Origin of the sequence: Burkholderia sp. Ac-20344, from assembly GCF_017104975.1 — a bacterium.
Classification (GTDB): domain Bacteria; phylum Pseudomonadota; class Gammaproteobacteria; order Burkholderiales; family Burkholderiaceae; genus Burkholderia.
Genome location: NZ_JAAGPP010000004.1, coordinates 57,672 through 115,342 on the forward strand (window position 1 = coordinate 57,672; position 57,671 = coordinate 115,342).

Annotated in this window: 49 protein-coding genes and 1 pseudogene (2 of these 50 cut by a window edge); 16 read left to right on the forward strand and 34 right to left on the reverse strand. The window is 64.8% G+C overall.

Annotated elements, in window-relative coordinates:
- From tssJ to vgrG, 10 genes are all read right to left on the reverse strand, one after another.
- Positions 1 to 259 carry the beginning of a type VI secretion system lipoprotein TssJ gene (gene tssJ, locus G3N64_RS02495; RefSeq protein ID WP_241020734.1) on the reverse strand. It extends 320 nt beyond the left edge of the window, so only the first 259 of its 579 coding nucleotides appear in the window; it begins with the start codon at positions 257 to 259; its stop codon lies beyond the left edge, outside the window.
- Between the two features lie 101 nt (positions 260 to 360).
- Positions 361 to 1,335, reverse strand: coding sequence for a type VI secretion system baseplate subunit TssG (tssG, locus tag G3N64_RS02500; RefSeq protein WP_241020735.1), 975 nt, complete (start codon positions 1,333 to 1,335; stop codon positions 361 to 363).
- Positions 1,336 to 1,433: 98 nt separating this feature from the next.
- Positions 1,434 to 3,248, reverse strand: coding sequence for a type VI secretion system baseplate subunit TssF (gene tssF / locus G3N64_RS02505; protein WP_205782245.1), 1,815 nt, complete (start codon positions 3,246 to 3,248; stop codon positions 1,434 to 1,436).
- Positions 3,249 to 3,264: 16 nt separating this feature from the next.
- On the reverse strand, positions 3,265 to 6,810 hold the full coding sequence (locus tag G3N64_RS02510; RefSeq protein ID WP_205782187.1) for an ImcF-related family protein: 3,546 nt from the start codon (positions 6,808 to 6,810) through the stop codon (positions 3,265 to 3,267).
- Positions 6,810 to 8,096 (reverse strand): hypothetical protein, encoded by a 1,287-nt coding sequence (locus G3N64_RS02515; RefSeq protein ID WP_205782188.1) that lies wholly within the window; start codon positions 8,094 to 8,096, stop codon positions 6,810 to 6,812. The genes G3N64_RS02510 and G3N64_RS02515 overlap by 1 nt, the downstream gene beginning before the upstream one ends.
- 20 nt (positions 8,097 to 8,116) lie before the next feature.
- Positions 8,117 to 8,809, reverse strand: coding sequence for a DUF3274 domain-containing protein (locus tag G3N64_RS39550; protein WP_241020730.1), 693 nt, complete (start codon positions 8,807 to 8,809; stop codon positions 8,117 to 8,119).
- Between the two features lie 6 nt (positions 8,810 to 8,815).
- Positions 8,816 to 9,490 (reverse strand): hypothetical protein, encoded by a 675-nt coding sequence (locus G3N64_RS02525; RefSeq protein ID WP_205782189.1) that lies wholly within the window; start codon positions 9,488 to 9,490, stop codon positions 8,816 to 8,818.
- 222 nt (positions 9,491 to 9,712) lie between these two features.
- Positions 9,713 to 11,530: a DUF3274 domain-containing protein gene (locus G3N64_RS02530; RefSeq protein ID WP_241020731.1), complete on the reverse strand. Its 1,818-nt coding sequence runs from the start codon at positions 11,528 to 11,530 to the stop codon at positions 9,713 to 9,715.
- A gap of 185 nt (positions 11,531 to 11,715) precedes the next feature.
- Positions 11,716 to 12,396: a hypothetical protein gene (locus G3N64_RS02535; protein ID WP_205782191.1), complete on the reverse strand. Its 681-nt coding sequence runs from the start codon at positions 12,394 to 12,396 to the stop codon at positions 11,716 to 11,718.
- A gap of 40 nt (positions 12,397 to 12,436) precedes the next feature.
- The gene (gene vgrG, locus G3N64_RS02540; RefSeq protein WP_205782192.1) at positions 12,437 to 14,920 is read right to left on the reverse strand and encodes a type VI secretion system Vgr family protein; all 2,484 of its coding nucleotides are present in this window, start codon (positions 14,918 to 14,920) and stop codon (positions 12,437 to 12,439) included.
- Between the two features lie 297 nt (positions 14,921 to 15,217).
- Here vgrG and tssC point away from each other — a divergent pair, with 297 nt between their 5' ends.
- Genes tssC through G3N64_RS02565 form a run of 5 tightly spaced genes read left to right on the forward strand, consistent with a single transcriptional unit; the run spans position 15,218 to position 19,387 of the window.
- Entirely contained in the window at positions 15,218 to 16,570 is a 1,353-nt protein-coding gene (gene tssC / locus G3N64_RS02545) for a type VI secretion system contractile sheath large subunit (RefSeq protein WP_205782246.1), read from the forward strand.
- Between the two features lie 57 nt (positions 16,571 to 16,627).
- Positions 16,628 to 17,974 carry a type VI secretion system baseplate subunit TssK gene (gene tssK, locus G3N64_RS02550; RefSeq protein WP_205782193.1) on the forward strand — a complete coding sequence of 449 codons (1,347 nt, stop codon included), beginning with the start codon at positions 16,628 to 16,630 and terminating at the stop codon, positions 17,972 to 17,974.
- Positions 17,971 to 18,633, forward strand: coding sequence for a DotU family type IV/VI secretion system protein (locus G3N64_RS02555; RefSeq protein ID WP_205782194.1), 663 nt, complete (start codon positions 17,971 to 17,973; stop codon positions 18,631 to 18,633). The genes tssK and G3N64_RS02555 overlap by 4 nt, the downstream gene beginning before the upstream one ends.
- 12 nt (positions 18,634 to 18,645) lie before the next feature.
- Positions 18,646 to 19,077, forward strand: a complete 432-nt coding sequence (tssE, locus tag G3N64_RS02560; RefSeq protein WP_205782195.1) for a type VI secretion system baseplate subunit TssE — start codon at positions 18,646 to 18,648, stop codon at positions 19,075 to 19,077.
- 28 nt (positions 19,078 to 19,105) lie between these two features.
- The gene (locus tag G3N64_RS02565; RefSeq protein ID WP_205782196.1) at positions 19,106 to 19,387 is read left to right on the forward strand and encodes a PAAR domain-containing protein; all 282 of its coding nucleotides are present in this window, start codon (positions 19,106 to 19,108) and stop codon (positions 19,385 to 19,387) included.
- A gap of 51 nt (positions 19,388 to 19,438) precedes the next feature.
- Here the strand turns inward: G3N64_RS02565 and G3N64_RS02570 are convergent, their stop codons facing one another.
- Genes G3N64_RS02570 through G3N64_RS02595 form a run of 6 tightly spaced genes read right to left on the reverse strand, consistent with a single transcriptional unit; the run spans position 19,439 to position 28,219 of the window.
- A complete protein-coding gene (locus G3N64_RS02570; protein WP_205782197.1) occupies positions 19,439 to 20,710 on the reverse strand; it encodes a nitrate/nitrite transporter in 1,272 nt (423 codons plus the stop codon).
- A 15-nt stretch (positions 20,711 to 20,725) separates the two neighbouring features.
- Positions 20,726 to 21,514, reverse strand: coding sequence for a peptidylprolyl isomerase (locus tag G3N64_RS02575; RefSeq protein ID WP_205782198.1), 789 nt, complete (start codon positions 21,512 to 21,514; stop codon positions 20,726 to 20,728).
- 9 nt (positions 21,515 to 21,523) lie between these two features.
- Positions 21,524 to 22,207, reverse strand: a complete 684-nt coding sequence (gene narI / locus G3N64_RS02580; protein ID WP_205782199.1) for a respiratory nitrate reductase subunit gamma — start codon at positions 22,205 to 22,207, stop codon at positions 21,524 to 21,526.
- 26 nt (positions 22,208 to 22,233) lie between these two features.
- On the reverse strand, positions 22,234 to 22,929 hold the full coding sequence (narJ, locus tag G3N64_RS02585; protein WP_205782247.1) for a nitrate reductase molybdenum cofactor assembly chaperone: 696 nt from the start codon (positions 22,927 to 22,929) through the stop codon (positions 22,234 to 22,236).
- Complete coding sequence (gene narH / locus G3N64_RS02590) at positions 22,929 to 24,458, reverse strand: nitrate reductase subunit beta (RefSeq protein ID WP_205782200.1); 1,530 nt, start codon at positions 24,456 to 24,458, stop codon at positions 22,929 to 22,931. The genes narJ and narH overlap by 1 nt, the downstream gene beginning before the upstream one ends.
- On the reverse strand, positions 24,455 to 28,219 hold the full coding sequence (locus G3N64_RS02595) for a nitrate reductase subunit alpha (RefSeq protein ID WP_205782201.1): 3,765 nt from the start codon (positions 28,217 to 28,219) through the stop codon (positions 24,455 to 24,457). Before G3N64_RS02595 ends, narH begins: the two co-directional genes overlap by 4 nt.
- A gap of 424 nt (positions 28,220 to 28,643) precedes the next feature.
- Here G3N64_RS02595 and G3N64_RS02600 point away from each other — a divergent pair, with 424 nt between their 5' ends.
- Positions 28,644 to 29,828, forward strand: coding sequence for a tetratricopeptide repeat protein (locus tag G3N64_RS02600; RefSeq protein WP_205782202.1), 1,185 nt, complete (start codon positions 28,644 to 28,646; stop codon positions 29,826 to 29,828).
- 109 nt (positions 29,829 to 29,937) lie between these two features.
- On the opposite strand, the gene G3N64_RS02605 is transcribed toward G3N64_RS02600, so the two are convergent.
- A complete protein-coding gene (locus tag G3N64_RS02605) occupies positions 29,938 to 30,129 on the reverse strand; it encodes a DUF2964 family protein (protein ID WP_205782203.1) in 192 nt (63 codons plus the stop codon).
- A 15-nt stretch (positions 30,130 to 30,144) separates the two neighbouring features.
- Entirely contained in the window at positions 30,145 to 30,624 is a 480-nt protein-coding gene (locus G3N64_RS02610; RefSeq protein WP_205782204.1) for a universal stress protein, read from the reverse strand.
- Between the two features lie 295 nt (positions 30,625 to 30,919).
- Here G3N64_RS02610 and G3N64_RS02615 point away from each other — a divergent pair, with 295 nt between their 5' ends.
- Together G3N64_RS02615 and G3N64_RS02620 are read left to right on the forward strand one after the other, a co-directional pair.
- Positions 30,920 to 31,681 (forward strand): fumarylacetoacetate hydrolase family protein, encoded by a 762-nt coding sequence (locus tag G3N64_RS02615; RefSeq protein WP_205782205.1) that lies wholly within the window; start codon positions 30,920 to 30,922, stop codon positions 31,679 to 31,681.
- 532 nt (positions 31,682 to 32,213) lie between these two features.
- Positions 32,214 to 33,626 (forward strand): 3-deoxy-D-arabino-heptulosonate 7-phosphate synthase, encoded by a 1,413-nt coding sequence (locus G3N64_RS02620; RefSeq protein ID WP_205782206.1) that lies wholly within the window; start codon positions 32,214 to 32,216, stop codon positions 33,624 to 33,626.
- Positions 33,627 to 33,671: 45 nt separating this feature from the next.
- Here G3N64_RS02620 and G3N64_RS02625 read toward each other — a convergent pair whose 3' ends face one another.
- The 3 genes from G3N64_RS02625 to G3N64_RS02635 form a co-directional block, all read right to left on the reverse strand.
- The gene (locus tag G3N64_RS02625; RefSeq protein ID WP_205782207.1) at positions 33,672 to 34,724 is read right to left on the reverse strand and encodes an AraC family transcriptional regulator; all 1,053 of its coding nucleotides are present in this window, start codon (positions 34,722 to 34,724) and stop codon (positions 33,672 to 33,674) included.
- 148 nt (positions 34,725 to 34,872) lie between these two features.
- Complete coding sequence (locus G3N64_RS02630; protein ID WP_205782208.1) at positions 34,873 to 35,205, reverse strand: hypothetical protein; 333 nt, start codon at positions 35,203 to 35,205, stop codon at positions 34,873 to 34,875.
- A gap of 32 nt (positions 35,206 to 35,237) precedes the next feature.
- Positions 35,238 to 36,746, reverse strand: a complete 1,509-nt coding sequence (locus G3N64_RS02635; RefSeq protein WP_205782209.1) for a hypothetical protein — start codon at positions 36,744 to 36,746, stop codon at positions 35,238 to 35,240.
- A 457-nt stretch (positions 36,747 to 37,203) separates the two neighbouring features.
- Here G3N64_RS02635 and G3N64_RS02640 point away from each other — a divergent pair, with 457 nt between their 5' ends.
- Positions 37,204 to 39,375: a hypothetical protein gene (locus tag G3N64_RS02640; protein WP_205782210.1), complete on the forward strand. Its 2,172-nt coding sequence runs from the start codon at positions 37,204 to 37,206 to the stop codon at positions 39,373 to 39,375.
- A 7-nt stretch (positions 39,376 to 39,382) separates the two neighbouring features.
- Entirely contained in the window at positions 39,383 to 40,099 is a 717-nt protein-coding gene (locus G3N64_RS02645; RefSeq protein ID WP_205782211.1) for a DUF3142 domain-containing protein, read from the forward strand.
- A gap of 43 nt (positions 40,100 to 40,142) precedes the next feature.
- Here the strand turns inward: G3N64_RS02645 and G3N64_RS02650 are convergent, their stop codons facing one another.
- The gene (locus G3N64_RS02650; protein ID WP_205782212.1) at positions 40,143 to 40,517 is read right to left on the reverse strand and encodes a gamma-glutamylcyclotransferase family protein; all 375 of its coding nucleotides are present in this window, start codon (positions 40,515 to 40,517) and stop codon (positions 40,143 to 40,145) included.
- Between the two features lie 58 nt (positions 40,518 to 40,575).
- Positions 40,576 to 41,226, reverse strand: a complete 651-nt coding sequence (locus tag G3N64_RS02655; protein ID WP_205782213.1) for a LysE family translocator — start codon at positions 41,224 to 41,226, stop codon at positions 40,576 to 40,578.
- Positions 41,227 to 41,391: 165 nt separating this feature from the next.
- Between G3N64_RS02655 and G3N64_RS02660 the strand changes: the two genes are divergently transcribed.
- Positions 41,392 to 42,312, forward strand: coding sequence for a LysR substrate-binding domain-containing protein (locus tag G3N64_RS02660; RefSeq protein WP_205782214.1), 921 nt, complete (start codon positions 41,392 to 41,394; stop codon positions 42,310 to 42,312).
- A 141-nt stretch (positions 42,313 to 42,453) separates the two neighbouring features.
- Here G3N64_RS02660 and G3N64_RS02665 read toward each other — a convergent pair whose 3' ends face one another.
- A complete protein-coding gene (locus tag G3N64_RS02665) occupies positions 42,454 to 43,290 on the reverse strand; it encodes an alpha/beta hydrolase (RefSeq protein ID WP_205782215.1) in 837 nt (278 codons plus the stop codon).
- A 159-nt stretch (positions 43,291 to 43,449) separates the two neighbouring features.
- Positions 43,450 to 44,280, reverse strand: coding sequence for an oxidoreductase (locus G3N64_RS02670; RefSeq protein WP_205782216.1), 831 nt, complete (start codon positions 44,278 to 44,280; stop codon positions 43,450 to 43,452).
- A 94-nt stretch (positions 44,281 to 44,374) separates the two neighbouring features.
- On the opposite strand from G3N64_RS02670, the gene G3N64_RS02675 reads away from it, so the two are divergent.
- Entirely contained in the window at positions 44,375 to 45,346 is a 972-nt protein-coding gene (locus G3N64_RS02675) for an AraC family transcriptional regulator (RefSeq protein ID WP_205782217.1), read from the forward strand.
- 34 nt (positions 45,347 to 45,380) lie between these two features.
- Here G3N64_RS02675 and G3N64_RS02680 read toward each other — a convergent pair whose 3' ends face one another.
- The 4 genes from G3N64_RS02680 to G3N64_RS02695 all read right to left on the reverse strand — a co-directional run bounded on the left by G3N64_RS02680 (position 45,381) and on the right by G3N64_RS02695 (position 48,119).
- A complete protein-coding gene (locus G3N64_RS02680) occupies positions 45,381 to 46,049 on the reverse strand; it encodes a CoA pyrophosphatase (RefSeq protein ID WP_205782218.1) in 669 nt (222 codons plus the stop codon).
- Positions 46,050 to 46,392: 343 nt separating this feature from the next.
- Complete coding sequence (locus tag G3N64_RS02685; protein ID WP_205782219.1) at positions 46,393 to 46,794, reverse strand: hypothetical protein; 402 nt, start codon at positions 46,792 to 46,794, stop codon at positions 46,393 to 46,395.
- 426 nt (positions 46,795 to 47,220) lie between these two features.
- Positions 47,221 to 47,694, reverse strand: a complete 474-nt coding sequence (locus tag G3N64_RS02690) for an RES domain-containing protein (RefSeq protein ID WP_205782220.1) — start codon at positions 47,692 to 47,694, stop codon at positions 47,221 to 47,223.
- Positions 47,691 to 48,119: an antitoxin Xre/MbcA/ParS toxin-binding domain-containing protein gene (locus G3N64_RS02695; RefSeq protein ID WP_205782221.1), complete on the reverse strand. Its 429-nt coding sequence runs from the start codon at positions 48,117 to 48,119 to the stop codon at positions 47,691 to 47,693. The genes G3N64_RS02690 and G3N64_RS02695 overlap by 4 nt, the downstream gene beginning before the upstream one ends.
- 879 nt (positions 48,120 to 48,998) lie before the next feature.
- Between G3N64_RS02695 and rbsK the strand changes: the two genes are divergently transcribed.
- From rbsK to G3N64_RS02710, 3 genes are read left to right on the forward strand one after another with little or no spacing between them, the layout of a single operon-like run.
- Positions 48,999 to 49,925, forward strand: coding sequence for a ribokinase (gene rbsK, locus G3N64_RS02700; protein ID WP_205782222.1), 927 nt, complete (start codon positions 48,999 to 49,001; stop codon positions 49,923 to 49,925).
- 41 nt (positions 49,926 to 49,966) lie between these two features.
- Positions 49,967 to 51,340, forward strand: coding sequence for an L-fucose:H+ symporter permease (gene fucP, locus G3N64_RS02705; protein WP_205782223.1), 1,374 nt, complete (start codon positions 49,967 to 49,969; stop codon positions 51,338 to 51,340).
- Between the two features lie 2 nt (positions 51,341 to 51,342).
- Entirely contained in the window at positions 51,343 to 52,395 is a 1,053-nt protein-coding gene (locus G3N64_RS02710) for an aldose 1-epimerase family protein (RefSeq protein ID WP_205782224.1), read from the forward strand.
- Positions 52,396 to 52,417: 22 nt separating this feature from the next.
- On the opposite strand, the gene deoR is transcribed toward G3N64_RS02710, so the two are convergent.
- A complete protein-coding gene (gene deoR, locus G3N64_RS02715) occupies positions 52,418 to 53,188 on the reverse strand; it encodes a DNA-binding transcriptional repressor DeoR (RefSeq protein WP_205782225.1) in 771 nt (256 codons plus the stop codon).
- A gap of 146 nt (positions 53,189 to 53,334) precedes the next feature.
- Between deoR and deoC the strand changes: the two genes are divergently transcribed.
- Positions 53,335 to 54,015 (forward strand): deoxyribose-phosphate aldolase, encoded by a 681-nt coding sequence (gene deoC / locus G3N64_RS02720; protein WP_205782226.1) that lies wholly within the window; start codon positions 53,335 to 53,337, stop codon positions 54,013 to 54,015.
- 185 nt (positions 54,016 to 54,200) lie between these two features.
- On the opposite strand, the pseudogene G3N64_RS02725 reads toward deoC, so the two are convergent.
- The 4 genes and pseudogenes from G3N64_RS02725 to G3N64_RS02740 form a co-directional block, all read right to left on the reverse strand.
- Positions 54,201 to 54,368 (reverse strand): annotated as a pseudogene (locus G3N64_RS02725) (LysR substrate-binding domain-containing protein); the annotation flags it as partial.
- 31 nt (positions 54,369 to 54,399) lie between these two features.
- Positions 54,400 to 56,076, reverse strand: a complete 1,677-nt coding sequence (locus tag G3N64_RS02730; RefSeq protein ID WP_241020732.1) for a dipeptide ABC transporter ATP-binding protein — start codon at positions 56,074 to 56,076, stop codon at positions 54,400 to 54,402.
- A complete protein-coding gene (locus G3N64_RS02735; RefSeq protein WP_205782227.1) occupies positions 56,076 to 57,182 on the reverse strand; it encodes an ABC transporter permease in 1,107 nt (368 codons plus the stop codon). Before G3N64_RS02735 ends, G3N64_RS02730 begins: the two co-directional genes overlap by 1 nt.
- Positions 57,136 to 57,671, reverse strand: partial view of an ABC transporter permease subunit gene (locus G3N64_RS02740; protein ID WP_205782228.1) — the 3' portion only. 514 nt of this gene lie beyond the right edge of the window; the window shows 536 of its 1,050 coding nt (coding positions 515-1,050); its start codon lies off the right edge, out of view — the gene reads right to left on this strand; the stop codon is at positions 57,136 to 57,138. Before G3N64_RS02740 ends, G3N64_RS02735 begins: the two co-directional genes overlap by 47 nt.

Here is a 57,671-nt window from a genome sequence, read left to right on the forward strand (position 1 = left end):
GATCCGCGTTCAATGCGTCGAGATCATTCGTCTGCAACCGGGCGTAATCGAGCTGGCCGAAGGTGGTCGCATCTTTCAACTGATAGAGCCTCACGACCGTGGAAAGCGGTTGCCCGATCGCACTTGCGTTCAATGACGAGCGGGCCACGAGATCCACGCTCATCGTCTTCACCCGAGTCGTAAACACCCATTTCGCCGCATCCACCGCCCCGTCCGTCACCGCCTGGCCCACGCCGCAGCCCGTGAGCGCGAGGAGCATGATGACGGATGACGTTGCCCTTGCAAACCCGCTGTCGCGGTTCGGACGAGGTTCCAGCCGTGTTTTCATTGTCGCTTCCTGCCATGTGCCGATTGTCGAATTCATACGCCATCCGCCGTGCCATTCCAACGGCCGAGTTGCACGCGCGTCGTGCCCGCCGGCACCGGGTCACGCGTCGCGGACAACTGGCTGGTCAGCCCCAGCGCCCCGTGCCCGGACGCCAATATCGGCGCGGGCATCAGTTCCGGATGAACCTGCATCTCCAGTAGCACCTCACTTTCGTAGCCGAGATAAAAACGCAGCAACGCCATGATCCGGCGGTATGCCGCCTGTCCGGGCACGAGCGCGGCCACCATCTCGCGCGCGTGCGGCGTGATCACGATGCGTACCGTGTTCGCCCGGTCGTAAAATCCGCGCCCGAGCAAACACTGCTCGCCCAGCGCTGCCGGCTCAAAGTCGTCGACGGTGCGCCAAACCGGGTGGAATTCCTCGATCGCGATGGCGGCATCCGGCACTGCGTGCCGCAGCACGCCCGCGAGCCCTTCCGCGGTACGCGTCTTCTGGCCGGCCAGCCCGAGCATCGACAACAGCGTGCGCGTATCGATACCGGGAGGCAGGCCCCGGTCCGGTGCTCGCGTGACGGACGAACGAAACCCCAGGCCCACGAAGCTGAGCAGGCCGCGCGACACGATATCGAATCCGTCGGGCCTGAAGCCGGCCGGATACCGATACTTGCGCCAGATGCGGTAGAACTGCATCGCAATTCGATGATGGAACAAGTCCAGGAACGCCGACAACGGTTCGGCGCCGTCGCGGTTTTGTGCGATTTCGTCGATAAAGTAGGCCGGCATGCGCGCGTCGACACCGTACAGGCCGAGAAAAGTCGTGCGCAGGACAGGCCGCGCGGCGGGATCGTCTGCATCGTATTCGACCGCGTCGACCTCGCGCGCCGGAAAGCCCAGTTCGGCGCGCGATCGGATGCGCACCGGGTCCGTCGCTGGCGAATCCGTCGCGCCCAGCGAAGCGGCGTCCGGTGCGGCCAGTTCGACCAGCATGCAGAAGCGGTAGAAATTCATCCTCGGTGCGTGGTCCAGCAGCACCGGCAAAAGCGGCCGGTCCGCCCGGGTTGGCGGCAGTGCCGTCAGGCTGCGTTCGGGTGCGTTTGCCGGCGTGGTCAAAACGGCGCTCCGTCGCCTTTGGTGTCCGCCCATTCGACGCGCTGGCCGGTCGGCTGCGACACGATCACGAGCTTCGTGTAGAGATTGACCGTCGCGTAGAGACCCAGAAACCGGTTGAGCATCGTGCCGAAAAGCGCGAGATCGCCGTCGCCGGCAAACCGTGTGCTGTCCATCGCCACGACGATTTCGACACCGCGCATGAGCCCACCCTTCACGAGCTTCTGCAACGGGCGGTGCCGTACGTCGGTAATCGCGTCGATGCGCCGTCGGTTCAGCTCGCCATCGGTCCAGTCGTACAGGGCGAGCGAACCGCGCAGGATTTCCGCGTCGAGCAACGACAGGTAGTTGGGCGCCAGATGCGACAGCACGCGCCACTGGAAGCGATCGCCGGTCGGCGGGTACACCGCGGAAGTGGGCGCGGTCAAATTTCGCGCCGCCGCGATATTGGTGAACCCCGCGCGCATGCGCGTCACGCTCGCATCGCGCAGCGCCTTACGCGGCAGCATGCCGTTCGTGCCCGTCACCGACAACGACAGCGTCTCCCGCGGCAACGCGGCTTCGTTTTCCCACGCATGGCCGCCGAGCACCACCCAGGTATCGAAACGCCCGGACGGCGAACGCCGTACCTGCGCATGGAAATACCGTTCGGGCATTTCATGGCGAAGCATGCCGCCGCGGTGGCGAAACGCGGCGAACGGCACATATTCGAAGCGACGTCCACGCTCGACGCCATGCACGGCATCGACCGAATGGATGTCGACCAGCGGGCCATGCTGTTCGCGAGCGTGCACCCGGTATTCGGTTTCGAATTGCGTGACCTTGACGGGATCGGCTTCGACCGGAAACAGGTTGACGATCGGCGTGCAATAAAGCCGTACGTTGTTCGCGTCGAAACGCATGTCGTCCCTCCAGGACTTCGCCAGGACGATCTCGACATCGACGCAGGCGGCCGATGCAGGAATCGCCTGCATGTCGAGCCCGAGCAGATCGACGAACATGAATTTCTCGGGGAACGTGAAATATTCCAGCAACAACTGATACCCGCCGAAGGCGTTGTCTGCCTTGGGCCATAAACGCTCATTGTCGGCAAACCCTGCCGCTTGCAGTCGCAAGCCAGGCAATACCTGGGGGGTGCCCGGCCGCTCTGCCGGGAAGCCCGGTATGCGCACGTGAATCGCGAGCGGTTTCGCGGTGAGTGCCGCGTACAGCGCGAGCGCAACCGGGCGATCTGCGTCGAGGTACAGGCGCAGGCGCGGCACCTGCAATTGTTCGCGCTGCGCCTGAGGCTGGATGGCGAGCCGGAACCGGATGACCGAACGGCCGTCCTCGCGCGCCCAGGCGCCCGCTTCGGTGAGCGACAGCGGGTACAGGTCGACGGGTTGCGTGGTCCGGTACACGCACTCGACGTGCGCGTCCGCCGCGTCGCCGGTGCCCGTGGCGATCGGCCCGGACGAGACCTCGAGGCCGGCGTCGAGCACTTCGTGCTTTTGCAGCGCCCCCAAGTCGGGCGTCAGTTCGAGGATCGATAGCGACGGAATCATGCGCAAATAGTGCGGCCAGAGCATGCTGACGAGCCCCTCGGTCAGCTCCGGCAATTCGTCATCGAGCTTGTGGCGCAGCCGCCCCATCAGGAACGCGAAGCCCTCGAGCAAGCGCTCGACATGCGGATCGCGTTCGCCGCCACGATCCAGACCCAGTTCACGCGCCCGGTCGGGGAAGGCGCGGGCGAATTCCCGGCCGGCCTCACGCAGGTAGCGCATCTCCGCTTCGTAGTAGCGCAGGACTTCGTTGTCCTTGATGGTATTCGTCATTCCGTCTCCTGAAGTTTCATTGCGGCAAGGGTCCACCCGGCATGGACGCGACGGCGTGGCGTGCGGCGGCGCGCGCGCCGGGCGGCAGCGGCGGAGGCACGGCAACGGCGCGCCCGCCCGCGCGAGGCGCGCCGGCATGAGGCATGAAGATGCGTGACGGCAGCACGAAACCGCGCAGCGCCAGCAAGTCGAGCGGCCCCTTGCCGACCTCGGTGCGCATCAGGTAGGCGAGCGGATAGGTCAGCGACGACGGCGCAGGCGTCAACGGCCCTTGCGGATTCAGCGCATCGTGATCGTCCGCAATGGCTGCATTGGCCGCGCGTTGCTTCGCATCCGCGGCCGGCGGCGCCTGCCAGGTGAGCTGGAACGTGGCGCCGTCGACCGGCGTCACGCGCGCGCGCTCCAGCATCCGGACCAGCGCCCAGCGCCCGCCGAACTCGAGATTCAGATTCGTGCCGGCCCGCTCGGTTTGCCATTCGAGCCGGGTACCGGCCTGCTGCGGCTCGCTCGACGGCCAGGTCAGCGTTTGCCACACTTCCTGCTGGTTGTAGTAATGCAGCGTCTGCCCGTCGATGTTCAGGCGCGTATCGGTGATGCCCGAAACAGGCACCGGCTTGAGTTCGAACGCGTAGCGCGGCTCGCCCTGTGCGAACAGGTGGCCGGCCATCCGTTGCAGCAGATTGATGGCGTCGAGAAACGCCGGATCGATCGTTCCTGCCGACCTGCCTGCGCCGGACCCGCTCGACGCGGGCACCCACTGATCGCCTTGCAGCGTCAGCACGCCTGCCAATTGCGTGGACAGAAACGTGCCGACCAGCCCGCCCTGCGGGCGCAGGAAGCGCGCCAGCTCCGGCAGCGACGCGTCGTTGGCGGTATTCGCAAACGGATAGCGTCCGGCGAACGAACGGTTCCAGGTTGCGACGACGGTTCGCCGCCACGCATCGTTCAGGCTGGCTTGAGCGGGTTCGAGCACGGCCTGGGTCGCCTGCGCGACGGGCTGCACGAACAGCGCCTGCCCCATGCCGGCCCATTGCTCGCCGAGACTCGCCGCAACAAGCCGGGCATAGGCGAGCGTGTCGGCAAGCTCTGAACTCCTGCCCTGGAACAGCGACTGGGCGACCTGCCGTGCGTCGCTGTCGGCATCCGGGCTGTCCGCGATCTGCTGCAGTTTCAGACGCAGCATGCTGATGCGCTCGGTGTAGCGCTGCAGGCTCAGATCGCTCGCGGCGCCGGATGCGGCGGCGTTGGCCGGCGCGACCAAGCGCAGCAGCGGTCCGAACGATGCGCCCAGCGGGCCGGCCGGATCCGCGCTCGGCGCTTGCGGCACGCCGTTCTTGTCGGCAAACAGGTTCTGCGCCTTGCTGACCAGCGTATCGGAGAGCGAAGCCCGCTCCGCGCCGGCGGCGCCCTGATAGTCGAGCGACTTCATCAGCGCGATCACCGGCGACTGGCGGGCATCGGCGATCAGCTTCAATTGCGCGACGGCCGCGGGCAGTGTCCGTGCCGGGTCGCACGCGATGCCGTTCATGAAGGTTTGCCAATGCTCCGCATAGTCGGCGAAGTAGCGCGCACGCAGCGCCGCGCGCAACGCGTCGGGCGTCGTGCTCGACGGACCTGCGCCGGCGGCTGCCATCCCGAGCACCCAGTCGGCGCTCACACCATTGCGCTTGGCCGCGTGATCGATCGCGGATTCGATGGTGCCCTCCCACGCCTGGCGCGTAAATGCGCCCGGCACGCTCGCCGCGCTTCGCAGCAGCCCGCGGGTATCGGTGCCGGCCGTCAACGAAGCGAGCGTCTGGTTGGGATATTTATGTCCGACGGAATCCACGAGCGCCTGGTAAATCGTGTCTTCCGAGTGCTTCACGCCGATCGCGGCAAGCAGCGTCTGGCGTGCACCGCCGACCAGTTCGTCACGCGGCGCGATGCGCCAGTCGGGGTGGGCGTCCAGATGCCGTGCGTAAAAAGTCAGCAACCGTTGGGACAGGTCGCGTTTTTCGCCGGGTGACAGCCCTGCTCCACCGTGCCAGTGACGAACCAGTTGCGGCGTCATGAACGCCGGATCGGCGCGCGTCGGTTCGGCCATCATGAGGTACGTCTTGAGCGCAGCATGACCGTCGCGCGCGAGGCGGCTGGCCGGGTCATCGAGCTGGGCGGCGGGTATCTGGACGAGGTCGACCAGTTGCGCTTCGATGTCCTGCTGCACGGGCACGACCAACTGCGAACGGGCTTCGCGCGCGTACGGTTTCCACAATGCGGCAAGCACGTCACGGTCATGGTTCAGGCCGAAACGTGACAAAAGCGCAGGGCGCTGCACGCGCGCTTCGTAGAATTCGATGCGCTGCTGGAGCGCGAGCAGCGCCCGCAGGCGAGTCGACGCGTCGCCGGGGTGACTCGACGCGCGAATAGCGTCATTGGCGAGCGCAAGCTCGCGTGCATTCGTCAGGCCCGAAATCAGGATGCCGACGCCCCACATGCTCACGGCCGCCAGCAGAACCGCCGACAGCACCGTGACCGGATGCGTCGCCTTGCGCCGCCCCGGCGTGCGCTGCACGGCATCGGCCAGATAGCGCCACAGCGGCGACGGCTGAGCGCCATTCGTGCCCGATGCGGACGTGCCGGCCGCAAGCCGCGGTGCAAAAAACACGCCGGCAACCGGCAACGGACGACGACGCCAGTCGGACAGGCCCGCCATCCAGCGCGCCAGCGGCGCGCTTCGCGTGTCGAGTCGCGCCGATAGATCCGCCGCGTAGCCGTCGTCGCGATTGCGCGCGAGTTGTTCGACGCCGACATTCGCCAGACGATCGCGCAGGTCGAGCAGCACGGCTTCGATGGCCGGCGCATCGGTCGGCGCGGAGAATTCGCAACCGATCACAACGGTGTCGGCCCGCTGAACCGGATCCGTGCCGGCGAGATCGAGGACGTAGATCGGTGCGGACCAGCGCAGGGTATTCTTGATCGACGCGAGATGAACACCCGAGGGGTGCCTACCACGCACCGAGTCGGCCGGCAAATTGGCGTCATCGAGCGCGAGCACGATCGCATCGAGCGGCCGGGCGCGGCGCAACCGTCGGATTTGATACAGCCAGGTTTTATCGGGAACGCCGTCTGGGTCGGTCTTGCCCCACAGCAACAGGGCATCGTCCGTCAGTAGCCAGCCTCGCTCGGCGAGTTCGGGCGAGAGACCGCTAATCGTGGCGGCGTCGCCGGTCAGCAGCAGCCAGGGCAGGCGATAGCGCCAACGCCAGCCGTAGCGCGAGCGCAGCGCTTCGGATAGTGCATTCGACAGGCCGGCATGCGGCTTCCCGCATTTGCCGGCCGCTCCACCTTGCGTGGTTGCCGCCCATGCAGCGAGGCGACGGTCCATCGCGCGATGGCGCGTACGCCACGTCGCGAACGCGACAAGCAACGCGAGCAGCCCGCAAACCAGCAGCGCCGGAGACGCGATCTGTTTGACGTCGGCGGCCCGGCTCATTCCCAACTCGCCGAATACCCACAGCAGCAAGGCCGCTAGCACGGCCAGCAGCGTCGCGAACAGAAGATCAAGCCAGAATTTTCGGTCCATTAGAGGCGGCCCTGAGCAGGTGAGCGCAAGACCGGCCGAACGACCGTCAGCATGCTGTGAATTCCGTCATGTCGGGCCACGAGTTGCGGGCCGCCATACGATTGCGCAAATTCGCTCGCGCAGGCGAGCACAAACCAGTCGGCAGCGATGCCGGCGTCGCCGACAAGACGATCGATATCGTGCTCGCCGGACACCGGCCGCCCATCGGACAACGGGATATTTTCCATACGGACTGCAGACAACAGCGCCTGTTGCCCGATCTTGTCGAAACCTGCATGCCAGAGATGATGAATGTCCGCGGGTTGTGCCCCGCCCCACTTCAATGCCAGCGAGAGCGCCTGCTGAAGCGATGCGATGGCGCCCTGCCGCGGTCGATGGATGTGCGCGAGTTCATTGAGCCGGTGACGCTGCGCGACCTCTTGCGGGGTCATCAACAACGCGATCGCAACCTCGGTACTGCCGGCGGGCGGCGGCTTGCTCACAAGCGCGTGCAACTGGACGATTAACAGTAACGTGGCATGCTCGCCGCTACGGTCGTCCTGACTATCCAGCCACGCGTCGAGCGCCATCGAGTTCGGGACGGTCGGCTCGGTGCCGAAGGAGTACGCCCGTAATTTGAGGCCGTCCCAGATCGATTGCATTCGAGGTCGGACCTCTTCCTCGAACGACGGCGCATCGACGAAAAGCGCAATGTTCAACGGCAGATCCGGCGGCAATGCATTGATCCGGTGCTTGAGCGCATCGAGCATGCTTCTCAGCAGACTGGGAAGCAGCGAACGTTGCCGTTCCGCATCATATTCGCGGGGATCCGTTCCGACGGAAAACGCTGGCGCGGTAAACCATCGAGCAGCGACGGCAGTCCGCTTGTCGGGCGTTTGCTGCGGCGCAAGCGGATGTTCTCCCTCGGCCAGCTTTGCAAGCGCGTTGTCGTCGTCCAAAGGCATGCGACAGACGCAGCCGAGCAGCGCAATCGGTCGACTTTCCCGCTCGAACACGCCCGAGACAAATTGATCGCGCCGGTCGTTCCACGCCTGGATAGATCGCTTTGTTCCAGCGTAAAAGAGCCAAGGAACCAAGGCGGACAACGCGGACAACAGTAGAGGAACGATCGCCACGGCAACCCAGAAGACAGGCGTTGCCGTAGGGTATCGCTTCGGCCACAACAGGAGCGCGGTGGTACTGCCCACAACGAAGCAGATCATGAACACCGCGGCCCCGATCAGCGGGGACGGGCTTCGCGGCGCATCGTCAAGACGCGGCGGGAGGGAATCGACGTCAATAGCCATACATGTACGGTTAAGTCGGCTCAGGAGCCTTGGTAGATCGAACGTTCGTTGGCCATCCCGTTGGTCTCGCAGTCGACTCCCGGTGGCGGCTCTCCGGCAAATTGATAATCGCCGCCCTGTTCGTATTCGGGATCTTCCTCGAGCCAGTCGGCCATCTTCAGCAGCTTTTTCCAGAACGGGCGATCGGAAAAACTGTCGGCTCGGCCAATGGGGAGGTCGTAGGCGAGAACGCGTTCGACCAGCATGCCGTCGCCATACCTCAAGATCGTGCTGTGATTGGTCGGCGTGGCGATTGTCGATTTGAATTCTTCGGTAATCTCTTCCGGTATCTGGCGGCGATAGCGCACCTGATTCGAGCCGTCGTAGAGTTGGGCGTCTTCCCGCACCCACTTCGGCTTGTCCTGATGCAGTTCCTCGTAGATTGGGCTATTTTTCAGATCCAAACTCTTGAATGGCCGCCTATCCACACGAACATCGTCGCCATATTTACAAGCATTCGATACAAGATCCGCTCTCCCAAGACGCTCATTTAGCCCCTTTATGAGGGCGCTTTCTGCGCTGCCATACCACTCCCCCTCCGAATTAACTCCATGTACGAAGACGACGATACATGGCATTGGCCGAGGAACCGACACGAGTGTCACGTTTGCATCACCGGGAACGCAGAGTGACTCAGCGATAAATATAGGGCTTGAATTATCGAATTTCTTCATTAGATTTTATTTATCCGCCGACATTGAAGGGCAGCGCCAATGAGTCTGGCCCGACGGAGACCTTATATTTCGGGGAATTCCATAAACAGTTTTCGCGTACGCATCAAAAGCCGAACTTTCGGCTCTGTAATGAGCGATTCGCCAGTTCATATCCCTTGAAATATCAAAGGCGACACCGGACTTACCAGAGTAATCCATCCCGCCACGAAAATTTGCGGCAGTTAAGTACAACTTTTCCTCATCAACTATAATTGCCACATTCGCACTCTCATCTCCCACCAAAAACCATTGGAAATTTTTTCCGCCGTCGTAAGAGTAATAGATGCGCAGCAGCATTCCACTCGTTTGAGAAAAAGCGAGTGCAGGGATAGCAATATAAGTAGGATTAGCACGAACAGCATAGTAACCCCGATAGAGACCATTTGCCGCGGAGCCCGTAAAGGAAACAAACGTACGAACCCCCGAACGCGTATCGTTGTAGTAAATATTCCCATCGATGTGTCCATCGCACGTTTGCGGACTACGAATGCTGATGTAACGATGATCGTCGATACGATAGACCACATACTCGTGCCAATCCTCCTCGGGCACCGTTTTCCTTACCGGCCGATCGGCATGAACACAAGCACCCAGAAAAATCGCAACGACCGCAACAACCGAACGAATCCGTCTCTGCCACATGGTCTTTACCTCGCTAAGCGCGTGATTCCGAAATAAACATTCATGCCTCTCCCCCGCCAGGAAACTCGATCCTAACGACCTCCACAATTTCGCTTTGTGCAATCGTTGCTCGCCCCTTCAATCACGACGCCGTTTTCCTTGTGGACGGGCTTCGCGGCGCATCGTCAAGACGCGGCGGGAGGGAATCGACGTCAATAGCCATACATGTACGGTTAAGTCGGCTCAGGAGCCCTTGTAGATCGAACGTTCGTTGGCCATCCCGTTGGTCTCGCAGTCGACTCCCGGTGGCGGCTCTCCGGCAAATTGATAATCGCCGCCCTGTTCGTATTCGGGATCTTCCTCGAGCCAGTCGGCCATCTTCAGCAGCTTTTTCCAGAACGGGCGATCGGAAAAACTGTCGGCTCGGCCAATGGGGAGGTCGTAGGCGAGAACGCGTTCGACCAGCATCCCGCCTTCGTACATCAAGATCGTGCTGTGATTGGTCGGCGTGGCGATCGTCGATTTGAATTCGTCGGCAATCTCTTCCGGTATCTGGCGGCGATAGCGCACCTGATTCGAACCGTCGTAGGGCTGGGCTTCTTCTCGCGCCCACTTCGGCTTGTCCATGTGCAGTTCATCGTAGTACTGGTAATCCTGGTCGTCCGCGAGCATTTCGTTGTTTTTCTTCGCGGTATCTTCATCGAAGTTCTTCATTTCTTCAGCAGAGACCGGTCGAGGCACGCCCGGGCCATTGACGTTGACTGTCGCATCCCGGGAAATCGACGCGTGCTCCTTGACGGGACCCAAGATCGCGGGGGATGGTGGATTCCATGGCGCACCATCACTCGGGCATCGCGGTGTTTTGGGATTCGGTGTGCCGCCGGCTTCATGCGAACGCATGAATTGACGCTGAAAAAGCACGCCACGATATTTCTCGAACGGATCGACCTTCGCGAACGATTTCGGTTTCGCGGGATCGGGAAGCTTGTCGTCGACGCCCTTCCAGCCTATGGTTTGCAGCGGGGACGCCCCCATCACCCGGTCGTGCGGCGAAAAATAAACGAACACCCTGCCGTGGTTGTGGTGACTCAGTTCCTCATTGCCGGGAACCGGATCCTCCATCGGAATGGACGGGCTCCATCGAACCTGTGCATCGGCCGGGTCGTCCAGCACAAGGATATCGTCGTCCGCGGTGATTTCCTGTTCGTCGCCGGCGGCAAGCGCGGTCGAATTCTCGTGCGCGGCCAGCACTGCTGCATCGAACCACCCGCCCACGCCTTCAAGTTGCTCGGCCGATACCTTGGATGGCGTATCCGCCTGAGCCGCCTTGAAACGCTCGAGCATGTTGAAAAACGTGTTCACACGCGCCTTGGTGGTCGGCGCTTGCGAACCCATCTGGAAATCGTCCAGCGCGGTTTCGCTCAACCGATACGGGGAATTGCACAGGAACAGCGTATCGGGAACCTTCTTGACGTAGAACATCGCGAGCGATGCAATCATCGTCCCCTGGCTGTGACTGACCACCGCAATCGTATCGTTCGGGTATTCCTCGTAGATCGTATCGATGAGCTTCGCGAGCCGCTTCGATGCGTTCACGTAGTAGGTTCGCTTCGGGCACGCGTTGAGCGGACGGTCGCGCTCGGGGTTGATCGTCGGGCTACCAACGTTGATGCCCCATACAACCGGATTGAAGCCGTCATACCATGACATGCTCAGCGCTGTGGTGCCGTTCTGGAACGGGCCGCCGCCCCAGTAGTACGTGTTGCCTTTGATGTTCTTCTCAGGATTTTTGCAAGAGTAGCTGGGATACGTATAAGGCGTATAGGAGGGATCGTCTCGCTCCGTCCCATAGTGATAGACGCGTGTTTTCAGAGGAATTCGCCAAGGGAATTTGACATCTTTGGTCTCATCCTTAGAGGCACGATAACCCCAGTAAAAGCGTATGACAGGACTACTCTGCAAATCCACAAATTCGAGCGGCCGCGCATCATTCTTTTCCTCATAACGATATATGTTTGAAATAAAATCCTTCCTTCCCAGGCGCTCATCAAGGCCTTTCATCAACCCCTTCTCCGCAGGGCCATACCACTCACCCTCCGAATTAACGCCATGAACAAAAACGACAATACAAGGCATAGGTCGAGGAATCGAAACAAGCGTCACATTACGATCTCCAGGAACACACAAAGATTCCGCCCAAAATCTCGGCGTTACTTTACTCATAATTCCTCCAATAATAAATTCTCCTACTTATCGATCGCGATCGGACATGTCCAGCGAGTCTCACCAGAAGGGGATTTCAAATCAAAAGGGACTTGATATCGATAAACCCCCTTTCCATATTTGTCAAATGCGGTCGGCGGCGCAGCCGAGAACGCCACACGCCTATCCATATCTTTATCGATATCGTAAACAACCCCCGGCGAACGAGAATAATCCTCGGGCCTCATAGGATTTCTTCTTGCAATATATAAATCATTTCCATTTAATAAAACAACGTTATCCTCCCCGCTATATGGACCAACCGAAAATCCTTGAAACGAGCGCCCGCCGTCGTGAGAATAGTAGATCCTTAGCATCATCCCTCTTATCTGAGAAAATGAAATAGCAGGAATAGCGATATGCATCGGATCGGTACGAACAGCGTAGTAGCCCTGATAGAGACCATTTCTCATTGGCCCAGTAAACGAAACAAACTTGCGAACTCCGGATTGCGTGTCGTTGTAGTAAATATTTCCATCCAGATGACCATTACATATTTGTGGGCTACGAATGCTGATGTAACGATGATCGTCGATTCGGTAAACCACATACTCGTGCCAATCCTCCTCGGGCAACGTTTTCCTTACCGGTCGATCGGCATGAACGCAAGCGACCAGAAAAACCGCAACGACCGCAACGACCCACCGAATCCGTCTTTGCCACATTGTCCTCACCTCGCTAAGCGCGTGCGTTAAAAATAGACATTCACGCCTCCCCGTCGCCAGGAAACTCGATCCGAACGACCTCCGCAATTTCGCTTTGCGCAAGACTCGTTTCGCCCCGATCGTTGCTCACGCCTTCAATCACGGCGCCGTTTTCCTTGTGGATCCGATAACGCCGCCCCTTGATCACATCGTCGGGATAGCCGTCGTAATGGAGCCTGAATTTCCGCGTATTGGGACCCGCGTTCGCCAATGGCGGATACGATTCCTGCAGCGTCGCCGGCCCCTGCGCCAACGAGCTGGCACGCTTGAAAATGATCGATCCCGGGCACCCCAGTTCGATGTTGCCGCCGGCAAGCCTGATATACGCGCCGCCCGACGAGAGAACGACCGCGTTGCCCGAGAACGCATGGAACTCACCGTCCACGCTGACCAGCTTCATGTCCTTCGCGGAAGTCACCAGCACCTGCCCCGAATGCGCGATGGCCTGGATATCGCCTTTCGCCGCGGCAACCTTGATGCCTTCGTTCCCCGCAAAAACCGACACCGCGTTCGCGGCAGCCAACGACAGGTTTTTACCTGCGCCGATATCGGCGCTTTCGAGCGCCGTTACCGTCAGGTTCGTCTTTGCGGATAGCTGAAGATGGTCGCCACTGGTCACCGCCACGCCCGCCGGCGCCGTGGCCAGCAGGACGGCCTGCTGAAGGCGATCCAGCCTTTGCGCCAGCAACCGACGCTGTTGCTCGACCGCGTTCACCTGCGCCTGAGCGGCCCGCGCGGCTTTTTCAAGGCCCTGCATCAGTTGCAACGCCTCCTTGAGCTGCGCGTTTGCAGCCTGCATGTGGAGCTGCTTGCCATCGGCGCCGGGCTGATCGTCTGCCGACAGATACAGCCCCTTGCCGCCGCGAATCGCTCCATAACCCGAGGTCCGCAGTTCGAACCCTTCGCCTCGATAGTCGAGCTTCCGGTCCACCAGATAACCGAGATTCAACTGCGACTTGCCCGAATGCTCGGTGCTGAGCTTGATCCCTTCCTGCCCGGCCCAGTCCTCCATCCGCAGCTTGTTGTTGCTCTGCGTGCGGATCATGTTGCGCGACAGCCAGCGCCGATCGTTCGTCACCAGATCCCGCGCCTGGCTGTGGTGATGGAACGCGATGATCTCCGGCTTGTCCGGGTCCGCATCCCGGAACGCAATCACCGCCTCGGTGTTGTCCAGCGCCGGAAAGTGAAACCCCGTCTGCAATGCACCCGCGAACGGCTTCGCGAGCCGAAGCGGTACGCTCTCGCCGCCCGAAGGCCACGCGGTGAAGTCGATGTCGAACCGCACCGTGTAGTAACCAGCAGCGGACAAGTACGAATACTTGTACTTGTCCGGCGACGTGACCCGCGCACTCAGCGTGCCGGCAATCTTGGGCCAAGTCGCGTTTTCGAGTTTCAACCGGAAGCGCCGATTCGCCGGAATCGCCGTGTAACGGTTCGTATAGGCCCGATCGCGCGCGGCGCTGTGCATGACCTCGATCACCACCTGCCCATCCGGCGCATCGGGCAACGCGGCATCCAGGCTCAGGACGCGCCCGGCCTGCAGCGCCATCACGTTGCTCTCGCCTTCGTAGACGACCTGCCACGCGATCGCCGCCTCGTGTCGCAACTGCGCCTCCCATTTCGCCCCGGCCTGATCGAGATGGTGCGTACCGTAAACGTACGGCTGCCCGTAAGTGGTCGAATCCTGCGGCGCGACGTTCGCCTCGTCCTTGAAGCGCTCCCACGCCTGTTCCGGGTTGTAGTCGGCCACCAGGAACGACTGGGGCACCGTCGTCGCATGCGTTCGAAGCGCCGTCACCGCCTCGGCCCCCGACGCCTCGAGCCCCGCCACCTCGCGATACGGCACGACGAGATGCGGATCCCAATGGTAGTGATCGATATCGTCCGCGAACACGATCTGGTCGCCGTGCTCGGTCTCGACGATCGTGCTGTAGATGCCGGCCTTCTGCATCAGCATCCGCACGTAGGACAGGTCGTCGAGTTTGTATTGGAAGCGGAACAGGTGCTTCGGATACTCGCGGCGCAAGCGAAACGCGAACCGGTGCCCCTCCAGGCCGTGGCTGCGCAGCACCGCCTCGATGATCTGCGGGGTTGTCTGGTGCTGGTAGATGCGGCTCGTGGTGACCGCCTCGAGCCGCGCGAAATGCGACTTCAGGACGACTTCGTATTTCGTGAAATCGCGAGTGGTCTGCAGCGTCGAGAAGCGCGCGACGAATCCCGAGAAGCGCCGCCTCGTTCCATCGTCCGCCACGACGACAAACGCGGCGTCGCGGTTCAGATAGTCGGCACGCGCCAGTTGAAACGGATGCGTCAGCATCGCGCGCACCTCGCTGGGTGCCCCCATCCTTTCCACCGCCTCGAACGACACGACCGACAGCGCAACCGCGCTGTCGGTGCCGGGCACGTCGAGAAAGTACGCCTGATGCCCCGATATCGTCGTCAAGCTCGATGCGAATTTCCCCGCGTCATCAAACAGGCTCGCCATGTTTTCATTCACCTCGGCTTTCGATCAGCAGCGTCGCGCCATTCTCACGGGCATGGCCTTTGCCCCGGCACGACACACGAATTAAGCGTCGAACAATAACCGCTCGATCGCGAATCCGAGAAGTGCAAACCATTGAAATTCATCCGAATCGTTGTTTATGGTCGAATCGTGACGGTTGTTCACACATCACCTTTTTTCGAGACGATTTGCATGCTATACGTTGCAATCCTCTCATTCCAGATTCGATCCGATACACCTACGATGAGTGCAGGTTTTCAACGCAACCGTCCTATATCGATGTCATTTTCATTCGAGAATGATTCGAAAAAGAATGCCAATCAATCGGATTTTATCGATCGCTATCGAATCGATTGGTACTTGTCCGATCTGGACGATAAAATCGGGCGGCAACTCGACGCGATCCTGCACCATCCCGCGTTTCAGGCGATCGAATCGCTCTGGCGCGGGCTCCAGTTTCTCGTCGATCGCACGGATTTTCGCCGCAACGTCAGGATCGAGGTGCTGGACGTGTCGAAAGATGCACTGCATCGCGATTTCGAAGACACACCCGAGATTGTCCAAAGCGGCCTGTTCCGGCTGACCTACGTCGGCGAGTACGACATGCCGGGCGGTGAGCCGATCGCCGCCATCATTTCGGCATTCGAATTCGACCATCGCGCGCAGGACATCGCACTGCTGCGGAATATCTCGAAAGTCGCGGCCGCCGCGCACATGCCCTTCATCGGCGCTGTGTCGCCGGCGTTCTTCGACAAACCGTCGATGGAAGCGGTCGCAGGCATTCGCGATCCGGGGGCGTGGTTCGAACGGGCTGAATACCTGAAGTGGAACAGCTTCCGGCAGACCGAGGATGCGCGCTACGTGGGGCTCACGCTGCCGCGGTTTCTCGCTCGTCTGCCGTATGGCCGCGATACGCTTCCCGTGCGGGCATTCAATTACATCGAGAACGTTCGGGAGCCGGGCCACGCCGCTTATCTGTGGACGAGTGCGGCATTTGCGTTCGCGGCAAACCTGGTGCGAAGCTTCGTTCGCAACGGCTGGTGTCTGCAGATCCGCGGCCCGCGGGCAGGCGGCCGGCTCGACGATTTACCCGCCCACGAATACGACCTTGGCACGGGTCGGTTAGGAAAGGTTTCGACCGAAACGCTGATTTCCGAAACGCGCGAACCCGACTTTGCGGACATTGGCCTGATCCCGCTCTCTTATACGAGCAATCACGACTACGCGTGTTTCTTCTCGGCCCATTCCACCCAGCGACCCCGCGCTTATGACGCGCGGGATGCGTCGGCCAACAGCCGAATCAATGCGCGGCTGCCCTACATCTTCCTGCTGTCGCGTATCGCTCATTATCTGAAGCTGATTCAGCGGGAAAACATCGGCACGACGCGGGACAGGCGACTACTCGAGATCGAACTGAATACCTGGATCAAATCGCTTGTCACCGAAATGACGGCGCCGGACGACGACCTGCAAGCCGCGCACCCGCTGCGCGAGGCCCGGGTCGCCGTCGAGGACATCGAGGATAACCCGGGCCTCTTTCGCATCAAGCTTTTCATCGTCCCGCATTTTCAGATCGAGGGCATCGACATCGGCCTCTCGCTGATTTCTCAAATGCCGAGAGCGAAGCAGTGACATGAGAACGAATGCACGAATTCCCGCCGCGACTTTCAAACGAGACCAATAAACACGATGAAGATAACCAGACCACTGTGGGCCAAGGGGATTTTCATGACGCCGCAGCACTTCCAGCAGCAGGCGATGTGGGAACAGTACGCTCACGACCGCGTCGCGCGTATTGCCAGCCCCGACGCCTGGGGTACGCTGCAGGTGGCACTCGACAGCCGGGCCCTGGCCGCAAGCCGCCTGCAATGCACGGCGCTCGCGCTGCGCCTGCCGGACGGCACGCTGATCGACAGCGAAACCGCCGACTGGCTCCCCGCCCCGCGCAGCCTGGACGACGTCCCGGCATCGCTGGACGCCGTGACCGTGTTGGCCGGCGTGGCGTTGATGGACGCGCAGGGCGGCAACTGCGTCGAAGCCGGCGAAAAACCGGCCCGCCCCCGCCGCTTCACTCGCGAATACAGGCAAGTTGCCGACCTGAACGGCGAAGGTCATGAAGAAATCAGTGTCGAACGACAGATCGTGTCCCTGCTGTTCGATTTCGAGCAGACCGGCGACTACGTGACGTGCCCGATCGCGCGACTCGTGCGCGGCCCGCAGGGACGTTTCGAGGCCGACACCGCATTCGTGCCGCCATGCCTGGCCCTCTCCGCGAACGATACGCTGGTACAGCGCGCACAGCGCCTTTCTGAGATTCTGTCGGCCAAGAGCGCGAGTCTCGCAGTGCGTCGCAAGGAGCGTTCGGATCAGATTGCCGACTTTGCCGTGTCCGACGTGGCACTGTTCTGGCTTCTGCACAGCATCCATAGCGCATGGCCTGAACTCGCGCGTCTCGTACAGGCGCCCGATCAGCATCCCGAGCGACTTTACGCGGTGCTCGCCCGGCTGGCCGGATCGTTGCTCACCTTCTCCACGACCGAGACCCTGCAAGCCATTCCGCTTTACGACCACCACGCGCCGGAACCGACGTTTGCCGAACTCGAATCGCTGATCCGCGCGTTGCTCGACACGGTCATTCCGTCCCGGGTCGTACCGATTGCGCTGGAACGCATGCGCCCTACGACATGGTCGGGCCGGATCAACGACGAACGGCTTGTCGATGGGGCCGAATACTACTTGTCGGTGCAGGCTGCGATGCCGGCCCATGCGCTCCTGGAACAACTACCGCGTCTGTGCAAGGTCGGCGCGCCGGACGAGGTCGAGCAAATCGTCAACTCAGCGCTGCCCGGCATCGCATTGCTTCCGATGGCGCGGCTGCCGGCCGCGATTCCGGTCCGCATCGAAAACCAGTATTTCGCGCTGGACATCACGGATGCCGCATTCAAACGAATGGTCAATGCGCGGGCCTGCCAGATCTATGTGCCGGTCTCCATTCCCGATGCGTCGCTCGAACTGTATGCGGTGCTGCCATCATGATGACGATGACGATTCCCTGCTCCACCCTGCTCCCGGTCGCGTTGCGCGACACGGCGCGCATCGTGACGGCATTGAGCAAGGGCTCGCTGTCGTTCGAAACCGCGCGTGAACGGAGCAATGCGCAATTCGCCAACCTGCGCGAGGAATTGAGCGGGCGCGAGCTGCCGGACGATGTGATCGACGACGCGCTCTATTCGCATTGCGCGTTGATCGACGAGGCGGCATTGAAATATCTGACCGGAAACGCGCGCGACGCATGGGCGCACGAACCGCTGCAGGTGATGCACTTTGCGAGCAACGATGCGGGCACCGAGCTGGTGCGGCGTATCGAGCATCGACTGCGCGAACCGCAGCCGGTTCGGCCACTGCTGGCGATCTTTGCGGCCGTGTTCGAGCTCGGTTTCGTCGGCCGTTTCGCCGGCGACAGCGACACGGCGCGCGTGGCGCTCACGCATGCGATCAATCAACGACTGGGCCGCGCGACGGCAGAGGAATCGGGTCGAACGTCGTTCGCTCCGATCGTGATTGACCGCACCCGCGCGGCGCGGTTTCGGCTTTCAATATTGAGTTGGGTGACAGTCGCTTGCATTGCGACCGGACTTGCCTGGTTTGTCGTCGATCGATGGTTGATCGCCGCGATTGCGCAACTCGCGCAGTAAAGGAGCATCGGGATGTGGGTGGGACCCGGATTGTTCGAGCGAGTCACCGGCCATTTCGCGGACGGCGCGACGGTGGACGAATTTTCTCCCGAGACACAGGTATTCCTGTCGGTTCGCGACAACATCGAGCGTATTCTGAACAGTCGGCGCGGCTCGCTCGCGCACCTGCCGGATTACGGCCTCGACGACCTGTCGGAAATCTATCGGCATCTGCCCTCGTCGGCGCACACGTTGCGGCAGGCCATCGAGGTAACACTGCTCAAATACGAGCCGCGCCTGAAAAAGGTGGACGTCGACATTCACTCGCCGGAACCCGGGATGCTGCTCAGCTTCACGATGGCCTGCCATTTGCGTCGCGAAGGGCTCGTGCGGTTCGGCACGAATTTCATGCCAGACGGCAAGACTCGACTGACGATATTGCCGGCAACGTTGAACCGGTACTGATCCATTCGAACCCTCCCGAGGAAAACGGATGACCAGGAAAATGCTGGCGCTCAAGGGCAACAGGACCACGACAGGCGGCTACGTGCTCGATGGAAACGATTCCGACCTGGAAGACGGCGTGCCGTACGCCTATCACATGGCGCGGGCCTCCTGCGGGAATTGCGGCCAAGGCGGGTCGGTGCTCGGCACCGCTCATACGTGGGGCATAGGCAATACGCACGGCGTGCTGGACGGCGATATTGTTCTGTGTGCCTGCCCACGCGGGACAAATCGTGTCATCGCGCGCTCGACGCTGTACTACAGTGAATAACCGGCACGTGAGTGCCGGTTGGCTGCCCGCTGGCGGCAAGACCCTCCCACGCTATCCCGTGACGACCGGCGTGCGCCGCACCTCCGACAGGTAGATCAGGATCAGCGACACCCACACGATCCCGTACAGGAACATGAAGCAGGTCGTGCGCACGCGCAGCAGGTCGAGCAGCATGCCGAACAGGATCGGCAGCAGGAAGCCGCCCAACCCGCCCGCGAGCCCGACGATGCCCGTGACGACGCCCAGATTGTCCGCAAAATCGTCGGCGACGTACTTGAAGGTCGACGCCATCCCGAGCGCGAATACCGCGCCGAGCACGAAGGTCAGCGCGACGAAGCCGGCCACCGGCATCGCCACGTTCAACGTCGCGGTACCGTCGATCGTGTGGATCACGAAGTCGGTCGCTGGATACGACAGCAGGAACAGCGCGATCCACGCGACCCACAGCCCCCACCACGTGACCGCGTGCGCGCCGAAGCGGTCGGACAGCGCGCCGCCGAGCGCGCGCAGCACCGAGCCCGGCAACGAGAAGCCGGCCGCGAACGCGGAGGCCATCACGAGCGACATCCCGTATTCGCTCTTCAGATACTGCGGAATCCACAGTGACAGCGCTGTGAAGCCCCCGAACGTGATCGAATAGTACTGGCAGAGCCGCCACACGCGCGGGTCGCGCAGCACCTTGAACGAATCGAGCCACGAGCCGCCGCGCTTGCCCGCGCCCGGGTCCGGCGCCGACGCGAACCAGAAGATCGCGGCCGTGACGAGCAGCGCGACCGCGTAGACGCGCGGCACGACGCGCCAGCCGTACGCGTTGAGCAGCAGCGGCGTGACGAACAGGTTGACGGCTGCGCCACACGTGCCTGCGCCGAACACGCCCATCGCGAGCCCGCGCCGCTGCGGCGGGAAGAAACGCGCGACATAGGGTGTGCCGACCGCGAACGACGCACCGACGCAGCCGAGAAACAGCCCGATCAGCAGGAACTGCCACAGCTGCGTCGCGTAGCTGACGATATAGACGGGCACCGCACACCCGACCAGCAGCACCGTCATCACGATCCGGCCGCCGAAGCGGTCGGTCCACGTGCCGAGCGGCAAGCGCATCAGCGCGCCGGTCAGCACGGGCGTCGACGTGAGCAGCCCGAATTCCGTGCTGTTCAGCCCGAGATCCGTGCGCAACTGCACGCCGAGCACGCCGAACATCATCCACACGACGAAACACACCATGAACGCGAGCGTGCTCGCGGCCAGCACCGACCACGCGCGCAGCGGAATCGCCGGCGCGCCGCCGGCCGGCACCACGTTACCTTGTTGTTGAGTTGCCATGCTCCAAACCTCGTTTCATTGGACCAGCGGCCCATTCGCGCCGTCGAAGGTCACGCCCTCGACGCGCGCGCCGCCCGCGAGAATCGCCACGTACTGCCGCATCGCCCGCTCCCGCACGCGCTCCGACAGGTACGCGGCGATCTGCGCGGCGGCTTCGTCGAACGGCACCGCGTCGCCTGGCACACGGCGTTCGATGCGCACGATGTGAAAGCCGAAGCGCGTGTTGACGAGTTTCGGCACCACGCCGAGCCCGTCGGTATCGAACAGCGCGGCCTCGAATTCCGGCACCGTATCGCCGCGCAGCAACTGCCCGAGGCTGCCGCCGACTTCCGCCGACGGGCAGTTCGACGATGCGCGTGCGACCGCTTCGAACGTATCGGGTGCGGCCACCACATCGGCAAGCGCGGCTTCCGCGCGCTGCCGCAGCGGTGCGAGCGGCACACGGTCCGTCATCGCGAACAGCACGTGGCTCGCATAGACGATGTCGTTGCGGCGAAAGCGCGCCGGATGCTGCGCGTAGTAGCGCTCGCAATCCGCGCGATCGGGTTCGGGCAGGTGCGTGAGTTCGCGTTCGAGCAACGCGTCGACGGCTGCGTCGTCGAGCGGCGCGCCTTCGTCGAGCAGCGCGAGCGACACCGCGCGCTGCCGCAGCAGTTCGCGCACCGCGAGCGCGCGCCGTGCCGCGTCGAGCGGATCGGGTGCGTAGCCGTGATGCGCGGCCTCGGCCGCAATTGCCACATCGTCGATCACAACACCGTTGATCGTCAACGGCCCGGCAGTGACTTCGGAGAGAACGTCGTTCATGCGGCCTCCTCAGCGCTTGCGCACAATCTGGTACGGGCGAAGCAGGTACGCGACCGACGCGATGCCGCTCCAGATGTGCACCATCCGCGTGAACGGCGACACGAGGAAGATCGTGAAGCCGAGCAGGATATGCAGCCGGTACGTCAGCGGCACGCCGACGAGCAGGCTCGCGATGTCCGGCCGGAACGTGACCACGCCCTTCACGTAGTCGGTGAGCTGCTCGAACATCGCGCCGTCCATGTGGCGCGTCGACAGCACGACGGTGCCGAGCCCGAGCGCGAGCTGCACCCACAGCATCAGCACGATCAGGATGTCCGACTGGCGGCTGTTGCGGCGGATGCGCGGGTCGCCCAGGCGCCGCCCGATCAGGATCGTCAGCCCGACGATCGCCGCGACGCCGGCCGCCCCGCCCGCCACCATCGCGACGAGCTGGTGCCCGGACGCCGACAGAAACGGCGACACGAGCCAGTGCGGCGCGAGAAAGCCGCCGAAGTGCCCGAGCACGACGACCAGCACGCCCCAGTGGAACAGGTTGCTGCCGAGCCGCAGCATGCCGTGGCGCAACAGCTGCGACGAATCGCTTTTCCACGTGTACTGCTCGCGGTCGAAGCGGATCAGGCTGCCCAGCAGCAGCACGGCGAGACAGATGTACGGATAGATCCCGAACAGGAATTGATGCAGGTAATCGTTCATGGCTTTCCCCTGTTGGACCGGCGCGCCTATGCGCGCCGCGCAGGCCGTTGATCGTAGAAGCGCACCGGTTCCTCCACCGGCGTGGCCGCGCCGACGAAGCGCACGGCCTCGTCCGCATACGACGCGTCGAGCGCGCGGTAGTCGGCGGCGCTCGGCCGCTCGGCGGCCACGTCGTCTGCGGCGGTGTCCTGCGTGTCGAGCGGCGTCAGGCCGGCCATCGGCAGCAGCGCCCCGACGACGAAGCCGTAATGGCTGCCGCGCTGCGCGAGCTGGCCGGCAAGCGCGCGCAGGATCTCGCCGGTTTCGGCAAGCAGCTTGCGTGCATCGAGCGCCGGCAGCCGCGACAGGTATTCGAGGAACACGGGCAGGTAGTCGGGCAGTTCGCCCTGGTTCAGGAACAGCCCGTGCCGCTCGTACATCTGCAGCAGGTCGACCATCGCCTGCCCGCGGTCGCGCGATTCGCCGTGCACGTGCTCGAACAGGTACAGCGACGTCGCGCGGCCCCGGTCGAACAGCCCGACGTAGTTTTCCTGCAGCGTCAGCAGATCGCGTTCGCGCACGTACGCCAGGAACCGGTCGAGGCCCGCGCGCACCGTTTTCGGTAGGCGCGCGTGCTCGCGCAGGTGAGCGTCGATCGAGTCGAGCGCGGCGACGAGCGCCTCGTCGGGATAGTCAAGCAGCGCCGCAAGCGCCGCATAGGTCGGATCGGGTGCGGTGCGCATCATCGGGAAGCCTCGTGGATCGGAATCGTCTTGCCGCCCTTCCTCGGGCTGAACAGGCTCGCCCCGGAACGGCCGTCCGAGCAGCCGTTGCCGAACGAGAAGCCGCACGACGCGCGCAGGTCGTACGCGTTCTCCGCGTACTCGCGATGCGTCGTCGGGATCACGAAACGATCCTCGTAGTTCGCGATCGCGAGATAGCGGTACATCTCCTCGACCTGCGCGAGCGACAGCCCGACCTGGTCGAGCACGCCGCGCGCATCGATGCCGTCCACGTGGCGCGCGCGCATGAACGCGCGCATCGCGAGCAGCCGTTCGAGCGCGAGCTTCACGGGCGCCTCGTCGCCGGCCGTCAGCAGGTTCGCGAGATAGCGCAACGGGATGCGCAGCGACTCGACGTCCGGCAGGTAGCCGTTCATCCCGAGCACGCCGCTGTTCGCGGCCGCGTTGATCGGCGACAGCGGCGGCACATACCACACCATCGGCAACGTCCGGTATTCCGGATGCAGCGGGAACGCGATCTTCCAGTCGATCGCCATCTTGTAGGTCGGCGAGCGCCGCGCGGCATCGATCCACGCGGCCGGCACGCCGTCGCGTTCGGCCTGCGCGATCACGGCCGGGTCGTCCGGATCGAGGAACAGCGACAGCTGCGCTTCGTACAGGTCCTTCTCGTTCTCGGCGCTGGCCGCCTCGCCGATCCGGTCGGCGTCGTACAGCAGCACGCCGAGATAGCGGATGCGGCCCACGCAGGTTTCCGAGCATACGGTCGGCTGGCCGGCCTCGATGCGCGGATAGCAGAAGATGCACTTCTCGGCCTTGCCGCTCTGCCAGTTGTAGTAGATCTTCTTGTACGGGCAGCCCGACACGCACATGCGCCAGCCGCGGCACTTGTCCTGGTCGATCAGCACGATGCCGTCTTCCTCGCGCTTGTAGATCGAACCCGACGGGCACGACGCGACGCACGCCGGGTTCAGGCAGTGCTCGCACAGGCGCGGCAGATACATCATGAAGGTGTTCTCGAACTGCCCGTAGATGTCCTTCTGCACGCCTTCGAAGTTGGTATCCTTCGCGCGCTTCTCGAACTCGCCGCCGAGGATTTCCTCCCAGTTCGGCCCCCATTCGATCTTCTCGAGCCGCTGGCCGCTGATCACCGAACGCGGCCGCGCGACCGGCATCGCGCGCGTATTGCCGGCCTCCTGCAGATGCGCGTAGTCGAACGTGAACGGCTCGTAGTAATCGTCGATCTCGGGCAGGTGCGGATTCGCAAAGATCTGCGCGAGCAGCCGCCACTTGCTGCCGAGGCGAGGCTCGATCCTGCCGTCCGCGCGCCGCTGCCAGCCGCCGCGCCAGCGGTCCTGGTTCTCCCAGTCCTTCGGGTAGCCGATGCCCGGTTTCGTCTCCACGTTGTTGAACCACGCGTACTCCATCCCCTCGCGGCTCGTCCACACGTTCTTGCAGGTCACCGAGCACGTATGGCAGCCGATGCACTTGTCGAGGTTCAGCACCATCGCGATCTGTGCGCGTACCTTCATGACGTTTCTCCTTCGCGGGCACCCTGTGTCGCCGTGGCGGCGTCTTCACCATCGAGCCAGTCGATCCTGTTCATCCTGCGCACGATCAGGAACTCGTCGCGATTCGAGCCGACCGTGCCGTAGTAATTGAAGCCGTACGCGAGCTGCGCGTAGCCGCCGATCATGTGGGTCGGCTTCAGCGCGATGCGCGTGACCGAGTTGTGGATGCCGCCGCGCGTGCCGGTGATCTCGGAGCCCGGCGTGTTCACGATCTTCTCCTGCGCGTGGTACATCATCACCATCCCGGACGGAATCCGCTGGCTGACCACGGCCCGCGCGCACAGCGCGCCGTTCGAGTTGTAGCACTCGATCCAGTCGTTATCGACCGCGCCGATCGCCTTCGCATCGTCCTCCGACATCCACACGATCGGGCCGCCGCGCGACAGCGTCAGCATCAGCAGGTTGTCCGTGTAGGTGCTGTGGATCCCCCACTTCTGGTGCGGCGTCAGGAAGTTCAGCACCCGTTCGGGGTTGCCGTTCGAACGCGTGCCGACCATGTGCGCGTAACTGCCCGTATCGACCGGCGGCTTGTACGCGCACAGCGATTCGCCGAACGCACGCATCCACGCATGATCCTGGTAGAGCTGCTGGCGGCCGGTCATCGTGCGCCACGGCACCAGCTCGTGCACGTTCACGTAGCCGGCGTTGTACGACACATGCTCGGATTCGATCCCGCTCCACGTCGGCGACGAGATGATCTTGCGCGGCTGCGCCTGGATGTCGCGGAAGCGGATCTTCTCGTCCGCGCGCGCGGCGGCCAGGTGCGTATGGTCGATGCCCGTGATGCCGGACAGCGCGCGCCACGCCTTCACCGCCACTTCGCCGTTGGTCTCGGGCGCGAGTGCGAGGATCACCTCGGCCGCGTCGAGCGCCGTGTCGATGCGCGGGCGCCCTTGCGCCGCGCCGTCGGCCACCTTGTAGTTGAGTTCGCCGAGCAGCTTCACTTCGTCCTTCGTGTCCCAGCCGATGCCCTTGCCGCCGTTGCCGAGCTTGTCCATCAACGGCCCGAGCGACGTGAAGCGCGCGTAGGTGTTCGGATAGTCGCGCTCGACGACGGTCACGTTCGGCATCGTGCGGCCCGGCACCGGCTCGCATTCGCCGCGCTTCCAGTCCTGCACGTCGAACGGCTGCGCGAGCTCGCCCGGCGTGTCGTGCGCGATCGGTGCGAGCACGACGTCGCGCTCGACGCCCAGATGCCCGCCGCACAGCGCGGAGAAGCGCTTCGCGATCCCCTTGAAGATCTCCCAGTCGCTCTTCGATTCCCACGCGGGATCGACGGCCGCAGACAGCGGGTGGATGAACGGGTGCATGTCGGACGTGTTCATGTCGTCCTTCTCGTACCACGTCGCGGTGGGCAGCACGACGTCCGAGTACATGCAGGTCGTCGACATCCGGAAGTCGAGCGTCACGAGCAGGTCGAGCTTGCCGCGCGGCGCGTCGTCGCGCCACGTCACTTCCTCGGGACGCGTACCGCCCGTCGCGCCGAGATCCTCGCCCTGCACGCCGTGGGTGGTGCCGAGCAGGTGCTTCAGGAAATATTCGTGCCCCTTGCCCGACGAGCCGAGCAGGTTCGAGCGCCACACGAACAGGTTGCGCGGGAAATTTTCCGGCGCATCGGGATCCTCGCTCGCCATCTTCAGCGTGCCTGCCTTCAGTTGCCGCGCGACCTCCGCGCCGGCATGCGCGGGATCGTCGAGCGCCGCGCCGACCTTCAGCGGATTCACCGCGAGCTGCGGCGCGGACGGCAGCCAGCCCATCCGCTCCGCGCGCACGTTGTAGTCGATCGGCGCGCCGTGGAACTGCGACTTGTCCGCGAGCGGCGACAGCAGCGTGGCCGGGTCCATCGGGTCGTAACGCCACTGGTCGGTGTGCGCGTAGAAGAACGACGTCGAATTCATCTGGCGCGGCGGGCGGCTCCAGTCGAGCGCGCCCGACAACACCGTCCAGCCCGTCTGCGGGCGCAGCTTCTCCTGGCCCACGTAGTGCGACCAGCCGCCGCCCGGCTTGCCGACGCAGCCGCACATGATCAGCATGTTCATGATCGCGCGGTACGACATGTCCATGTGGAACCAGTGGTTGATCCCCGCGCCGATGATCACCATCGACTTGCCCTGCGTCTTGTGCGCGTTCTCCGCGAACTGCCGCGCGACCGAGATCACGTCCGCACGCTTCACGCCGGTGATCGTTTCCTGCCACGCCGGCGTGTACGGCAGGTCGTCGTCGTAGCTCGCGGCCACGTCGCGCCCGCCCAGCCCCTGGTCGAGCCCGTAGTTCGCGACGAACAGGTCGTAGACGGTCGCGACGAGCAGGTCGCCGTTGCGCGTCGCGATGCGCCGCGCGCCGATCCGGCGCGACAGCTCGGACGTGTGCTGCGTCGAGTTGAAATGCGCGTGCGGCTGGTTGCCGAAATAGGGGAACAGCACGTCGACGACTTCGTCGTGCACGGCCGTGCACGACAGCCGCGGCGCGAGCGCCGCGCCCTTCGACGTCTCGCCGCGCAAGTTCCACTTGCCCTTGTCGGCTTCGTCCTGCTGCCCCCAGCGGAACCCCACCGAGCCGACCGGCACGACGAACTCGCCGGTCGCAGCGTCGATCATCACGGTCTTCCAGTCCGGATGCGCGGCCTCGTCGAGCGCATCGTCGAAGTCGGATGCGCGCACGAGGCGTTCGGGTACGTAGCCGTCGCCGTGCCGCACAAGGCGCACGAGGCACGGCATGTCGGTATAGCGCTTGCAGTAGTCGGCGAAGTAGTCGCTCTTCCCCGCAAGATGGAACTCCTTGAGGATCACATGCCCCATCGCGAGCGCGAGCGCCGCATCGGTGCCCTGCTTCGGGTGCAGCCACAGGTCGCCAAATTTCGCGCCTTCCGAGTAATCGGGGAACACCGACACGACCTTGGTGCCGCGATAGCGCGCCTCGACGAGGAAGTGCGCGTCCGGCGTGCGCGTCTGCGGGACATTGGAGCCCCACATCATGATGAACGTCGAGTTGTACCAGTCGGCCGATTCCGGCACGTCGGTCTGCTCGCCCCAGGTCTGCGGCGACGCGGGCGGCAGGTCGCAATACCAGTCGTAGAAGCTCAGGCACACGCCGCCGATCAGCGACAGGTAGCGCGAACCTGCCGCATACGACACCATCGACATCGCCGGAATCGGCGAGAAGCCGACCACGCGATCGGGGCCGTGCCGCTCGACGGTGTGCACGTTGGCCGCCGCGACGATCTCGTTGACCTCGTCCCAGCTCGCGCGCACGAAGCCGCCGAGCCCGCGGCGGCGCTGGTACGAGCGGCGTGCTTCGTCGTCCTCGACGATCGAGCGCCACGCTTCGACCGGGCCGAGCGTGCGGCGGCGCTCGCGCCACAGCTTCACGAGCGCGCTGCGCACCATCGGATGCTTCAGGCGGTTCGCGCTATACAGGTACCAGGAGTAGGACGCACCGCGCGAGCAGCCGCGCGGCTCGTGGTTCGGCATGTCGGGGCGCGTGCGCGGATAGTCGGTCTGCTGGGTTTCCCAGGTGACGATCCCGCCTTTCACATAGACCTTCCACGAGCACGAGCCCGTGCAGTTCACGCCATGGGTCGAGCGGACGATCTTGTCGTGCTGCCAGCGCATCCGGTAGCCGTCTTCCCATTTTCGGTCTTCTTCCGTGACGGCGCCGTGTCCGTCGGAGAAGCGTGGCCTCGTGGTGGAAAAATAACGCAATCTGTCCAGGAAATGACTCATGGGGATCTCGTTTTTCCGGTCTTTTGGCAGACCCTGATTATTTAAGGAGGTGAAATAGCGGATGTAAAGGCCGATCGGATTGCGATCGTTTCGCCCTTTTTACCGCGGTCGAATCGATTGTCGTGCGGATCGACATATCATGACTTGATACAAATCACGATATCGTTGATCCGCGCGCAACGACGAAACAAAATGGGGAGCGAGCGCTCGACACGGCCTGCTATGCTGCGCACTGCATTCGCGCGTCATCCGTCCGCCGCTTCCTCGCATCACGTTGCGGCGCGCAGGTTCCGCATTGAATTGCGCTGGACGATCCAGCGATCCGTATCGGTATTCGCAGCTGGATATCGAAGGTCGCGCAGGTCGTTCAGTGTTTTTCCGGCCGTCGGTCAATAACATCCTTACCAATAAGAACCGCAATTTCATGACATCCCGCCTTCTCGCCGCGCTCGTTGCCGCGGCCTTGAGCTGTACCGCCCTGCCCGCCGCTTACGCGCGCACCTATATCGCGCCGACGGCGTCGCTCGGAAAAGGGGCTTACGTTCACCAGTTCGTGCTGCGCGACCCCATCACGCACCAGCCGCTGCCGAATGCGCGCTACCGGCTGTTCCTGCCCGGTCAGGTCATCGCGGGGCTGCCCGTCAAGCCGGATCAGCACGACAGCGTGATCTTCGGCACGACCGACGCGGCCGGGCGCACCGTCCGGGTCCGGCTGCCGAAATTGCATCCGGAGAAGCAGTGGGTGTTCAACCCGATCGTCGGCGACGGCGATCTGGGCGAATCGTTCCGGCTGGTCGAGCCGGGCGGCTCGGCGCCGATCGGCCATTTCCCGTACGTGCTGGACGTGGAGAACGAATATCTGGCGTGCGGCTATTCGGATGCGAACGGCTACACCTACTACGCGCAATCGCGCACGCCGCGAAACGTCAATCTTTACGCCGGCGCGCTGGCCGGGACGGCCGACACCGACTGGTGCGCGGGCCCGGGCTTGACCATCGCGAACAGCGCGAACGCCCCAGGTGCGCCCGACCTGTACACGCAATACCTCGGCAGCCTGGTCGCCAACGGCGATCGGATCAGCAGCGAATTGCGGCAGCAGATCGTCGCCAAGCTGCTGTCGCTCGCGATCGCCGAACGCGACGCGGGCCGCGTGGCCGCCGCGCTCGATCTCGACCGGATTCCAGGCGACCGCCTGAACGACATCGGCTATCGGCTCGCCGACGCCGGCGTCGCAGTCGAGCGCGGGCTCGCGATGATCGACGCGCATCTCGCGGAATCGCCGGACGATGCGTATGCGCTCGACAGCAAGGGTTGGGCGCTGTATCGCCTCGGTCGCAACGACGAAGCGCTCGCATGGTTCGACCGGTCGATCGCGATCTTCGCGAAGGACGGCGACACGAACAAGGATGCGCGCGAAGCCTATGCGATCGGGCTCACGCACAAGGGTGAAGTGCTGTGGAAACTGGGCCGCGAGGATGACGCGCGGGACGCGTTCGCGCAGGCGCGAAAGCTTCAGCCGAAGAACGAGGAACTGGAGGAAACGTTGAAGCGCCTGGCAATACAGATCGGGCAGGTCGACGCGAAGGCGCCGGGCACCACCCGCGAGTAAGTGGCAAGTGGAGCAACGGCGCGCCAGCAGCTAGCGCCGGTCTTGCGGAAAGCGGTGCCGGCTGCTTCCGGCACCGTCGGCCGGACGAAGCCGGCCGGGCCCGCCCGCGTCACTCCTCGCCTTTCGCGCCCGGATTGAGCATCACGACGAAGCCGGCCACGCCGGCGACCAGCGCGATCGCGCCGCCGCGCAGCGCCATCGTGTTGTCGAACAGCAGCCCCGACACGACGGCCATCATCCCTGCGAGCGACACGAACACGGCAATCGCCGCGACGACGATCCGGTACTGGCGACGTATCATCGTGCCTCCGCCGCGTCAGGCAGCGGCAGCCGAAGCCGCTACGCCGGCGTCGTCGCCGCGAATCAGCAGCACCGGGCACTTCGAGCCGCGCACGAAGCGCTCGGCGACACTGCCGAGCAGCACGCGCCGGATACCGCGCCGCCCGTGCGTGCCGACCACCGCGAGATCGATCCCGCGTTCCTTCACGTAGCGCTGCAGGCGTTCCGCGATGTCCTCGCCGATGCTCTCGGTCTCGACGAGTTCTGCCTCGCCCTTCGCGCCGGCCAGCGCGATGACCTGTTCGGCTTCGCGCAGCACCTTGCGCCCCTCGTCGCGGATTTCCTCGACCAGTGCGTGCGGGTCGAAACGGCCCGCGTAAGTGAACAGCACCGACTTGTCCACCACATACACGACGCTGACGTGCGCGTCGCCTGCCAGCGCGACCTTCACTGCCTCGGCAAGCGCCTGTTTCGACGAAGCGCTGCCGTCGACGGCCACCATGATCTTCTCGTACATGCGAACCTCGCTGGGGTGATGTGCCGCGCGTCTGATCGCGCACGGCCTGTCACCATCATCGGCGGATGGCGGGTTCGACTGTTGACGGACGTCAAGGTCGACCGGGGCCCGCACATGCGGCGAAACGCCGCGACGGGAGGTCGAACCCTTGCGTCGCGGCAACGTTCCGAAGCCGGGTGACAAGGCAGCCGACCATGTGCGATCGAGCGGCCAACGCGCCGAAAGCGCTATCATCGAACGTGCGACTTTCGTCCGGCCCTTATTTGCCGGCCCACTTTCAACTCGCTCAACCGACATGACAACGACTACCGAACGCGTGGACGGCGCCGCCCAGCATCTCGTCGCCGCCCGCCATGCCGGCTCGCCCGGCCCGCTGCTGCCCGATGCGCTGCGTCCCGAGAACGTCGAAACCGCGCTCGCGATCCAGCAGCGCGTGGCCGACCTGCTCGGCGAATCCATCGGCGGATGGAAATGCGCGCTGCCGCCGCCCGACCGCGTGATCCTCGCGCCGATCTTCGCGTCGACGATCCGCGAGGCCGATGCGCCGTACCGCGTCGTCGGCGGGCCGATCGTGCGGATCGAACCGGAAATCGCGTTCGTGCTCGATCGCGACCTGCCCGCGCGCGAACAGCCGTACGATGAACAGGACGTGCGCGACGCGATCCGCGAAGTGCGCATCGTGCTCGAAGTGCTCGGCTGCCGCTATGCGGAGCCTACGCGCGCGTCGAAGTTCGAGCTGCTGGCCGACGGGCAATTCAACCAGGGGCTGTGTGTCGGCCCGGTCGTGCCCGACGGGCTGAACGTGCCGCTCGAGACGCTGGCGCTGTCGTTCGAAGGCGCGCTGAACCGCACGATCGACGGCCGCCATCCGGACGGCGATCCGCTGCAGCCGCTGGTGTGGCTCGTCAATTTCCTCGCGTCGCGCGGCGACGCCGTGCGCGCCGGGCAGATCGTGACGACCGGTTCGTACGCGGGTGCGATCGACGTGCCGCTCGGCGATGCGCTGACGGTGCGCTTCGGCGAACTCGGCAGCCTGTCGGTGACGCTGACGGCGTGATGTGTGCGGCATGGGGGCACGGCTGACCGGGCCGACTGGCCGCGGCGCGATGGCCGAGATCCACGCGCGAGCCGGCGGCCGGCGCCGCGGGGGGCCGCCCATTGAACGATCCCCCGTAGATCGCGGCGCCCGCGCAGCAGACGGTCGCCGCGACGATCGCCGGTTGCGGCACGAGTTGCCGCCCGAATCCTTCGAACGCGCTGACGCCGACTACCCGCGAGATGCCGACCCGCCCCGCGACGATGCCGAACAGCTTCCGCGGCGCCAGCGGTTCACGGCGGGGTCGGGATTGGCCCGTTCGGCGTGGGCCGCGTAAGCAGACGATGCCGATGGCCTGGCGCGAACGCTTCAGCGTGACGCGAAACGTGGATTGCCTGTGTCGAGGACGGGTCCATCGAATCCCGGTCATCACACGTCGTTGCCGCAACACCGCCTGCCTGCATCTTCAGTGCGGCGTGATAACGTTGCACAACATCGCGCGCACCGGGCCGCCCCGCCGGGCACACACACCGCTTTCACGCCGATACCGAACATGTCGCTGACACCGCTTCCTGCCCTGCTCGACGAAACCCTGCGCACCGTTACGCGCCGCTACCGGCTGCCGCCGCTCGACAGCACGGCGTCGCCGGCCGACGCCGCGCCCCCGGCCGCCACGCTTGCAATCGTGATCGAGGAAGCGCGCCGGATGCGGAGCGACGGACAATCCCCTGGCGCGGCATTGCGGCAGCGCTTCATCGACGCCCTCGCGCAGATGATCCGCGATGCGATGGATACGCAATCCGGCGACCCCGCATTCCAGGCCGCAGTGCTGCGGCACGATGCGCCGAGCGTGCGCGAATACGCGTCGTTGTCCGCGCACGCCGAGCAGGACCGTCGCGCACTGCACTCGGCCGTCAATGCGATCGCACATCCGGCCAAGCTCGAGCGCAGCGCCCGGCCGTGGCAACGCGACGGGCTCGCGCGGCTGCATGCGGCCGCCGCTGCCGCGTCGTGGGCGGAGCTGCACGACTCGCTGCGGCACCTGCTCGCGCTGCCCGACATGGCGAACGACGCCGCGTTCGAGCAGGACATCGTCAAGCTGAAGGACAGCCCCGCGCTCGAACGCATGCTGCGCGTCAACGCGCTGGCATCGGACGAGCACGTGCGCCGCTACCGAGCGCTCTGGGTGCGCCAGGGTCCGCTCGAAGGCAGCACGGTCGCCGTCGCGCAGGGTGTCGCGTCGCAACGGCGCGGCGCAGCCGTCGAAGCGCAGGCCGCGCAGGCGCTCGACGCGCTGGCCAGCCGGCTCGACGCCGCCGATGCACACCGCACGTACCGGGTAGTGACGTCGATGCGCGTGCCGTCGTCGATACCAGGCCGGCACGATCGCGCGAAAACCGAATGGGACGCGATCCTGCTCGAACGCACGCGCGGCGATGATCCCGCGCCCGTGTGGAACGTGCGCTTCCTCGTCGAAGCGAAAGCGTCCGCGGATGCCGCGACGACCGATCTGCCGCGGCTGCTGCGCGGCCTGAACCTGCTCGCGCAGGCCGACCCGGACACGATCTATGCGTTCGAGACGCACCAGGGCACGGTGCGCGTGCACGGCGCGTCGCTGCGCGCGCTGACGACCGATGAAGCGACGCTGCCACGGGAAGTGCTCTATTGCTGCGATGCGTCCGCCGACGCGACGCCGCGCCTGCTGGGCGCCGCCAGCCGGATGCAGCTGCTGTCGGCGCAGGCCAGCCTCGAATACGCGAGCGCGCTCGCGCAGCGGCCGGATGCCGATCCGGGCGGCCTCGGCGTCGTCTGGCACGCGCTGCTGACGCTGCCGCAATGGCATGCCGTGCTGCACCAGTACCCGTCGTTGCGACAGGTCCGCGAGCTGATGGCGGCGATCGACGATTTCCGGGCCGCGATCGACGATGTCGATGAAGGCGGGGTGGCCAGCAGCGTGTACGCGTGACGCACGAAACGAACCGCCGCACGGCGGCCGGAGCGTGCCGCCCACTCAGTTGGTGAGCACGCCGAACGGCAGCGTCCATCCCGCCAGCCGGCCGCCATCCGCCCATCGATCCTCGGCCGTACCGCACGGCAGCAGAACCGGCGCGGCCGCGCACTCGAGCGTTTCCTTCGGCGTATGGCCGAACTCCGCCTTGAACAGCCGGTGGAAATACTTCTCGTCGGGAAAGCCGTGCGCCCACGCGATTTCCGCGATCCGCTGATGCCGGCGCTGCGGGTCGCCCAGCACGTGGTACGCGTGACGCAGCCGCCGGCGCGTGATCTGCCGCATCACGCCGCCGTCTTCCTTGAACAGTTGATAGAGCCGCGCTCTCGACACGCCGATGTCGCGGCAGATCCGATCGGGATCGAGGTCGGGCTCGAGCAGATGCACGTCGATGTAGCGCCGGACCCGCTCGGCCAGCGCACCGTCGATCGGGGTACGTGCGTCGTTCAGCGCCTGCGCGGTCGGGGAAACGGCCGCGGCCAGCAGCAGCAACGTCGCTTGCACGACGCTCGGGATCTCGTGCGTGCGCAGATTCGGCAGATTGCGGAACAGCGACAGCATGTGGTCGCCGAGCAGCCGCCCGACACCGCTCGTCAACGTCTGGCCGTGCGCCTGCGCCGCATGGCTCGGCAGCAGGTACCTGGGCACGACCAGGCTGATCACGTCGCCCGCCTCGACCCGGCAGTCGTTGACCTGCGCGACGTCGTAGACGAACACGTCGCCGGCGCCCTTGATCAGTTCGGGCCCGCCGGTGTGGCTGGCCAGCCGCCCGCCGAGCAGCAGCGTGAAGCGGATCGAATCCTGGCCGTCGAGCCGGATCCGCCGCGTGGTCCGGTTGACCCGATACGCCGGCGCGCGCGATCGCCAATGCCGGCCCGACAGGATCAGCGGGCCGAGCGCCGCGCCGCTCGCTTCCGCGTCGAACGCGCCGTGGCCGCCGCCGTCATCCAGACGGTAGTCGCACAGCATGTCCTTGACCCAGACGTGGAACCGGTCCTGCTCGGGGTAGTCGATCGTGCGAAACTTGAAAACAGGGACGAATGCCGCTTGATCCATGACAGTTTTTTTATCGAGCCGACACGAGGGGATAGATCGGTTCGTCGATTATCGGACCAAATTGCGCCGGCGCAAGGCCGGCGCGGCATATCGTCCACAGAAGCGGCCGACCGGCGCCCCGCGACGGGCGCCGTCGATCTCGCGGCCATCAGCGTTGCGGATGGCATTCCCAGTTGTTGTACGTCGGCCGATCGATCGGCGTGAGCCCCGGAATCATGAACACCGTACAGCCGAAACGCCGCCCCTTGCCGGTCGTCGCGTCGTAACTGACCTTCTGGCCGCCCAGCCCGTCCTTCTTCCCGTACAGCACGTTGGCGATCGCGATCTCGTCCGACGACGCGAGCCCGAGCGTCTTCGCGGTCGACGTCTGCACGTCGACCATGTTCATCTGCGTCGACCCGCACGCGGACAACACGAGGCCGGCGACCGCGGCACCCAGCACGGTCCGCAAGGTGACCGTGCACTTCAATGCCTTCTTCATGGCTTCTCCTTCGAATTCCCGACGCGACACGATTACGCGCCAGGCGTAAAAAAACTGGACTGGATCTGGCTGCCGATATTCGCGGCAAACCCCTGCCAGACGAGCGCCATCGCCCCCGCCGCGTTGACGGCCAGTGCCGGCCACGACCCATCCTGCGGATCGAGCGTCGACGTGCTCCATGCACCGTTCCGGTAGCCGGCCACGAGGAGGACGGACGCGTTCGGCGTGCCCGTGTCCTGCCATGCGACCGTCACGTTGCCGGCCGGGTCGATCACCAGCGGCGGGTACTGGAGCGCCGCCCCGTTCAGGTGTTCCGTCAGCTTCTGCAGCGGCCCCCAGTTTCCGCCGGCATCGGACACGCTCGCCTGCAGGACCGCGCCCCCTTCTGCCCACATCGCGGCGGCCACGCCGTTTTCGTTGACGGTCAACATCGGCGTCGCGATGAACCCCGTGGGCACCACGATCGCCGGGGCGACGGGCTGCGCGGGCTGCCATCCGGTTCCGGATACATAGCGCTGCGACATCGTGGCGGTGTAGAGCTTCCCGCCCGTCACGTCGAGTTGCCCCCAGGCCAGCGTGATGTTGCCCTTCGCATCCATGCCGGCGACCGGCGAGATGATCGTCGTGAACAGGCTCGAGTTCGATACGGCCTGGTTGACGTTGGTCCAGCCGTTGGTCGCGTCGTACGTCGCCGTCCACAGCGCCGACTTCGTATGGTTGGTCTGCCGCCACGCGAGCACCGCCCGGCCGGACGACAGGACCGACAGCATCGGCCTCACGTTGTCGGTATCGCCGGTCACGGCGCCCGGCCCGGTCTGCACCGGCATCTGGACCAGCGCCGTCGGCGACCACTGCCCGGCCTGCGTATAGCGCGTCCACGCGATGCGCGTATCGAGCAGGCTGATCGACTGCCTCCAGGTGACGAGCGCGTTGCCCTGGCTGTCCATGCCGGCCGAATAGGACGAACCGGCCATATCCGGCGCCAGTGTGACGGGCGTGCCCCATCCGCTACCCGGGCTGTACGGGCGCGCCCACAGGGCGTACGTGTTGGGGCCTGGCGTCCATTCGGTCCAGAACGCGACTGCCTGCCCGCTCGCGTTGCCGACCAGTTGCGGCTGCACCCCGGTCAGCGTGTTCATCGCATGCGAACCGTCGCTCGTGTCCAGCCGCGTAGCGCTTCCCCAGCCCGAGCCCGGCACATAGCGCGCGCCCCACATCTCGTTGCCGGTCGTGCCGGCCGTGCCATTGGTCATCCAGGTGGCGAGCGCGTTGCCGCTCGCGTCGATGGTCACGCTCGGCTGGCCTTCCGGCCCCTGGCCGTCCACCGCGGCGGCCTTCGACCAGCCGGCCTGCGGCTGCGTGGTTCCGCCGCCGCCCGTCGGGCCGCCATTCGAACCGCCACCGGGCGAGGTCGGGCCGGACGGTGAACCGGGATTGTTCGGCGACGACAACGGCGTGCCGCCGTTCGTGGCAACGTCGTCACCGCCGCATGCGGACAGCGCGAGCGCGGCTGCCATGACCATCCATGTAATGGGTTTCATCGGAATCCTCTTGTTTTCTTTTTCCGGCGTACTCTCGTCTGCCGTTCGCCGACACGACACATCGCATCGATCGGCCGATTGATAAGCAATGCTATTGAACAGGCATGGAAACCGGCATCCGTTCGCCTCCGTCCATGATCCAATCGATCGTGTGGATCGATGCGAACACCGCTTTCGGCAGACCGCCCCCGTCGGGCAGCGAGGACGACGACAGGTCGTCTATCGTCGGATGTCCGTCACTGCCGGCTGCATCTTAATTCAGGCAGTCCGGATTCAAGGTGGCGTTGCGTCTACACTGAGTGGACTTCCATTTCGCCGGCCCGCATTCGATCCGACTGCCGGCCGGCCTGCGCGCGCTCGCGGCCGGGGCCGCCGGTGCGGTACGATACGCGCCGGGGCGAAACGCCTCACCTGAGAGACCCGGCCGCTGCGGCCCCATACCCGGCACAAGAAAAAAATGCCTACCAACCCATTGCTGCACCGACACCTGCTCGCCGCGCTGGCGGCCGGCCTGTTCTGGATTCCGGCTGCCCATGCCAGCGGAGACGACGGCTGCTATGCGCCGACCACGCTCCGGCAAGCCGCTTACTCCTGCGGCAACCTGCCGATGCTGAGCCCCGCCAACGACACGCGCATCAACGCGATGCTGATGATGGTCGACAGCGCGAAGGTCGCGCAGGCGTTTCCGGATCCGAAGACCATCCCGGCGAAAGACCGGATCAACCAGATCATCGTGCCGTTTCCGATGGACTTCTCCGGATGGATCTATATCGGCCAGAAGGAACCCGACAAGACCGGCAACGCAGCGGATGCCGAAGCGCCGTCGAACCGGTACGCCGACGGCGAAGGCAGCATCTGCCGCAGCATGAGTTCGGGCGCCGACGCATTCAACGACGCGCTGGGCGGTGCCGGCGGCCTCCCCGCCGACGAAGCCGCGCGGCTGCGCGCGGCACGCGCCGACATCGCACAGAAGACCTGCGCCGCGGGCGGCGCCAGTGCCGCCTGGACGAAACCGCCGGTCAAGTCGCCGCTCGGCCAGCAGTTCGCCGCGTACCTCGACGGCACGAACGCGTTCTACCGCGCCGACTTCCTCACCGCGACCAAGGCTTTCGCGAGCGCTTCGCACAGCGCGAACCCGTGGCTGAAGGAAACCGGCCTCTATATGGCCGGGCGCGCGCAGCTGAACGCCGCGCAGGCCAATGTGTTCGACAACGACGGCCCCACGCCGTCGCGCGGCCGCGTGACGAAGGTGTCGCTCGACGCCGCGAATACGGTGTTTCGCACGTACCTGAAGGTGTATCCGCAGGGGTGTTATGCGACCTCCGCGACGGGGTTGCTGCGGCGTGTCGCGTGGCTTGGCGGGAACGTCACGCAGCAGGCCGACCTGTACGGCCACGCGCTTGCACGCTGGTCGCCGGCGACGTCGAACGTGCCGCTGATCCAGCTGGCGAACGAGCTCGACAGCAAGCTGCTGTTCGGGCCGGAATTCGACGCGCGCCAGATCCAGTCGCCGACCGTGCTCGCGACCGTCGACCTGATGCGCATGCGCGTGTCGGACAGCAGCGATTCGAGCAGCAGCAAGCCGATCACGCTGGACGAGTTGCAGGCACAGAAGCCGCGCTTCGCGAACGCGCCCGCGCTCTACGACTACCTGCTCGCGACCTGGTATGTCCAGATCGGGCACAAGCCGGACGCCGCGCTCGCGTTGCTGCCGCAGACGCCCGCCGAGCCGCTCGACTACTTCGGCCTGAGCCAGCAGGCGCTGCGCGGGTTCGCGCTGGAGGACAGCGGCCAGACCGACAAGGCACGCCAGCTGTGGCGCGACCTGATCCCGCTCGCGAAATTCCGCTTCCAGCGCGAGGCGCTGGAACTCGCGCTCGCGATCAACCTCGAGCAGGCCGGGCTCGTCAATGACGTGTTCGCCGACGATTCGCCCGTGCAGAACGCCGCGATCCGCGCGGTGCTGCTGCAACGCTCGGCCAATGCGGACCTGTTGCGCGCGCAGGCGCAAAACCAGGCGGCCGGCGGCGCGCTGCGCGACACCGCGCTGTACGCGCTGCTGTACAAGGAGCTCACGCGTTCGCACTACGCCGAGTTCATCGCCGATACCGCGCTGGTGTCCGGCACGCCGGCCGATCCGCTGAAGCCGTTCGTCGCGGCCGGCCCGCGGAAAGACGACAGCTATACGTGCCCGCCCGCGCGCGACATCGCCGCGGCACTCCAGCAGAATCCCGCCGACGCGAAAGGGTTGAACTGTCTCGCCGATTTCGTGCGCCTCAATCCGCTCGTGGCCAATCTCGAAGGCGATTCGACGCCGTGGGTGCGTTACGCGGCTCCGGCGAGCACCCCGCGCACGCCGCCGCCGACGCTCGGCAACGCGCCGTCCCAGTTCGCGGGCAAGCCGTACGAGCGGATGTCGAGCTACGTGACGGTGATGGCCGATGCGCAGGCGAACCCGAACGACCGCGCTTACGCGTACTACCGTGCGATCAAGTGCTATGCGCCGGCCGGCTCCAACGAATGCGGCGGCAAGGAGGTGCCGAAGAACGTGCGCAAGCGCTGGTTCGATACGCTGAAGGCCAGCTACGCGGGCAGCCCGTGGGCGCAGAAGCTCCGCTACTACTGGTAAGCGCCGCGTGAAGCGTATCGCGTGCGTGGCGTGCCTCGCGCTGCTGCTGGCCGGACGCGTCGCACTGGCCGGCACCGTCGACGCCGCGCGGTACGACGCGTTCTGGCTGTGGGCCGGCGTGAAGCCGCAGGCGGTCGTGCGCGACGCACGCGCCGTCTACGTGCTGCAAGGGCAAATCGAGGCATCGCCGCGGGACGAGTCGCAGGTCCGCGTGATCGCGCAGGGCGTCGCACTGCCGCCCGCCCCGCAGGCGCGCGTGTGGCTCGTCTATCGCGCGCATACGCTGCGCTGGACACCGCGCGTCACGCAGATCATGCTCGCGCAGCTCACGCGCTGGCGCGCGTCGGGCCGCACGATCACCGGCATCCAGATCGACTTCGATGCGCGCACGCGCCACCTGCAGGATTACCTCGGATTCCTGCGGTCGCTGCGCGAGACGCTGCCCGCCGATTGCCGGCTGAGCATCACGGGGCTGCTCGACTGGAGCAGCCGCATCGATACCGATCAGGTCAACCAGCTCAGGGGGATCGTCGACGAAGTGGTCGTGCAGACCTACCAGGGCCGCAGCACGATCCCCGACTACGCGGACTACCTGCCGCGCGTCGCGCGGCTGCAGTTGCCGTTTCGCATCGGCATCATCCAGGGCGGCGAATGGGACGCGCCGCCTTACCTCGCGACGAACCCGTGGTTCCGCGGCTACGTCGTGTTCCTGCGCAACGGCTAACGGGCAAAATCGCGGCGGCGTCGAGCCTGCCCGCGAACCGGATTCAATCGGGGCGTGGCGAACCCGCGCCCACGTACACCCACGCGGCGATGCCCGATTCGAGCACCACGCGATCGCGGCGATACGCGTCGACTTCGTAGTCGTCCGCGTGCTGCAGTTCTTCCTGCGTGATCGCAAATACGGTGCCGGTCACGCGGTCACCCGCTTGGCCGGTATAGGCCACCACCGGATGATGGGTCTTCCCGCTCGTCGCGACCACTTCCGGGTCGTCGATCTTCAGCATCGTCATCGCATAACCGGGCATCGCATCTTCACGACCGTCGAGCGTGCGGCCGAAGGTCGCGAGTTGCACCGGTTCGAGTTGCAACGTGCCGTATGAGAAGAGGTACTCGGAGAACGTCGAGGTGGAGCTGGACATGATTGAACTCGATAAAAGAGCTGGGGCAAACGAAGCGTAACGCAGATCGCCGACGCACTTACGCGGCGCCCGCGATCGCGCCGGCGAGCCCGGCGAGCGCAATCACGAGCAGCGCGCCCGCCGACGAGGCGGCGATCCAGCGCTGCTTGCGATGAATCAGCGGATGGTTGATCGCGGCCATGTAGCCGGTCAGGATCGTGAAATCGACCGCGATCCACAGCGCGGCCAGGATGGCCAGGCTCACGCGCGAATCCGGCGTGATGCCGACGAACTGCGGAAAGAACGCGACGAAGAACAGCAGGTCCTTCGGATTCGCGATGCCGACGAGAAAGCCGCGTACGACACCCGGCAAGCGCCGCGCCTGCGATGGCGGTTCGCCTGCCGCGGCGTCATGGCCGTCGCGTGTGCGGCTGGCGCGCCATTCGCCGAGCAGCGTCCGGATGGCCAGCACCGCGATGAAGAGGCATCCCGCCACGTGCACGCCCGTGAGCAGCCGATCGCTGACGAGCACGACACCGAACACCATCAGCATCGCCCCCGCGATCATCACGAGGCTCGCGGCATTCGCGCCCACCGCGGTCAGCATGCCCTGGCGGAAGCCGCGCCGCGCGACGGTGCCGACCACGAGCATGACGACGGGGCCGGGCGTCGCGATCAGCAGCACGATCGCGGCGAGATAGGCGAACAGCAGCGGGTAATGGAGTGACATGAAAAAAAGTTGCTGAATGGATTGACGCGCGTGCCCGCCACGGTGGCATCATCGGGATTCAGCGCACCGGATTGCACGGTTTTACGAAGTATTGCGTGCCCGGCCCGCTGCTGAAAAACGGAAAATCCTGCCGGATGACATGAGTTTTATTCATATTCGAAACCCGTGAAGGCCAAACCGCTTCCCCCTGTCTACGCGCTGCGCGCGTTCGAAAGCGCCGCGCGCACCGGCTCGTTCACGCTGGCCGCGGAGGAACTGAGCCTCACGCAAAGCGCGGTGAGCAAGCACGTCAGGACGCTCGAGGCCTACTTCGGCCGGAAACTGTTCGTCCGGCGCGGCCCCAGAATGACCGTGACGGCGGAAGCGCACATCTTCGCGTCGGGCCTGCGGCGCGGCTTCCGGCAAATCGAGGAAGCCTGCGTGCTGTTCCAGTCGCAACGCGACGTGCTGCGGCTCAAGGCGCCGTCCACGCTCACGATGCGCTGGCTGCTCGACGCACTGGCCGGGTTTCGTGCCACACGGCCCGCGTTCGAGGTACAGATCGCGAGCGTGTGGATGGATGTCGATACCGTCGATTTCTTCAGCGAATCCTACGATTGCGCGATCCTGCTCGGCGCAGGCAAGTTCGGCGAGGCCACGCAGTGCGTGAAGCTGTTCGACGAATGGCTGATTCCGGTGTGCTCGCGCGCGACCGCGACGGTCGCACGCACGAATCCGGCGGCGTGCGAGCTGATCCATCCGTCGCCCGATCGGCGCGACTGGCGCCGCTGGCTCAAGGGCAGCGGCCACGACCTGGAGGTGGACATCACGCGCGGGCAGGTGTTCGACATGCTCGAACAGGGGATCGCGGCGGCCATCGCCGGCCACGGCCTCTCGATCGGCGATCTCGCGCTGTGTGCCACGGCAATCGACGAGAAGCAGCTCGTGCTGCCGTTCAAGACGGCCGTCAATACCGGCGACGCGTACTACCTCGTCTGGCCGGACGACTCCGCCAAGGCCGCGCAGGTGCGCGAACTGCTCGCGTTCCTGGAAAGCCGGATGCCGCGTCTGACGTTTCCGGGCATCCGCTTCAACGGCCCGGGCTGATTGATGCGGCCGGCGAACCGGCCGCCATGCCGACGGCGCTGCCGGGCGCCACGGACGCTATCGGGCACCGCCGGCCCGCAACGACAGCGCAGCCCGCCGAAGCGGGCCTGCGCCGGCACCCGCCGGCACCCGCCGACACCATTACGCCTGCACGAAAGCCAGCAGGTCGGCGTTGAGGACGTCCGCGTTGATCGTCAGCATCCCGTGCGAGTAGCCCGGGTACGTCTTCAGCGTGCCGTTCTTCAGCAGCTTGATCGACTTCAGCGCGGCATCCGCGATCGGCACGATCTGGTCGTCTTCGCCATGGAGCACGAGCGTCGGGACGGAGATCGACTTCAGGTCTTCGGTCTGGTCCGTTTCCGAAAACGCCTTGATGCCTTCGTAATGCGCTTTGGCGCTGCCTTCCATCCCCTGCCGCCACCAGTTGCGGATCACGCCCTGATGCACGGTTGCACCTTCGCGGTTGAACCCGTAGAACGGGCCGCTCGGCACGTCGAGGAAGAACTGCGCGCGATTGTCGGCGAGCGCTTTCCGGAAGCCGTCGAACACCTCGAGCGGCAGGCCTTCGGGGTTCGATTCGGTTTTCAGCATCAGCGGCGGCACCGCGCTGACCAGCACCGCCTTCGCGACGCGGCCAGCCGGCTCGCCGTGCTTCGCGACGTAGCGGGCCACTTCGCCGCCGCCGGTCGAGTGACCGATGTGCACCGCATTGCGCAGGTCGAGCGCCTCGACGACCGCGAACGCGTCTGCCGCGTAGTGGTCCATGTCATGGCCGTCCGACACCTGCGCCGACCGGCCGTGCCCGCGCCGGTCGTGCGCCACCACGCGATAGCCCTTCTGGACGAAGAAGAGCATCTGCGCATCCCAGTCGTCCGCCGACAACGGCCAGCCATGATGGAAGACAATGGGCTGCGCGTCCTTCGGGCCCCAGTCCTTGTAGAAAATCTCGACGTGATCCTTCGTTGTGACGTATGACATCGCGATGGACTCCTGTAGGGTGGATGAATGTGGCGCACTCGCCGGGAGCCATTATCGGACAGGTTTGTTAAACGATGATGCCGCGATGCAAGCGATCGTCCACCATTTCGTCAACGTGGACGAATCGTTGCGGTGCGAACGATGGCGCCGCGTCGTGCGTCAACCGTCCGTCGACACCGTCACGGCCTCCCACGCCCGGATTTCCGCGTCCAGCGCCGCCAGCTTGCCGCGCACGAGCCGCAGCGCATCGCTGCCGAGCAGCAGGTGCGCGGGCGGATGGTCCGCCGCGATCGCCGCGAGCATCGCCCGTGCGGCCTTCGCGGGATCGCCCAGTTGCTTGCCGCTCTTCTCTTCGCGCGCCCGGCGAATCGGATCGAAGGTCGCGTCGTAGTCCGCGATCGAGCGCGGCGTGCGCAACATCGAGCGGCCGGCCCAGTCGGTGCGGAACGAACCGGGCGCCACGGCCGTCATGGCGATGCCGAACGGCTCGAGCTCCTTGCCGACGGTTTCGGAAATGCCTTCCAGCGCGAACTTGCTGCCGCAGTAATAAGCGATTCCCGGCATCGTGATGTGGCCGCCCATCGACGTGATGTTGAGGATGCGGCCGCGCCGCCGTTCGCGCATGAACGGCACGACCACCTTCATCATCGCGACTGCGCCGAATACGTTCACGTCGAACTGCCGGCGCATCTCCGCGAGCGGCGCTTCTTCCATGATCCCTTCGTGCCCGTAGCCGGCATTGTTCACCAGCACGTCGACGGGCCCGACGTTCGCCTCGATTTCAGCCACGACGCCGTCGATGCGATCGAAGTCGGTCACGTCGAGCACCCGTGCGAACGCCTGCGCGGACAGCGCTTCGAAATCTTGCGCCGCCTGCGCGCTTCTCACGGTGCCGACCACCGTGTGGCCGGCCGCGAGCGCCTCCTGCGCGAGCGCGCGGCCGAAGCCGCTGCTGACGCCGGTGATGAGGATGAGGTTGCCGGATGCCATTTGAGCTTCTCCCGAATGTCGATTGGAGCGTGCATACTAGTCTGACGATCCATGTCGAATAAGCCCGATTCCGCTGATTTTCTTGCACAAAACTATGAGCACCGAGCCCTCTTCCGTCCGCCCCCCGTCGCTGCCGCCGCGCGACCGGAAGCGCCTGGTGACGCTGCTGCGCGCGCTGGCGCCCGACGAAGGCTACAACCTGACGGCACTGCCGAGCGTGCGCATCCTGCGTTCGAACCGCGCGCTGTCGCGCACGCCGGTGCTGTATGACCCGGGCATCGTGATCGTGTGCCAGGGCTGCAAGCGCGGCTACTTCGGCGGCGAACGCTATCTGTACGACGAACACCACTACCTGGCGGTGTCCGTACCCGTACCGTTCAGCATGGAAACCGACGCCACGCCCGAGCGCCCGCTGCTCGCGCTGTATCTGCATCTCGATTTCACGATGGCCGCCGAACTCGCGGCGCAGATCGACCGCGAGGGCATCGCGGAGCCCGTACAGGCGCCCAGGAGCATGATGTCGACACCGATGGACGAGACGATGCACACGTCGGTACTGCGTTTCGTCGAGGCGATGCACCGGCCGCTCGACGCCGCGGTGCTCGGCCCGGCGCTGCTGCGCGAGCTGTACTTCCGCGTGCTCACCGGCGCGCAGGGCAGCGCGATGCGCAGCGCGCTCGCGATGCGCGGACAGTTCGGCCGGATCGGCCGGTCGCTGCGCGTGATCCACGCCGATTACGCGCAGCCGCTCGACGTGCCGCAACTGGCCGACGAAGCCGGCATGAGCGTGCCGAGCTTTCACAGCCACTTCAAGGCGATCACGCAGGCGTCGCCGATGCAGTACCTGAAGTCGACACGACTGCATCAGGCGCGCTTGCTGATGGTGCGCGAGGACCTGACGGCGGAGGCGGCCGGCTATGCGGTCGGTTATACGAGCCCGTCGCAGTTCAGCCGCGAATTCAAGCGCCTGTTCGGCCTGACGCCGGCGAAGGAAACGCAGCGCATGCGCGAGAGCTTCGCCATTCCGGCGGCATTCGAGGATGCGGTGTTCGTGTCGTCGCATTGAACCGCGGCGGCCCCCCCCGCCGTGCCGCATGCTTTCAGCGCGCGGCACCGCGTGCCAGGCCGGCGAGCGACGTCAGGATGAAAGCCGTCACGCCCCAGATGTCCTGCGTCTGCTCGGCCCAGTACCACGCGCCCGCGCGTTCGCCGTCCGTGTATCGACGCGGCAGATCCGGGTTCAGCAGCGCGGTGAACGGAAACTCGAAGATCTCCGCGACTTCCGCGGGCGCCGCCTCCCATTTCGCCGTTTCCGGCACGATGCCGATCACGGGAAAGATCGCGTGATTGCGCTTTCTGGTTTGATGAATCGGCAAGCTGCCGACCACGCGGACCGCGCCCGGGTCGAGGTGAATTTCCTCGAACGCCTCGCGCAACGCGGTCGCGCCGATATCGCGGTCGGACTCCGCCGGGCGGCCGCCCGGAAAACTCACATGCGACGAGTATTCGCTGAGATCCGACGCGCGCCTGGTCAGCAGGATCGTCGGCTCGCGCCGCGCGACGATCGCGACCAGCACCGCCGAGAATTTCCACCGCCCGTCGTTGTCCGAGAGGGTTTGCTTCGCCGTCTGCCAATCGGTGCCGGCAGGAATGCCGCAGCTTTCCACGCCACGGACGATCGCGTCGAGGGCGGCCTGCGGCGAGCCGGTTTCCGCGTGCGCGCCGGCCAACCCGTCGCCGGTATTCAGGACGCTTCTGTCCGGGTCCATGTCTTCCTCCTGCGTGCGGCAACCCGCACGCGCCGAGCGACACTGAACCCGACACGTGTTGCATGGGTACGGCGTCGTTGTGGTCAATCCGGTGAGCCCGTGTTCGCCTGCGATCGGAAATGGCACGCGCGGGAGCGTGAATGCCTGCTCCCGCGTAAAAATATCCGCCAGCTTTACGGAGATTGTACAGAACGGAAAATCTCGCGAATCTCAAAATTGGTTAATGTTGGTAATGGCTGTTCTATCGCATTCCGCTTATCTGTCGGTTCGATAGAAAATCAGATCCGCTCGATTGAATGGCTGATAGGTCGCGTGATACCTGAATACCTCGCGATCGAGGTCGTTAAAAAAAGGCGCGACCGATGGATCTAGGGGGTTTTCCGTCCTCCGCGTCGAGCATCTCGATATTGCTGAGAATCCCGCTCGAGGAGATCGGCTGCACATACACGTGTGGACGTGCAGCCACGCCAAGGATCGCGAGAACCTCCCGAATGCAACCCCCTTCAAGTACACCGAGTGATGTGCCGGACAGCGCCTTGCTAAGGGAACGCAACAGGTCGGTTGTTCTCAATGCATCGACATACTCGCCTTGCCCGCGCACCACATACTGATCAAGCTCCAATGCAATCGCACCGAGTCTCTCGCAGATCTGGACGCTCGCCGTCGACTTGCCCGCCAGCGGACAACCATCTACCGTGACGAGTCCCGCTTGCACCTTCCGGATGACTTCTTCGAGTGCGTTCAACGAACGTACTTCCGTACGCATGTGCCTCATCCCGCTTTCTTCGTGAAAACAGGCTCAGCTGGCGCGGGTCGCGCTCTGGCACCTTAACCGGCATCACATCCTTCGCCGCTCTACGCATGCGTGCGATCAGCGGAACACCCACCCCATCGAGGGTCAGCCCGAAACCGTACGCCTCGATGTCGCCGCGTTTGAATTTCGGCAGCGGCTTCCACGTAGGCATCCAACCCAGTTTCTCCGTCCGGACAAGCAATTCGCTCTCGGTCAAACCCGGCACGCTGTCCGCAACAAACTGCGCGAGCGGCTTTGGCACCCATTCGGGTGGAAAACTAGGCGGGAGTGCGAATGAAACCAATAACAACGTCGTCGACATTCCTGGTCTCCAGGAGAGAGGCGTCGAGGTTAGGTTAGCAGGCCACCAACGCAGCGCTATGACTGCCCGGCATGGGGCATCACAAACAGCCGCTCGTCCCACACGACCGGTTGCGGGTCGGCCACGACGATGCGCGCAGCATCCGGATGGGCGGGATTCACCAGCACATTGAACTCGGCGCGGGCGACAACAGAGGGAACGATCAGGATTGCCGTGCGCGCTTCGGTCAACCATGCGTCACCGAAGCGGCGGGCAAATTGCGGCGCCGGCGCATCCCAACCTGCCGGCAGCGACTCGGCCGTATGGCGCTCGACTGCCACGTCATCGGGAACGGTCGCCTCGACCCATCCGTGCGTCTTCGGAACCTTCCCGATGCGTGCGTGCACCAACACTTCCAGCATCGCACCGGCAAAAGTCAGCGCCGCATATATCACCGGCCGGCCGGGCCTGTTGAACCGCCCACCGACCAGCATCGCGCCAGTCCCGCTCCACACCGTGTGCCGCGTATCCGCTATCCAATACAACCTCATGCCGGAAGCCCGTAAAAGAGCTTCCACAGCAACTCTTCGACCCGCCGCGCGCCCAACTCACTCAACGCGACATCCAGCGGCGCGCGCCCCTCGAGCTCCGGATGAGGGGTCGCCAGGAACTCCCGCGCGTCTTCCTCATCGTTCCACGCGTAGGTGGCAGAGGCGACGATCCGGGCAAGTCGCTCCGTCTTTTCAGATTCATCAGGCGTGAGCCGATCCCGGCGGCGCTTGTACGTGGCCTCGGGAATGATGCGTGCCTGGAGCGCCCGCCGTGCGTCCGCACCGTGCGTCGCATGTTCAACGCCGGCGCGCAAAGCCGACTTCGGCAAACCGGCGCGGACCCGTGCTTCGAGTTCGGCGAGCGAGTGCGGAATCGGCTGAAGCTCCATCACGCCGGCCACCGCTTCAGGGGTAACGAGCAACATGGGAACACCCTCTTAAGGTATCAAGTGATACCAAATTATCGATCGTTTGATACCAATTGCAAGCGGTGGGGGAAAGCACCACCGGAAGAGGGCGCCCGGGAAGGCACATTGGTGGCGGAGATAGCTTAAGCAGCGGGAATCAATTCAAACTGGGAGACGTCCTGTGCGCCGGAATCCCATCGGCGCAGCGCGTAGTACCACTTCGAAACCTTCTTGGACAGCAATTCGCGATGTATGCTCACCCTTTCTATGTTCCCCTTCATTTCTCGACATTGAGCGCCACAACGTCGACGAGATGTTACGCAGTCCTGTAATCGTCGCCCAAACGGCGCCCATGTTGAATCGTCTGCGCGGTCGGCGTCCCGCTCATCCGTGCCCCGCCCCTCGTCTTCTGTCACCCGCGGAGAGAGCGCCGACGTCAGGGCATTCAACCTGCTCGCGTTGAGTTGCCCCCAAGATTGAAAGCATTTTGAAATAATATGGTTTTCCCTTATCACATCGACTTAGAGCGCACATTAACTTAGACATACTTATCAATTTCCTCGACGGATAACTTACGCACGCCCTTGCCGGCTCTCAAGCCCAACTAACGCAGCTGGAAATAAAGTAGATTTATATCAATTAGTTACCTCAATTTGTCACATAGTGAAATGCGAGGTGCAGTCTTTTTTGCGCATTTCCGCCCCTTCTCGTAAGTGCGACCTTTTTTGTATGTCGACAGATTCCCCCGAAAAACCGCCGCACGCGCGCCGACCTCGAAAGTCCTCCTCCGAACATCATATGATTGCATTTTCACATTGAATGTGATTTTATTATCAAATCTTGCCCGCCGACGCCGACCACGCGCGCGGCGCATCCCATACCAAGGAAGAGACGCAGATGGAGACAATCGCCGTCATCGGCAGCAACATGGTCGACCTCGTGACCTACGTCGCACGCATGCCCGCCCGGGGCGAAACGCTCGAAGCACCGAACTTCGAGCTCGGCTGCGGCGGCAAGGGGGCGAACCAGGCCGTCGCGGCCGCCCGCCTCGGCGCGCGCGTCGTGATGGTCACGAAGGTCGGCGACGATGTATTCGCCGACAACACGATCCGCAACTTCGAGCGCGAAGGCATCGACACCACGCACGTGCGCAAGGTCGCCGGCGTGCCGAGCGGCGTCGCGCCGATCTTCGTCGAACCCGATTCGAGCAACAGCATCCTGATCGTCAAGGGCGCGAACCGCCACCTGACGCCGGCCGACATCGATGCGGCCGCGCCGCAGCTCGCCGAATGCGCGCTGATCGTGCTGCAGCTCGAAATCGAGCTCGACACCGTCTATCACGCGATCGAATTCGGCGCGCGCCACGGCATTCCCGTGCTGCTGAACCCCGCGCCCGCGGTGGCCGACCTCGATTTCGAGCGGATCCGCACCGTCGAATTCTTCGTGCCGAACGAAACCGAGCTCGCGATCGTGTCGGGCATGCCGGTCGATTCGCGCGATACCGCGGCGCGCGCCGCCGAAGCGCTGGTCGCGCGCGGGCTCAAGCACGTGCTCGTCACGCTCGGCAGCAACGGTTCGCTGCTGGTATCGCGCGACGGCGTGCGGCACGTGCCGGGCGTACCGGTCGACGCGCGCGACACGACGGGCGCCGGCGACGCGTACATCGGCTGCTTCGCGCGCTGCTACGCCGCGTCGCGCGATGCACTCGCCGCGATGCGCTACGCGTCCGCGTACGCCGCGCATTCGGTCACGGGCCTCGGCACGCAGAAGTCGTACGCCGACACCGCGACGTTCGAACGCTTCCTCCGCGACGCCGGCATGTGAACGGCGCCTTCATCGACGAGACAACCGGGAAGGAGACGCCCATGGGCCGAGCCAGAATCGAACATACACCCGACGGCTATTACCTGAATCGCACGCCGCTCTTCGCGTTCACGCTGCTGTGCTGCCTGTTCGCGCTGTGGGGCACCGCCGCGAACCTGAACGACGTACTGATCGCGCAGTTCAAGAAGTCGTTCTTCCTGTCCGATTTCGAATCGGCATTCGTGCAGTCCGCGTTCTATCTCGGCTACTTCTTCCTCGCGATTCCGGCCGCGACCGTCGTGAAGAAGTTCAGCTACAAGACGACGATCCTCGTCGGCCTGCTGCTCTACACGACCGGCTGCCTGCTGTTCTTCCCGGCCGCATCGATGGCGAAGTACGGGATGTTCCTCGTCGCACTGTTCGTGATCGCGGCGGGCCTGTCGTTCCTCGAGACCGCGTCGAACTCGTATTCGACGCTGATGGGCCCGCGCGAAACCAGCACGCGCCGGCTGAACATCTCGCAGACGTTCTATCCGTTCGGCGCGATGGCCGGCGTCTACATGGGCAGCTTCCTGATCTTCAAGGAAGGCGACGCGTCGCACGCGCAGCTCGCCGCGATGTCTGCGGCCGAAGCTCACGTGCACCAGCTCGCGATGATCCAGGCCACGCTCGAGCCGTACAAGTGGCTGATCGTCGTGCTCATCGCCGTGTTCATCGTGTTCGCGCTCACGCCCTACCCGGCCTGCAAGGGCAACGGCCCCGGCGCGGCCACGCACCGGATCGACGCGCGCGGCACGCTCGCACGCCTGTTCGGCAACCGGCGCTTCGTCGCGGGCATCGTCGCGCAATTCCTGTATGTCGGCGCGCAGGTCGGCGTGTGGAGCTTCACGATCCGGCTCGCGATGCAGATCGGCGGCCTCACCGAGCGCGGCGCGTCGCACTACCTGCTCGCGACGTTCTTCGCGTTCTTCGTCGGCAAGCTGGTCGCGACGCTCGTGATGAAGCGCGTCGGCCCGGCCAAGGTGCTGATCGTCTACGGCATCCTGTGCATCGCGCTGCTCGCGTACACGATCAGCGTGCACAACATCACCGCCGTCTATGCGGCCGTGGGCGTGAGCGTGTTCCTCGGCCCGTGCTGGCCGACCATCTACGGCCTGACGATCGACGGGCTCGGCAAGGACACCGAATACGGCGGCTCGATCCTCGTGATGAGCATCGTCGGCGGCGCGGTCGTGCCGCTGATCCAGGGGCTGATCTCCGATCACACCGGCGGCAACATGCAGCTCGCATTCGTCGTGCCGCTCGCGTGCTTCGTCGTGATCGTCTACTACGGCTTCTACTGCCTGCGCCACCTGCCGGCCGCGACGCCCGACACAGCCGCCGACGGCAACGTACCTGCGCACTACGCCGCCACGCGCAACACGTCGGGAGCGTAAGCATGCGTGGCGAAATCGAACTGCGGCGAGACGACTTCCGCGACACGCCGCACACGCTGTATCGCACCGACGGCCTCACCGTCACCGCGTTCGCGTATCCGTCCGGCGTCGAGGCGCTGAAGCTCGAGAACCGCCGCGGCCATCTCGTCGTGCTGCCGTATCTCGGCCAGATGATCTGGGCCGCCGCATTCGACGGGCGCGACCTGACGATGAAGCACATGTTCCGGCAACCGAAGCGCGCGGCGTCGATCATCGATACCTACGGCTGCTTCATGTTCCACAGCGGGCTGCTGCGCAACGGCTGCCCGGGGCCGGACGACACGCACGCGCTGCACGGCGAGATGCCGTGCGCGCCGATGGATCGCGCGAGCCTCGTCGTCGGCGCGGATGCACGCGGCGCGTTCGTCGAAGTGACCGGCGAGTACGAATACGTACAGGGTTTCGGCAGCCACTATGTGGCGCGTCCGTCGGTGCGGCTTGCGGAGCACGACGCGCAGATGACGATCGCGATGGACGTGACGAATCTCGGCGGCACGCCGATGGACCTGATGTACATGGCGCACCTGAACTACGCGTACGTGCCGGGCGGCCGTTTCGTGCAGTCGCTGGCGCGCGGCGGGTTGCGGCTGCGCGACAGCGTGCCCGCGCACGTGAAGCCGACCGCCGCGTGGCGCGACTATACGGCCACGCTCGCGCGCGAACCGGAACGGCTTCATACGCTCGATGCGCCCGCGCTCTACGACCCGGAGATCGTGTTCTTCATGAACGACGTGGCAACGGATGCAGACGGCGTCGCGCATTTCCTGCTCGTGCATCCGGACGGCGGCGCATTCCACACCGCGTACCGCCCCGAGCAGTTCCCGCATGCGACGCGCTGGATCCTGCACAACGCGGACCAGCAGGTCGCCGCGTTCGCGCTGCCGTCGACCTGCGAGCCGGAAGGTTACGAAGCCGAACGCCGCAAGGGCCATGTCGCGACGCTCGCGCCGGGCGCGACGCGCCGCTTCGACGTCGTCACCGGCTACCTGAGCGCGGCGGAAGCACGCAATGCGTGAAGCGATGCGCGGCCGCGCGCCGTCAGGTCACGAGCGCGATCCCATGTTCGCGGATCGCCGTTTCGTAGCGACGGCTCAGTTGCCCGTCCGAGATCACGTAGTTGAAGTCGGTCAGCTCGGCGAAATAGGCCGCGCGCACTTCGTCGAACTTCGTGTGGTCGACGAGCAGGAAGCGGTTCTGCGCGCGTTCCATCACCTTCTTCTTCGCGTCGACTTCGTGGAAGTTGAAACACGTGACGCCGCAGCGATCGCTCACGCCGGCCGCGGAGATGAACGCCTTCGACACGCGCACCGTGTCGAGGATGCCCGTCTCGGCCACCGACTCGAACACCATGTTCTTGCGGTGGTACGCGCCGCCGCACAGGATCACGCTGCAATGCGGCTTCTGCTGCAGCTTCGCGAACACGTTCAGCGAATTGCAGACCGCGGTGAATTCGAGGTCGTCCGGAATGAAGTCGACGACGAACGGCGTGGTCGAGCCGCAGTCGACGAAGATCGTGTCGCCGGTCGTCACGAACTGCGCGGCCAACTTGCCGATGCGGCGCTTCTCCTCGGTCTGCCGGTTGTTCTCGGCGCTGACCACGTACTCGCCGATGTCGCTGCGCTGCGCGGCGAAGTGGCGCGTCACGTAGCCGCCGATCAGGCTGAGGCCGTGCGGGTTGTCCGCGAGATCGCGGCGGATCGTCATTTCGGACACGCCGAACAACTCGGCGACTTCCCTCAGATGAATCGCGTTCTGCCCTTGCAGCACGTTCATCAGTGTCTTGATCCGTTCGCTCTTCTTCGTTTCCATGCCAGTATCCTGCGTACCCGTCGCATCCGTCGCTTGTCGTGCCGGGCGCGCGGGCCCGGCCGGAATGTCGTATTTGTAACAAACCGATGTGAAAACATCAACTTTACGTGTGCCTTTCCGGCACACGCTCCGTGGAGTCCTGAAACATGCCGCTTTCCAACGCCCAACTCGCTCAAACCATCGATCACACGCTGCTCGCGCCCGACGCGAGCGACGCGCAGATCCGCGAACTCTGCCGCCAGGCGGCCGAGCATCGCTTTTACTCGGTCTGCGTGAATTCGGCGAACGTGCCGCTCGCCGCGCGCGAGCTTGCCGCGACCGGCGTGCTCGTCTGTGCCGTGGTCGGTTTTCCGCTCGGCGCAGGGCTGTCGGCCGCCAAGGCATTCGAAGCAACCGCCGCGATCGCGGCGGGCGCCGGCGAGATCGACATGGTGATCAACATCGGCGCGCTGAAGAGCGGCCGCGCCGACGACGTGAAGGCCGACATCGACGCCGTACACCGCGCATGCGGCGCGGTACCGCTCAAGGTGATCCTCGAAACGGGGCTGCTGACCGACGACGAGAAGGTGCGCGTGTGCGAAATGTGCCGCGATCTCGGTGTGGCGTTCGTGAAGACGTCGACAGGGTTCGGCCACGGCGGCGCGACGCTCGCGGATGTCGCGCTGATGCGCCGCACGGTCGGCCCCGTGCTCGGCGTGAAGGCATCGGGCGGCGTGCGCGACCGCGCGGCCGCGCTGGCGATGATCGAAGCCGGCGCGACGCGCCTCGGCACGAGCTCGGGGGTTGCGATCGTGACCGATCAGGGGGGGAGCGGGTCGGGGTATTGACCGACGCCCAGGCCGCCGACGGATTTGCGGATGCGGATGCGGATGCGGGTACGCTTGGCGCTCCCGCGCACCGGCTCGCGCGCGTCTCGATCGCCCTTCCGATGAAAACGCGCTTCGTCCGGTTGGCGCGGCGGTCGACGCGCGACGGACCGCCATTCAGCACCTTTGCCAGTCGATCAGCGGCCCGACGCCGGCACCTCGAACGTGATGCATCGATGCCGTGCCAGATCGGCGGGCTCGGCGAGTGTGCCATGCGCCGCGAGATAGGCCGGGCTTGTGCAGATCACGCGGCGCACGCTGCCGACGCGGGTGGCCATGAAGCTGCTGTCGGGCAATTCGCCGATCCGCAGCGCGCACGGATAGACACCGAAGCATTCCTCCGGGTTATTCAGCGCCCGACGCATTCGCGGGGCTATCCGCCAGTGATGCGCACGCTTGCACGGTTCGTGCGCCAGTGTCGTCGTTGAGCATCGACGACGCCATCAACGCACGGGTATACGGATGGGACGGCGAATGCAGCACCTGCAACGTCTCGCCTTCCTCGACCACGCGCCCCGCCTTCATCACGATCACGCGATGCGCCATCGCCCGTATCACGGCCAGATCGTGCGTGATGAACAGGTAGCTGAGCCGGTACCGGGCCTGCAGGTTCGTCAGTAGCGCCAGCACCTGCTTCTGGATCGATACGTCGAGGGCACTGGTCGGCTCGTCGAGCACGAGGAGCTCGGGTTCCACCGCCAGTGCACGCGCAATCGCGATTCGCTGCCGCTGTCCGCCGGAAAACTCGTGCGGATAGCGCGGCATCGCGTCGACCGGCAGCCCGACCTCCTCCAGCAGCGCCGCGACCCGCGCGCGGCGCACGTCGCCCGCCAGTTCCGGCCGATGCAGCGCAAGCCCCTCTCCGACGATCTGCTCGATCGTCATGCGCGGCGACAGCGAGCCGAACGGATCCTGGAACACGACCTGCAACCGCCCGTACAGCGCACGGCGTCCCGCCTTCGCGCGCAGCGTCTCGAGCGGCAGCCCGTCGATCGCGATCTCGCCGGCCGCCGGTTGCTGCAGGCCGAGCACCGCGGCCGCGAGCGTCGATTTCCCCGAGCCCGATTCGCCGACGATCCCGACAGTCTCGCCACGGCGCAAGCGCAAGCGCACGTCATGCACGGCGCGGAACACGGTTTGACCGAACACCGCGCGCCAGCCTTTCGCGTCGATCCGGTAGTCGACCGCGAGCCCGCGCACGTCGAGGATCGCCGGTGCATCGGCCGCGACCGGTTCGATCGCACGGCGCGGCGCGCTGTCGAGCAGCCGGCGCGTATAGGGGTGTCGCGGCGCATCGAACAGCGCGCCGGTTTCGTTCGTCTCGACAAGCGCGCCGTGTTCCATCACCGCGACGCGCTGCGCGAAGCGCCGCACGAGGTTCAGGTCGTGCGTGATCAGCAACACGGTCATCCCGCGCGCGCTCGCTTCCTGCGCCTGCAGTTCGAGCAGCAGATCGACGATCTGCTGTCGCACGGTCACGTCGAGCGCGGTGGTCGGCTCGTCTGCAAGCAGCAAGCGCGGCCGGCACGCCAGCGCCATCGCGATCATCGCGCGTTGCCGCTGCCCACCCGACAGCTGATGCGGGAAGCTGTCGATGCGCCGCTCCGGCTCCGGAATCCCGGTGCGACGCAGCAGCGCGATCCCGCGCTCGCGCGCATCGCCCGGGCGCAGCCCCTCGTGCAGCCGCAGGCTTTCGGCGATCTGCTTGCCGATCGTATACAGCGGATTGAGCGCGGTCATCGGCTCCTGGAACACCATCGCGATGTCCGCGCCGCGAATGCGGCGCATCTGCTGCTCGGTCTTCGTCAGCAGGTCCTCGCCGTCGAACAGCACGCGCCCCGACAGGCTCGCCTGTCGCATCAGCCTCAGGATCGACAACGCGGTCACGCTCTTGCCCGAGCCCGATTCGCCGACGAGCGCAACCCGCTCGCCGCTTGCAACCGACAGGCTCAGCTCACGCACGACGGTCCGGTTACCGAATCGTGCAGAGAAACGGTCGATTTCCAGCAACGGGATCGTCATCATTGGCCTCCGCCGAAGGCGGACCCGCGCGTGCGCGTGTCGAGCGCGTTGCGCAGCGCGTCGCCGATAAACGTCAGCAGCAGCAGCGTCACCACCAGCGCTGCAAACGCGGACACCGAGATCCACCACGCATCGAGATTGTTCTTGCCTTGTTTGAGCAGTTCTCCGAGGCTCGGCGTCGGTGGCGGTACGCCGAGCCCGAGGAAGTCCAGGCTCGTCAGCGACAGGATCGCCGCGCTCATCCGGAACGGCAGGAACGTGATCACCGGCGTGAGGCTATTCGGCAGCACGTGGCGCCACATGATCTGTGTGTTCGTCAGCCCCATCGTGCGCGCCGCTTTCACATAGTCCAGCGCGCGGTTACGCAGGAATTCGGCACGCACGTAGTCGGACAGCACGAGCCAGCCGAACATCGACAGCAGGATGAACAGCAGCCATAGCGACGGCGTGAAGATCGACGCGAAGATGATCAGCAGGTACAGGTCCGGCAACGCGCTCCAGATCTCGATCAGCCGCTGGCCGACCAGGTCGGTGCGGCCGCCGTAAAAGCCCTGCATTGCGCCCGTCAGCACGCCGATCAGCATGCCCGACGCGGTCAGCGCGAACGCCATCAGCACCGACAGCCGGAACCCGTACAGCAGCCGCGCGAGCACGTCGCGCCCGAACTGGTCGGTACCGAGCCAGTTGCTCGACGACGGCGGCGCCGGATACGGCCGCGACGCGAAATAGTCGATCGTGTCGTAGCGGTAGCGGTTCGGCGGGTAAATCGCGAAATTGCCGTGCGCGTCGAGATTCGCACGGATGGCCGGATCGAGATAATTCGTCTTCGCGGGAAAGTCGCCGCCAAAACGCGTCTCCGGATAGTCCGTCACGATCGGGAACGCATAGTGTCCGTCATAGCGCAGCACGAGCGGCCGGTCGTTCGACAATACGTCGGCGAACAGGCTGATCGCGAACAGCGTAACGAAGATCACGAAGCTCCAGTAGCCGAGCGGCTGGGCGCGAAACCGTCGCCACGTGCGCCGCCACGGTGACGTGGAATGGCCGGCCTGTCCGCGCTCAGTGGTCCAGGCGGTTGAATTGGATACGGGGGTCGACGAGGACATAGCAGACGTCAGCGATGAGTTTGGTCAGGAGACCGATGAGTGTGAACAGGAACAGCGAGCCGAGCACGACCGGATAGTCGCGGCGGATCACCGAGTCGTATGACAGTTGCCCCATGCCGTCGAGCGAGAACAGTGTCTCGATCAGCAGGTTGCCGTTCAGGAACGCGCCGACGAACGTGGCCGGCAGCCCGGTGAGCAACGGGATCGCCGCGTTGCGCAGCACGTGCTTCCACAGCACGTCGCGCTCCGGCACGCCCTTCGCGCGCGCGGTCAGCACGTATTGCCGGCCGATCTCGTCGAGGAACGTGTTCTTGGTCAGGATCGTGACGATCGCGAAGTTGCCGATGACCGACGCCGTCACCGGCATCACGATGTGCCACAGATAGTCGAGCGCCTTGCCGATCAGCGTCAGGTCGTCGAAGTTGTCCGACGTGAGCCCGCGCATCGGGAACACCTGCCAGAACGTGCCGCCGCCGAACAGCATCAGCA

Excerpts from the sequence above, each read along its gene's own strand:
- G3N64_RS02610 (WP_205782204.1), bottom strand. The coding sequence starts at position 30,624 with ATGTACGAGAAGATCATGGTGGCCGTCGACGGCAGCGCTTCGTCGAAA.
- G3N64_RS02670 (WP_205782216.1), bottom strand. The coding sequence starts at position 44,280 with ATGGCATCCGGCAACCTCATCCTCATCACCGGCGTCAGCAGCGGCTTC.
- G3N64_RS02600 (WP_205782202.1), top strand. The coding sequence starts at position 28,644 with ATGACATCCCGCCTTCTCGCCGCGCTCGTTGCCGCGGCCTTGAGCTGT.
- G3N64_RS02690 (WP_205782220.1), bottom strand. The coding sequence starts at position 47,694 with ATGAGGTTGTATTGGATAGCGGATACGCGGCACACGGTGTGGAGCGGG.
- G3N64_RS02535 (WP_205782191.1), bottom strand. The coding sequence starts at position 12,396 with ATGTGGCAAAGACGGATTCGGTGGGTCGTTGCGGTCGTTGCGGTTTTT.
- G3N64_RS02515 (WP_205782188.1), bottom strand. The coding sequence starts at position 8,096 with ATGGCTATTGACGTCGATTCCCTCCCGCCGCGTCTTGACGATGCGCCG.
- fucP (WP_205782223.1), top strand. The coding sequence starts at position 49,967 with ATGGGCCGAGCCAGAATCGAACATACACCCGACGGCTATTACCTGAAT.
- G3N64_RS02635 (WP_205782209.1), bottom strand. The coding sequence starts at position 36,746 with ATGAAACCCATTACATGGATGGTCATGGCAGCCGCGCTCGCGCTGTCC.
- narH (WP_205782200.1), bottom strand. The coding sequence starts at position 24,458 with ATGAAGGTACGCGCACAGATCGCGATGGTGCTGAACCTCGACAAGTGC.
- G3N64_RS02510 (WP_205782187.1), bottom strand. The coding sequence starts at position 6,810 with ATGGACCGAAAATTCTGGCTTGATCTTCTGTTCGCGACGCTGCTGGCC.
- G3N64_RS02680 (WP_205782218.1), bottom strand. The coding sequence starts at position 46,049 with ATGGACCCGGACAGAAGCGTCCTGAATACCGGCGACGGGTTGGCCGGC.
- G3N64_RS02695 (WP_205782221.1), bottom strand. The coding sequence starts at position 48,119 with ATGTTGCTCGTTACCCCTGAAGCGGTGGCCGGCGTGATGGAGCTTCAG.
- G3N64_RS02625 (WP_205782207.1), bottom strand. The coding sequence starts at position 34,724 with ATGGATCAAGCGGCATTCGTCCCTGTTTTCAAGTTTCGCACGATCGAC.
- tssK (WP_205782193.1), top strand. The coding sequence starts at position 16,628 with ATGAAGATAACCAGACCACTGTGGGCCAAGGGGATTTTCATGACGCCG.
- narI (WP_205782199.1), bottom strand. The coding sequence starts at position 22,207 with ATGAACGATTACCTGCATCAATTCCTGTTCGGGATCTATCCGTACATC.
- G3N64_RS02575 (WP_205782198.1), bottom strand. The coding sequence starts at position 21,514 with ATGAACGACGTTCTCTCCGAAGTCACTGCCGGGCCGTTGACGATCAAC.
- G3N64_RS02595 (WP_205782201.1), bottom strand. The coding sequence starts at position 28,219 with ATGAGTCATTTCCTGGACAGATTGCGTTATTTTTCCACCACGAGGCCA.
- G3N64_RS02525 (WP_205782189.1), bottom strand. The coding sequence starts at position 9,490 with ATGTGGCAGAGACGGATTCGTTCGGTTGTTGCGGTCGTTGCGATTTTT.
- G3N64_RS02605 (WP_205782203.1), bottom strand. The coding sequence starts at position 30,129 with ATGATACGTCGCCAGTACCGGATCGTCGTCGCGGCGATTGCCGTGTTC.
- G3N64_RS02640 (WP_205782210.1), top strand. The coding sequence starts at position 37,204 with ATGCCTACCAACCCATTGCTGCACCGACACCTGCTCGCCGCGCTGGCG.
- G3N64_RS02675 (WP_205782217.1), top strand. The coding sequence starts at position 44,375 with ATGAGCACCGAGCCCTCTTCCGTCCGCCCCCCGTCGCTGCCGCCGCGC.
- vgrG (WP_205782192.1), bottom strand. The coding sequence starts at position 14,920 with ATGGCGAGCCTGTTTGATGACGCGGGGAAATTCGCATCGAGCTTGACG.
- narJ (WP_205782247.1), bottom strand. The coding sequence starts at position 22,929 with ATGCGCACCGCACCCGATCCGACCTATGCGGCGCTTGCGGCGCTGCTT.
- G3N64_RS02630 (WP_205782208.1), bottom strand. The coding sequence starts at position 35,205 with ATGAAGAAGGCATTGAAGTGCACGGTCACCTTGCGGACCGTGCTGGGT.
- G3N64_RS02665 (WP_205782215.1), bottom strand. The coding sequence starts at position 43,290 with ATGTCATACGTCACAACGAAGGATCACGTCGAGATTTTCTACAAGGAC.
- G3N64_RS39550 (WP_241020730.1), bottom strand. The coding sequence starts at position 8,809 with ATGAAGAAATTCGATAATTCAAGCCCTATATTTATCGCTGAGTCACTC.
- G3N64_RS02735 (WP_205782227.1), bottom strand. The coding sequence starts at position 57,182 with ATGTCCTCGTCGACCCCCGTATCCAATTCAACCGCCTGGACCACTGAG.
- deoC (WP_205782226.1), top strand. The coding sequence starts at position 53,335 with ATGCCGCTTTCCAACGCCCAACTCGCTCAAACCATCGATCACACGCTG.
- deoR (WP_205782225.1), bottom strand. The coding sequence starts at position 53,188 with ATGGAAACGAAGAAGAGCGAACGGATCAAGACACTGATGAACGTGCTG.
- G3N64_RS02620 (WP_205782206.1), top strand. The coding sequence starts at position 32,214 with ATGTCGCTGACACCGCTTCCTGCCCTGCTCGACGAAACCCTGCGCACC.
- G3N64_RS02650 (WP_205782212.1), bottom strand. The coding sequence starts at position 40,517 with ATGTCCAGCTCCACCTCGACGTTCTCCGAGTACCTCTTCTCATACGGC.
- G3N64_RS02570 (WP_205782197.1), bottom strand. The coding sequence starts at position 20,710 with ATGGCAACTCAACAACAAGGTAACGTGGTGCCGGCCGGCGGCGCGCCG.
- tssE (WP_205782195.1), top strand. The coding sequence starts at position 18,646 with ATGTGGGTGGGACCCGGATTGTTCGAGCGAGTCACCGGCCATTTCGCG.
- G3N64_RS02615 (WP_205782205.1), top strand. The coding sequence starts at position 30,920 with ATGACAACGACTACCGAACGCGTGGACGGCGCCGCCCAGCATCTCGTC.
- rbsK (WP_205782222.1), top strand. The coding sequence starts at position 48,999 with ATGGAGACAATCGCCGTCATCGGCAGCAACATGGTCGACCTCGTGACC.
- tssF (WP_205782245.1), bottom strand. The coding sequence starts at position 3,248 with ATGACGAATACCATCAAGGACAACGAAGTCCTGCGCTACTACGAAGCG.
- G3N64_RS02555 (WP_205782194.1), top strand. The coding sequence starts at position 17,971 with ATGATGACGATGACGATTCCCTGCTCCACCCTGCTCCCGGTCGCGTTG.
- G3N64_RS02655 (WP_205782213.1), bottom strand. The coding sequence starts at position 41,226 with ATGTCACTCCATTACCCGCTGCTGTTCGCCTATCTCGCCGCGATCGTG.
- tssG (WP_241020735.1), bottom strand. The coding sequence starts at position 1,335 with ATGAATTTCTACCGCTTCTGCATGCTGGTCGAACTGGCCGCACCGGAC.
- G3N64_RS02530 (WP_241020731.1), bottom strand. The coding sequence starts at position 11,530 with ATGAAAGGCCTTGATGAGCGCCTGGGAAGGAAGGATTTTATTTCAAAC.
- G3N64_RS02565 (WP_205782196.1), top strand. The coding sequence starts at position 19,106 with ATGACCAGGAAAATGCTGGCGCTCAAGGGCAACAGGACCACGACAGGC.
- G3N64_RS02730 (WP_241020732.1), bottom strand. The coding sequence starts at position 56,076 with ATGACGATCCCGTTGCTGGAAATCGACCGTTTCTCTGCACGATTCGGT.
- tssC (WP_205782246.1), top strand. The coding sequence starts at position 15,218 with ATGTCATTTTCATTCGAGAATGATTCGAAAAAGAATGCCAATCAATCG.
- G3N64_RS02710 (WP_205782224.1), top strand. The coding sequence starts at position 51,343 with ATGCGTGGCGAAATCGAACTGCGGCGAGACGACTTCCGCGACACGCCG.